Here is a 57,671-nt window from a genome sequence, read left to right as displayed (position 1 = left end):
CGCAAGAAACTCGTGATACATTTTTAGTGGATAGTAAAGTTGTTCCAGCCACCTTTCTTATCAACGTAAACAGCAGAAAGTTTACAAGAATCACAACTGGATATTTCGAGCCACCTATTCTCTACCAAGGGCTTTCAAGTGCCATTAACGACCCTGAAGTACAGGAGGCTCTAAGATGAATACTTTATATCGGAGCTCTCTTTTTCTGATATTTGTAGCAGTAAGTCCGTCAATATCAGCGAGTGCGGGAAGTTCATTGCAGGACTTCTTTAATGATTCTGGCTACAACGCCAATGTAACCAGTCCAATTGCCTATCAAGGTCAGAGCGCTAATTACTACAGTGGTGGTTCACTATTTGTACGTTCTAAAGTAGTTCAAGCTCAGTTAGTAAGAGCGACCGTTCCTTCCGTGAGCGCAGGATGTAGCGGCATTGATATGTTCATGGGTGGCTTTTCACATATTAGTTCAGATGAACTATCAAAACTAGGCAGAGCCATCATCCAAAACGCGCCCCCTTTTATAGTTGATTTAGCCCTTCAAACTTGGGCTCCGCAACTCAAGCAAAATATGGATAAATTACAAGCAGTAGCCGATAAATGGTTAAACCAATCAGTTAACTCTTGTGAAGCAGCGCAAGCTGCTGTCGGTGGCCTCGCAGCTTTTGCGGCTCCCGCAACCAAAAAACACGTATGTGCAACATTAGGAACACAGACTAATGCATTTGCCGATTGGGTAGAAGCACAAGCTGAATGCAATAACGACAGCACTGTAAATAGTCAATTAGACGGGACAAAAGACCCTGCAATTGACGCTATGAAAATGCGCAACCACAACATTGCTTGGGCGGCAATGATGAAAAATCCATATTTCAAGAATGATAAGGAGCTGGCTCAATTTGCCATGAGCATATCTGGGACATTTGTTTATGATAAAGATGGCAAGCCAGGATTCTATCCAAGCTTGTTGACAGATGACAACAATATGGTTGATGCGCTACTCAACGGTGGTGAAATATCACGTTATAAATGTCAAACCACATCGGATGATGGTTGCCTTGAAATCACAAGGGCTAATATAACCATTTCAGCCAATAGCGCATTTAAAGTAAAACTTCAAAAAGAGCTGGATGACCTCTGGCGTAACGTTTTAACAGATACAGCCTTAAGCGCAAAACAAAAAGGTTTCGTAGAGCTAATTCAAACTCCGATATTAAAATTTTTGTTTGATAACGCCTCTGTAGGAGCCGTTCCTAACACAGCAGCCTATGCCAATATGTTGGCCATCGAATTACTTAATCGTTATCTAACAAATACGCTTAATCTGATTGAATACTCTTTGTCTGCCTCAAACAGCAGTTTGGAAAACATCGAGGCCATCAAAAATGATACAGCCAAAGCTAAACAATTCATGTACGGGCTAACTAAAGAGGCTTTGGACATTATCAATAAACAAAACCAACTAATTGCTTCTGAACGCGAAAAACAACGCACAGGCAAGCGAAGCCTTTCCAAGCTCATACCTAACAAACCAGATTACCAGGAGTAGCCCATGGTTTTTGAATATTACACTTATACCGCAGGGGCTGTAGCACAAAAAGCATTCAATGCTGTAGCAACGTTTTTTGCTACAAGTTCGTTTGCAGACTATGTACAAATTTGTACAGGGCTTGGGCTTTTGACTGCGACTTTTACTTTCATGATAAGCCGAAACCCCAAGGAAATAGGTAAGTGGCTAGCCGTATTTACATTGGTTCCGTTGATGCTTATCAACATGAAAGCCACTGTGATTATTGTAGATAAAACGGAACCAGGAAAAGTATATAACGTTGATAACGCACCTTATTTAGTGGCCATTCCAGCATGGTTCTTTAGTTCGATGATGGCGGGTTTTACAGAAGGCGTTGAATCGATTTTTACCACCTCAGACGATGAACGCTATGGAAGAACAGGGATGTTGTTTGGCTCTGAAATTTATCAGTTATCCAGACAAGCCAATGTGCGGACAGCGACTTTGCAAAAACAGTGGCACGATTACTTTGATAATTGTTTGTATCTTGATGTCACAATAAATCACAAATTTACATGGGACCAATTATTTCAAAAAGAAGATGTATTTGCTTTTTTAGACTCCATCCCTCAAAGCCCGTTGCGAGGCGTTTATTTAAGTGGCGCATATAAAACATGTGCAGAAGCTTATCCTTTGATTAAGAGAGACTTTGAAAATGCGGCTGGCGACGACGTAAACTTACTAGCGCAGCATTTATGGGGGAAAAATGCGGTGATGTATAAATCTCAAACAGAAGTGGCGCTTCAACGAAGCTACTCCAAGTTTTTGAATTTAAGTAAAAGTGCATCAAATATAATCAAACAAAACATGGTGATGAATGCGATACGTTTCAATATCGATTCAGCTGACCCAACACAAACAGCAATGAACTATGCGTACACCACCAATAAACTTCAAACAACGAGCATGTGGGCATCTTTAGGGGAAATGGCACGAGAGTATTTACCCATGTTCCAAACCATTATGTTCTTGGTTTTTTCCTGTACAGCATTCTTTGTTGCAGGTGTCGCCTTACTGCCAGGCTTAACGGTCATGGTTCTTAAAAACTACACTGGTACTTTTTTCTATTTAGCTATGTGGCCTACCCTATTCGCCATTTTAAATGCACTTATGATATGGGGGCTTGAAAATATGAGTGAGCCTGTCGCTGGACGATTTGGAGGGTTAACCCTTTCCAACGCAAATCCTCTTGATGAATTACATAGTCGATTTTCTCATATGACAGGCATACTCATGATGGGCGTTCCAGTTCTTGCCGGAGCATTATTAAAAGGTGGCTCAGCGGTAATGTCGAGCATGAACTATCAACTTGCAGGAATGATTAATTCTACCAACGCTAGAGCCTCCGCAGCGGCATCAAGTGGTAACTTGGATTTTGGCAACATGCAAATGGATAACCATAGCTTTAATAACACCTCAGCTAATAAGTTTGATGACAATACTTTGACCAACACAGGTCATTCCTATTCGCAAAATGCTGATGGTTCAGTCACAACACAGCATGCCGATGGACGAACAACATACAACGCTTTACCTTCCGTCAGTCAGGCCAACTTCCAAATGGCCGCGCAGCAATCGATACAAGAAGGCGTAAGCGATAACCTAAATCGAACACAGCAGAACCTTGAACAACAAAGCATGCAACTAGGACACAATGTAAGTAGAGGTATTGCTCAAAGTGATCGATGGGGCGATTCTCTTAGCAAGTCACAATCCTATGGAAGTGGAAACAGCCAAGGAACTGAAGCCCAAGTTATGGAAGGCTTTAACGAAATGCAATCAGCCGTTAACAGCGTATCTCAAGCTACAGGCTGGAGCCAAGAGCAGTCACAAGCTTATTTACATACGATGAGTATTGGCGCTGAAGCTGGCCTTAGTACGAAAGGATCGCTATTGCCATTCAAAGCGGGCATTAGCGGCAGCACTAATTGGTCAGACCAAGATCGAGATAGTTTCTCTAAACAGATTAGCGAAAACCAGCAAGCACTTGATCAAGCTTCTCAGCAATATTCGCAGGGAGCAAGCACTGTTACCCGCGCAGCAAGCCAAGTGGACAACAAAGAGCAGCATAGTGAGGTTGAGCAGTACGCAAAAGACTTTGCGGTTAATTACCAAGAAGGCAAGCAAATTGCGTCACAAGCAGCTAAGAGCGAGTCTGATATGCTGGCATATAGTCACGCGCTTACTCGAATGGAAAATGATTCAGCAAACTTCACGCAAAATCATATTATGGGCTTCCAAAACTATTTGGAAAACAGTATGCATCTTGATAACAGAGACGTTCAGCGCCTAATGACAGCTCATAAGCCTGAAGATTTACAAGAGGTAAAAGAAAGATACGGTGATTACATTCAAACAGAAGCATTTAAAGATATTTCTAATATCAATTCTTCTTCCTCTGATTACCAAGGTCAATACGATACTGACAAGCAATCCAATCTGGTTCCGGCATTTAATAAAGAACAAGAAGGTGTGATGAAAGTAGCTGGCATGGTAACCAAAGGAAAGGTAGAGATGATGAGTGACGAAGAAAGGATTAATCGCGAATCATGGGAATTGTTCAACCAAGATGCCTATAAAGGTATAAGCGAGGCATCTCAACAACAACAAAACAAAACCGAGGCAACTACCTCTCAATCAATAGAGAGCAACGTTGACCTTTCATTAAAAGACACCGTTGAACAAGAGGTGGGAGATATGCGCACAAGTAAGTCTTCTATAATTGAAACTGAAAATATCCAGCGTGATGAGCTCTCTTACGACTCTACAAGTTATTGGCCTATCCCAGAAGGAACTCAAATAGACAGTGACAGAGGGGATGAAAGCACTAACCAGAAAAAAAGCACAGCTAGCTCAGATGGTAGAGTTTCGTTAGCTAGTGACCCAAATCACGGATAGCAATTATACTGATCGAGATGCATAAGTTTTACTTTATGTATCTCGGCAATACTGTTAAAATAAACAGTGTAAATATGATCAGTAGGAATAGTTATGAAACGTTTGTATATATTATTAGTTACGTTATGCCTAAGTCTTCCTGTGTGGGCAAAATCTCCTGCACTAAATCAACTTCTGAGTGAGTTAAATACTCAATACAGCAAAACCTATACACGTGGTGCGAAAGAAAGAGACAAAAAAGACGTCACAAAGCTTGCTTACTTTATTCAACATATTGACGAAGAAAATACCCCTGAAAAGCTAAAGCTAGAGGCGTACTTAACCGGATTACATAATGGCATTTACGATAGTGCGAATATGCAACGTCGAATGAATGCTCCAAACTGGTTCTGCATGAGAGATACTATGATTATGAATCCCAAGCGCCACCCTGACTTCATGAATAATTTAATTTGGGATGTATTAGAAGAAATTGCTAACGAGAATCCGACTGGATTTAGCCGTGATAATTACGCTAGTGCATTTGGTTCACCAATAAATTCTGTTGTCGAATATGGACTACAAACTCGTTACCCATGCTTCAAAAAAATTCCAGAGCAATTACAAATAAATGGTGTGTGGAAATATTAATCCTTCATAAATAAGAACGGAAAAATTTAAATATGAGAAAAATCATTGTACTTTGCTTGTTACCTCTAGCTTTTTTAGCCCAAGCTGCTGAAAAAAAAGTAACGGCACCACCCACATTAAATGAGTCCAAATTTTGTTATTACAACAATCAGTACTGGACAGAAGGTAGTGTTGTTGAGATGGCAGCAGGTGTGATTATGCAATGTAAAGACGTTGGCGAAATCGAAATACACCTAAAATGGGAACGCATCGATAAATAGCTTAATCGCATTCCTATCTGTTTTACGCTCCTTTGAGGGGCGTTTTTTTCCATTCATTTGCCAATAATGGGATAGTTATGAAACGTTTGTATATATTATTAGTTGCGTTATGCCTGAGTCTTCCTGTGTGGGCAAAATCCCCTGCACTAAGTCAACTTTTGAGCGAGTTAAATGCTCAGTATCAACGCCAAGATTTACTTCCAATTGATATAAGGGATAAAGATGACGTCACAAAGCTTGCGTACTTTGTTCAGCATATTAATGAAGAAAACACTCCAGAAAAGCTAAAGTTAGAGGCGTACTTAACCGGATTACACAATGGTATTTACGATAACGCTAATATGTTGCAGCAAGTCAAAATGCCTAATTGGTTCTGTATGCGCGACACCATGATAATGAACCCTAAAAGACACCCTGAGTTTCTAAAGAACATTATCTGGGATGGTTTAGAGAAGATAGCTAATGAAGATCCAAATCGTTTTAGTCGAGTCGATTATATCAATGCTTTTGGGATGCCAATTAGTTCTGTCATTTATTACGGACTTCAAACCCAATATCCATGTTATGACTCTGTTCCACAAAACCAACGTATACGTGGATGGAAATACGATTAACAGGAAAAACTAAACCAAAATAATAGATACCCTCAAAATCATTTAATACATTTATTTCTCTCAAAAGCGCCTAATTGGCGCTTTTTTCGTTATACCTCTTAACAAACAGGTTTCGCCTATGAGTTCACAAAACCAAAGTAATAACATCACACGGGGTGGCCAAATAACGTTCCACTCAATCAGGATGTTTTTCCAAGTACACAACAAACTGGCCAAATACATTATGTATGCAGTTGTTATATTTACTCTGCTACTTACATCGTTACGTATCCCTGACAACGCGCTAAGCGCTGTTTACTACACTTTTCGTAATGTGCTGTATCACCGATTCGGAATGCCAGAAGATGCGGAGGTAACAACTTTCTGGGAAGGAAAGCGCTATATAAGCACACTAAGCCAACAGTTAAACAATACTGAACTTAACAAACTATACGATATAGTCATCCATCAAGCTCAAATCAGTTTTTTGATTTCCGTTCTTGCTGGTCTTTTACTGTTCGTAGCCGTGACCCGCTATTTCAAAAAACTAGGCGAAAAGAAAAGCGAAGATAAACATATTCGAGGCTTTCAATTGAGTGACCCACAAACACTAAACAAAGACCTCAAAGCCAGAGCAAAAAAGAAAAAAAAGCAAGGTGTTGGGAATGGTCAATTATCAAAATTTAAAATTGATGGGAACCAACTCTTCAAAATGAACTTTGAAGTTCAGCATTTACTGTATGACGGTACAACTGGTTCTGGTAAATCGGTTGCGATTCGAAAAATTGTAAGGTGGATTAGACAAAGAGGTGACAAAGCGATCCTTTACGATAAAGGATGTACTTTCGTTGATAAATTTTATGATGCTGAACAAGATGTGATACTTAATCCGTTTGATGCTAGATGTGCAAATTGGGATATCTGGTGTGATGCTAAAGAAGCTCCAGATTTTGAAAATATGGCTTCAGCACTCATCCCTCAACATGGTGAAGGCGATCCGTTCTGGGTTGATTCAGCAAGGACAATTTTTTCAAGCACTGGTTATCGAATGAAAGATGATAACCAAGGAAAACGCACCACTGAACGATTACTTAACTTAATGCTAACCTCTGAACTAGAAACATTAGGCACTTACTTAAAAGGAACAGAGTCCGCATCATTGGTATCTGACAAAATTCAAAAAACCGCAATATCTATCAAATCAGTCTTAGCTACCTACATAAAGAGCCTACGATTCCTTGATGGATTAGATGCATCCGATGATGAAGGAAACCCAGAAAGGAAAAAATTCTCTATAACCGATTGGATTCAGGACGACAACGAGAGGGGCTTTTTATTCCTATCAAGTAACGCACGTCAACATGCGTCCCTACGGCCTCTAATATCAAGTTGGCTAGCAATTGCCTCTAACGCTATTTTAGGGTTAGACGAAAACCCGAACCGCCGTATTTGGGTCATTATGGATGAAATGCCAAGCCTTCATAAGTTGCCTGAACTTGGTTCCATCATTTCAGAAGTTCGTAAATTTGGCGGCTGTTATTTAATAGGCATTCAATCCTATGCTCAGCTCAAAAAAACTTATGGTAACAACGCAGCTGAAGAAATGTTTGATTTGCTAAACACTCGATTCTATTTCCGCGCTCCTTCCTCCAACATGGCAAAGATTTCATCTCAAGATTTAGGTGAGCAGGAGATTGAACTCTCAAAAGAAAATATATCTTACGGTGCAAATGAATTGAGGGATGGTGTATCACTAGGCCATGAAACAAAGACACGAGCGGTTGTATCAGCAAGTGAAATTCAAGCACTAGATGATTTGGAATGTTACTTACGTGTTCCAGGCTCTTCATACATAACAAAACTTGATCTTATCTATGACAACATGAGAAGCATCACGCCAGGTTTTATAAGAAGAGATTTTACTCCATCAAAAGGCATGCTAGAGGCGTATGAGAAAGCTGTTTATTTTGAAACCGTCGCACCTAGCCAAGCTCTATCAGAAACAGATCGCAACAAACTTAAATCAATACAGGCATCTCAATTTGAGTCTGAAGAAGAGATGAAGTTTGAAACCAACCAAATTCAAGGGGCATTAAAAAGCGAAACAGTTTCACAATTAAAACGTGAAGAAAACTCAACAGTACCCGTTTCCAATGAACCTGATAAACAGGAGATCAGTAATACAGAAATCGCACACGATTGTGCGAACAGGGAGCTAGAAGAACACGCAATTAGTCAGGAGGTCGAATATGATGAGACTGAATTTTATTCATAGTGCATTATCGACTTTACTGGTAATTAGCTTACTTGGCTGCTCTGAGCAGCCAGTACCAAGTTCCCCACAAAATAAAGCCTCTGATTATTTGTTACCAGCGCTAATCAAGGGTCAGTACCATAATGCAACTAACAGTGATGTGTTTGAGCTTGGAGAGCAAGCCTCTTTCTTTACTTCACATGGCAATTTTACAAAACCTTATTTTGTCCAGAATCAACATGTAATCATCGTAATGAAGAAGAAACCAAAGGAACAGCGCCCAAATTTATCTTTAGCAATTACAGATAATGGCAATAAGCTAACTTGCCTCAGTTGTCCCAAGTTTGGTTTACCTAACCAATGGTTCAAACGGTAGCCCCCCTAACCTTTTACATAACAAATCGCTCAACTCAATCCGCACTGAAATATCCGACAGTTCGTTTCAATCACGAAACCCTCAATCAGTTATGGCCAAACTCGACAGAATCAATTTCCGTTGAATTTGGCTATTGGTCCTATTAGGAATTAATCACAATGATATCTATTACCCCTTTGTCATCGCCTAGTAAGGCTGCTGACTATTACCTCAATGAAGAAAAGAACCATGATTTACCAGATGTATCATTAGAAAAAGGTGCAGACGATAATTATTACCTTAAAGAAAACAGTAAAGATGACAACACTCAATGGTTAGGAGAGATAGCTAAGCAATCAGGAATGGAAGGCAAAGCTGTTGACCAAGATACTCTTGAAAAAGCGTTAAGCGGCCAATGGGGTGATGAAACCATTAAAGGAAAACGCGATAACCACCGTTCAGGTTTTGATCTCACTTTCTCAGCACCTAAATCTGCCAGTTTATTAGCCCTTGTCGGGGGAGATAATCGATTGCTTGAAGCTCATAAAGAAGCCGTAAAAATAGCTCTAGGTGAATTAGAAAAAGATGTAGCTCAAGTCAAAGGCACTGATGAAAATGGAAAACAAACCTTCAACAATACAGGTCAGATGCTTTTTGCAGCGATACTGCACAAAACAAGTCGAGAAGATGATCCGCAGTTGCACACTCACTCTTTAGCTACAAACATGACACGAGATGAAGAGGGGCAATTACGCGCCCTAGCCTCTTGTTTGCGACAAAAAGACGGCGTGATTAATGGCTCAGCTGAACGCATCTATTCGTTCCAAAAGTACTATGGAATTGTTTATCAAAGTGAATTTGCCAAACTTGCTGAACAAGCAGGATACACAATAAAAGGGATTGGGAATGGTCAGTTTGAAATATCAGAAGTTCCTAATAATGTTATTGATTATTTTTCTAAAAGACAGCAACAAATAGAATCAAAAACTCAAGAGCTTGGATTTAATTCTCTTTCAACGCGAGACTACGCAGCCAAAAACACCCGTAAAGGAAAAAGTTATACCAGTGAGTCATCATTACTAAATACTTGGTTACAAGATATAAAAAAACTGGGATTTAATATTCAAGATGTTGTCCAGCAAGCCAAAACGGGCAACATTTCGAAAGAGGCAAATGGAATAAGTGATATTAACTTAAGCGAAACTTTAGACAGAACTGTTGCTCACCTTAGCCAGTATCAAAGTTCTTTTTCTATCGAGACCGTCATCGAGAAAGCGGTAACTGAGTTCAGCATAGGTGGAGCAGGAAATGCTCTTGAATTAAAGCAAGTCGCTGAAGATAAAATCACACAAGGGGAATGGGTTGGACTAGATAAAAAAGGCCAATATACAACCCAAGCAATGCTCGATACGGAGCAAAATTTGCTAACGGTTACCAAAGGCCGCAGCCAGCATATGAGGGCAAACGTAAATGAAAAAGCACTAAAAGATCTTAACCTAAGCAAAGACAGCAATCAGAAGTTTCAAAACATTCTAGAGTCAACGAAGCAGTTTCAAGTTGTGAATGTTTTTGGAAAAGCAGAATCCATTGCTTCACATCTTCAGCATGTAGGTACTCAATCGAAAAAACGAGTGCATCTAGTATCCCCTAGTAGTTCAGACCAAAGCCACAGTAAAAAGCATGTCAAAGCACAAAATTATCGTGTTAGTGATTGGATAAGAAACTACTTCAATTCATCACAGCACCACCATTTACACGCTTTTTTATCAGGGGAGCCATCTTTAACTAATAAAGACATTGTTCTTATCGATAACGCTCAGAAATTGAGTGCAAACGAGTTATTGTCACTGACCAAGCAAGCTCAAAATTCGAATACTAAAATGGTGTTCCTCAACAGAACATCGGCCAGACAAGGATTCAAATCTCATTCTGCAATGACGCTATACAGCAAAGGTAACGTCGCGTTAACTCAGTGGGTGAATGACCGAAAGACTGGTTCACATATACAGCTACATAATCAAGATGCGTCACTAGTTGCTAGGCACTACACTGCTCTTAATGACAAATCTCAAACACAGGTGTTAGCCACATCGCAAAAAGAAGTGGCCACACTAACCAATGAGATAAGAGATGCACTGAAAAACCAAGGGCAACTATCTCGTTCGAGCGTAAGCATCGATACACTGACACCCGTTTTTCTTAGTGACTCTCAGCGAGATGTAGTTACGCATTATAAAACTGGCATGAGTGTAAGGAGCTGGCAAAACAAGCAACCCAAAGAATGGTTAATATCTGGGATTTCCCGTAAAGATAACACTTTGGATCTTACGGATAAAGCAACTGGTGAAGTTCAAACCATGGATGTAAAGAGCGCAGATTTTAAAAAGCTCAAAGCGCAACTTTTAGAATCAAATCGAATCGAGCTTTCACAGGGCGAATCACTCATATCGAGTGGGCGTCATATTGCATCAGGATTAGACGCCAATACACATTACACTGTGTCAAAAATTGAAAAAAATTCACTTACACTTAAAAGCCAAGGTGGAGATACGCTTAAAACGTCTATAGCAAAACTACAAGATAGTCCTCTCAAGTACGCTTACGTCCAACCATTGAGTCAAATAGATCCAGATAAAAATCATGTAATGATTAGCGGGAAAAGTTATGCCTTTTCAAGCACTCTAATTCAAGAAATAACCCAAAATGGGCAAGCAATGGATATCTATACTGATAACAAAGACAAAACAGAAAGCGCTATGCAGAAGATGGAATACCGCCCTTCTGCCATTACGCGAGTGTTGGAGTCATCTCCGACCGTTGATCGATACCTGTCTGAACTAACAGCAAGCGACATTAAAAAGGATGTTAGTGTTGCTCTTGATAAGGCACTATCTGAACGTTCAATTGAGATCCCGCTAATTGAAAAGGCTGTTACATTTGCGATAAATCATATCAGTGAACGAGAAGCCGGATTTTCACAAAAAGCACTTGTTCAAGAAGCTGTTCGATTTGCATTCGAAGAAGCTGGCCAAGCCATTACTAAAGATGAAGTCACCGAGCTTCTAAACGAGAAATCAGAACTTCTTTCCGCAGAATTTCATGACGGTACTCGATGGACAACACAAGAAGCAGTTGACACGGAAAAACATATTATCGATACGTTAAAGGCTGGCAAGAACCAGGTACTTCCATACGCAACCCTCCCTGAAACACAACGCTTCTTAACTGAACAAACCCGACTGACTCTAGGGCAAAAAGATAGCATTACTCTTATAGCAACAACCGAGGATAGATTTGTTGGGATTCAAGGTTTAGCCGGTACAGGTAAATCCACTATGTTAGAAACAGGTATGTCTTTGGTGACTCAAGCATTGAGCGCAGGAACAAATAGTCCAGATAAAGTTATTGGTCTTGCTCCAACTCACGCAGCGGTATCTGAATTAAAAGAAAAAGGAATAGAAGCTCAAACACTGGAAAGTTTATTGACAGATGTTCGTCGCGGGTCTGTGGATCTAAGTCAATACAAAAACAGCTTATTTCTTCTGGATGAAAGCTCAATGATTAGTAACCGACAAGCTAAAGAGTTTGTTGACCTTGTTACAAACGCTAACGCAAAGGCTGTATTACTTGGCGATAAAGAGCAGCTTCAATCTTTATCTGCTGGCAAACCATTTGAGCTTGCTATTTCTCGGAATGCCCTTAACGCATCGTTCATGACAGATATTGTAAGGCAGCAGCCACCTACTTTGTTAAGCGCTGTACACAACATTATTGATAAACAACCTGAAAGCTCGTTGGCAAAGCTTAAACAGCAACCTACTCAGGCTGAAGGTACTCATAAAAATGAGCATGTAGTTTCAACATTAGATGAGAATGCAAAAAATAAGGCTGAAGCACAAGAGATGGCCAAGAAAGCTTTGCCAGCTGCCGTTGCTATGGATTATCTAGCTCGAACACAAGACACCCGCGATAATACGCTTATTATTGCCTACACCAATATTGAACGAGATCATATCGCTTATCAAATACGTACTGGGCTGATAAAGGAGAAAACGTTAGGCTCAGAAAATATACCCACTCTACGAATTCGCCAAACTGGAGCATCAAAAGAAGAGTTATCTACAATGATGCCTTACAAAAAAGGACTAATTGTTTCAACTAAGCCAGGAGAGTTTGCAACTATTGAATCAGTAGATAAAGAACATGGCGTTGTAATGCTACGAGATGAAAAAAGCAATTCATTGACTCCATTTTTGCCTCGTAACCGTTCCCACCAATTTACCAACATATTTGCATGTAGTGAACAACCTCTTTCTGTTGGTGAACAGATCTTAACTCGGTTCTCGGACAAAAAACGAGGCATTGTGGCCAATGAGACTTACACCGTAACAACAGTCTCAAGTGAAGGAGTAGAAGCTATAAATAAGAGTGGGAATACATTATCCCTAGATCCAAAATCTCTAAAGGATGGCCACTGGGATTATGCTTATACACGTACAGCAGATATGGCGCAGGGTTCAACCTTTTCTTACGTAATTGCTGCGATATCAGGAAAGGGCGCATTAACAGATATACGTAGAGCTGGAATCGACCAAACCAGAGCAAGCCAACACATTAGGATTTTTACAGACCATCCCATAGCTATGCTTAAACAATGGATAAATAAGGATATAAATAAAGCGAGTGCTATTGAAACACAGCAGATGACCGTACCAGTTCAAACTCAATATTTCAATGACTCCCCAATACCTAAAGAAAACCCTAAATACCAAGATGTAAATGGCAACTTTGATTCTAAGCGCTTTGGTGAGCATATCAAAGAAACCCTGCCTAAATTTACTGAATCTCTCGCAATTCATTTATTAGGAGCACCAAATAAAAGCCAAACAAATAAACATAGCATGGTATTTGGACAAGGGCGAGAAACGACAGAAGTCACGCTTACAGGAGAATATAGAGGCTACTTTAAAGATAACGTAACAGGTGAACGAGGGTCTATAATTAATTTAATAATGAGCAGAGAAGACATTAATTATCGTGATGCATTAGTTCGAGCAGATGAGATGATTAATAACAAAGAGGATTATGGGTTAAGTGAAAACCCTGCCCATGAAAAGCTAACTCAAACATTAAACAGCCAAGTATCTAAACTTGTTGGCTATGCAAAAGAATATTGGAGCGGTTCAATACCAATTAAGAATACGCCAGCTGAGAGTCATTTAAAAATCAGAGACTACTCCACAAAGGAAATGGAGAATGTCAGGTATCACCCGTCTATATATTCTTCTGAGACAAAACAAACTCACCCTGCCCTAATAACCAATATTCATGATAAAGGAGGGAATACACAGGGAATAGATATATTGTATTTGAAAAATGATGGCAGCATTGCTGATTTAGAAATCACATCACGAACTCTTGGAAATAAGTCTGGAAATTATACTGATTTTCATAAAGGAGAAAATCCTAACATCAGCATAATAACAACTTCCGTTAATGAGGCTTACAAGTTATTAGACTCCACTAATGGAGGTTATGATATTCATATAGTCAGCACAGCGAAAGACATTAACAAAATGCCAGATGACGAACTGAGAGAGAAAGTTATCATCGCATTAGAAAACAAAGGGAATATAACCAACTATCAAATAGACAAGATAACTGAAAAACTTTCAAATAGAAATGTTGCATTTATAGAGAGTAAAGATATAGGAAAAGAATTGCATGATGAGTCTATATCTCATTATAAAGAAATCTACAAAGATGATATGAACGCAATATCGTCTAAAGCACTAGAAGATAAGTTAGAAGTAGAATATCAGGATAAACCTAACTTTGATACTTTGGACTATAACCCACATGAGCAACAAAAAGGAGATATGGAACACGATTTAACTTTAGATAGAGAGCGATAAAAAAAGGGAGCTTCGGCTCCTTTTTTTTATTTCCCTAACAATTCATCCACCTTCATCATAATCTTCGATAATATCCCTTCTCTTTTTGCTGCCGATTCAGCTTCAAGCCTTTTCATTTTTTCCCAATCAAATGTTTGCGCATGAATCATATTTCCCACCGCTCCATTCTTTTTTACTTGACGATATATTTCTTCTAACAATTGACGATTGGTAATGCTTTCATTGTCGTTCTCTAAGATGCGTAAAGCCAAGTCCATAAGATTACGGGCAGCTTCAGCATTACTTTTAATACCTTCCTTTTTCATGTAGTCAAAGAAACGCTTTTCTAGATCTTTAAGTGGCACTTGCACCACACTGGGACGGCTCATAATCTCTATACTCTTTGTTGTTAGCATGTACTAAACATGTACTAATGAGGTTTTTTTGCTGCTATAAACTACATATTCATATGTACTACACTTATAGTACACATTTTTGCTCGTGAAAAAATAGCAATAAAAAACAATGCCATAAGTGTACTACGTTTTTAATAAAAAGTGTACTAAAAACATAGTACACTATCTTGGAAGGCACGCCTTAAAAGGGATTAATAAATAATTAGTACACATGTACTATAAGTGTACTAATTATTTCACATCATTTGAATCTATTTTTCTAAAAATTAAAAACGAAAACATTGTAAAAACCAACACGCTTTAAATTATTGATATGTATGGAATTTCCTCTATTTTGAACATTATATAAATTACGAAGTAATTTGACGTGGTGTGTCTGCTACTAGAATCTTACCCAACCCTCGGAATTTTTTATTTTTTGATCGAGTTACTTTTCATTGCCCAGGAGCGAGAGATAAAAAAAAGCCGCCTATTGGCGACTGAGTGAGGAGTGATGAAAAACTAGTGTTATGGGGCGTGAATGTCTGAATAGCGTCTGATCAATGGTACGCGACGATGAGGTGATAGGTTATATTCTTGCTGGAGTTCTTGATAATGTTTTTTTATCTTCGAAATATAATCATCTCGATATATCTGTTTCGATTTTTTAAAACCAGCATTATAAGCACCAACACTATTCCAATTAAATCCATGCGTAGAAAAATTTGAACTTAATACCCAAGCCCCAAGATTAACATTAAAGCAAGGAGCCATGACTGTTGATTCATTGACATTAAAATCAGAAAGGTCATCAAACCAAGTAGAGTTTATTTGCATCAATCCATAATCGCGGCTAACTATTTCACCCTTCTTATTTTTATTAATATTTATTGCGTTCGGGTTTAAAAAACTTTCTTGCATAGCGATAGCTTTTAATAAAAGCGGATCAACATTGTACCTTTGCCCTGCTTCTTCAAAACAAAAAGCAGAAACAATAGCGGGATACAATGCTGAAAGTAAAATTATTTTTTTCATATCAAAAAGGGGCTGTTACCAGCCCCCTATTCTATCGGAAAAAGTATAGTGGTAACACTTCTATCACCTTCAGTTATTATCCAAATCTTCTCACCACAAAATTTATATGATGACATAACCCGTTCTCCAGTTCTGGTAGCTTCATCATTTAGTAATTTATCCTCTAATGGAGTATCTCCCCAATCTCCGTTTTTATGTCTCATTAAATATATTTCTAAATTAGCACCAACATTATCTTCTAATAAACTAGAAATACTTTGTGTCATTACTACCTCTCCCAGTTCGAAAGGCTCCGCTGAGCAAACATAAACTTTATCATTCAAATTATTTTCAATTACACTCATAATATCAATCTCCTATTAGTTCGGCTGTATTGCCTAATTGATAATTAATTACATATTTTGTGCACTCGTTATAAAGAGAGCGCATTACTATTAAAATTCTTAAGTACCTAACCATTCACCAGTTTTTGAAAGAGCAAGGAATGTACCCATATCAAACAAGTCAGAATCAAACAAATTATCTACATGTTGCGCTTCGCCTACCCAGTCTGGGTCTCTATTACCGATTTCATCTGGATTAAATATTCCTTGATACAAATATACAACCTCTAATTTATTTAAAGCGCTAAAGAACTTGAAAGGATGGCAATATTCAGTTTCTTTAACAAATATAGATTTTGCTCCATCACGTACACGCCAAACCATTAAATCACACAACGCAACGCCTTCTGGAGAATCAACTTCGTGCTGCATGACTACTTCACCATTTTTATCGATAAGCTGTGCAAAGCCTTTTGTTGATTCGCGATAATCTTCTCGCGCCTTACATACCCCTTCTTTCCATGAATCATTGAATAATGACTCCTTGCGAAGTTTGATAATTGATCCATTAATAGAATGATAGTGAATATCCTCGTTTATACAAAACAGTTCGTATTTTTCACCAAGGTTTTTATAGGCCGTAAAAAGTTCACATACAAAATCATCGTTAGGATCATAATTCACGATACAAAAACGCGCTCTAGCATTTAGTATCATGAGATCTGTTTCAATTTCAGTAAGGGTAATTAACTGCGCAACATTAGAACGTTTTTCAACTCCCCAATTAGGATCTAGTAAGAACTCAGAGATATCATTTTTGGATGAGCCTGAGTGCCCAGCGGCGAAACGCTGGTCGCTGACTGACACTGTAGAGTTACTTTGAGATGAGTTTAATTCTGACATGGCTCGCTACCTTTTGTTGTTTGAGTATCACTTCCGTTTTCGCCTGACTTCTTTAGCTCTAACCATGGTTCTCTTTTGCAAGGGCGCGTAGCGTTTATTTTACCCTTGCAAACGAGGTTCTGGTTTGAGATATCTAGAAGGCAGAGCAGGGAACGAAAGTGATGCGAGTAAAAGGTACATTCCTCCATAAGTTAAAACTCAGCTCTTAGTAACTCTTAGTGGCTGACAGTGAAATTTGTAATGAAGGAGCTTTGCGACTGAAGCGCAGAGAGCAAAGCGAACGAAAGGCATTTGTTCTTTAGCCCTGATTGTGACCCGTAGGGCTGAGATGGAGCTGACAGAGAATTTAGTTAACCTGATAAGCAAGGTTGCTCGCAAACTTGCGCATCCTGATTAACTTATTCGATTGGCAGTGGAAGCTCAGTTTCACTAGCGATACAAGGCGAAGCCGCAGGGGAGCGTGTGAAATAAAGCAAGGTTCTCGGCTCCCCTATCAGTTAGATGGGTGAATGGCTACATTGGATCAGATAAAAGCCTGACTTAGATTTAAGAGATTTAACATGAGAAAAAAACAGCGCGGCCTCATCCAATAGATATTGTTTCTCATACCCAATCTGAAACGTACCTATCGAGGTGATAACACCATCACCATATTTTTCACCTTTAATACCTCTATCTTTATCACTTCTTACAGCAACAAATACAGAGCCATTCTGACGCACTACATTGGCCAGTTCAGCCCAAACTACCTTTCTACTGCTTAACGGTAGCGTGTTAAGAACATACATGCACACAACATTGGAGAAACTAAGGTTACGTAAGTCTTTTTTGCAGTAGGTATAATCATAGTCAACACAATGACCAACCTGTTCACGTATAGCTTTACTATCAGTATCGTATTTACCTTTCCCATAGTTCAAAACAGATCCAGTTAATAACTTTTCATTTAAAAGTAGTTTTAAAGGTGCGCTTGGTACTTTTCGGGCAATCGACGTTCTAGCAGATGCTTTAAAATCGCGTTCTAACTCTTCAGCTGTAGGTTGTTCCGCACAAAGATAGAGCGAAACTCTAACAATAGAAGCTTTCATTTAACCCCCTCCGCAAAACAACTTCTTATAACCGCCTTAGCGGCCTCTCGTTCACCTTGCTCACAAAGGTGCTGTACTGCTCTATCAAGCTCGACAGCATGAAGTAGATAGCATTCATCAGGGATCATAAGTGCGTCTTCTGTAACGACCACGTAGCGGCCATGGTAGTCAGATGTTTTACAGTAAGAGTTGTGGATGAAATGCTTAATAAAGCCACTATCATTTGTCAGCTTACCAACCCTTTCCATAACTTTTTCATTATTAGTAATGCAAATATTCACAATGGATAATCTCTTTTAAACTGGCCATGAACATTGGCCATGAAATCTAGTGACGGTAAGATATAGCCAACATAGTTGGCTATATCTCATACTGAACTGCTGTTTACCATGATTGATCTTGTTTACCATGGTAATCAGGGTGATATTGAATGCGACCATACCTTTCATAAGTAATAGTTTCTATTGTTGGCTTTAGCTCCCCTAAACAGGTGACTTGAATAAATCTGCCTTCAGCCATGAAACCTAATTCAAAAACCAGATTGGTAGTGCTGTCATGGGAATATTCAATAACCGTATCAGGTTCTAAGTTCTTTAGTCGCTTAGCTATAGTCTCTAAACTAAAATTTGATTGGGATGTGGAATCCAAAATTAGCCGGTCATTTGCGTGAATAGAGATCGTAAATTCACCGTTATTATTTTTAATCTTTATAAAAACAGCGAGGTTGCCATAGACGCAAAGCTGAGATTGTATGATGTCTTCTAATTGTTCGACCGTTAAGTAATTCATTTAATAAGTCCTTGATTAGTGCAGTAAGAAGGCGAGCTGACTCAACTAGTTCTTCTTAATCTTTCATGGGATATATATCTGGAGGGTAGTATCACCCTCCAGATGTCATATAAATAGATTACTCAGTTTCAAGATTACGAATGACATCAAGCACATTGCGCTTAAAAGCAAACATTGCATTGCTAGTATGCTTTCTTATCCAAAGGTTTCCGCGAGGTGCACTAAACTTAAAAGCATTTTTTTTCAAAAGTGCACGAATGTCCTCGTTTGGTTTAAAACCAAAATCAATCGCTATTTTGTGGTCGTCTGTCATGTGGTAGCTAATGCCATTAGGAATAGTTTCACCAAACACCTCTTCTCGTGTTTCATCTAGGCTACGCTGTTCTTTTAATCGACCTTCATAACGCTTAATATTCTGAGAATGATTAGACAATGTATAACTGGCAAAAGGCTTTACTTTTTGGGTAATACGGCAAGGTTTAAGAAGATCTATTACTTCGCTTTTTTCTAAAGAGAATTTAGCGATCAGTTCAGAAATTAATGTATCTACATCATCACTACCTAACCCGTTTTTCAGTGAACCTTTAGGAAAAACCTTACGAACACATGCATTAATTTGTGTCATTCTTGTATGGTTAGCTTTCATGCTAGATATTTGTTTCTCTAACTGTTCAGCTGCATTACTGGCATCACCTTTGATAATAAGACCGTCTCCATCCGGTAACGCTTTTCGTAAGCAACTTTTAAGAAACTTATTTTCAAACTCTGTCATTTCTGAAAATTTAGCATAAGCGCGATCAAGGTTTTTTCTATTTCGAGCAACAGGAAAACGAGCAGGACCAGTAACCATAGGATTTAAACAATTACCTTCAGAAGATAACCAAGCATTAAAACGAGTCTTTAACTGTGCTTCAAAAGTACTAATGAAATATTCCGTATCATCATGAACTATCATGTCACGCGCTTTTGCTGCTTCAAGTTCAATTGATAAATTCTCTTTGAAACGAATACAACGAATCGCAAAATCACTAACAGCAGAAATTGCGCGACTTTCAGTACGCATTGAAGAACCATGAAAATTACGTTCTACAACGGCTAGTTCAAACTGTTCAAAGTAAGGTTTATGCTCTGGATGATTAGAAAGGTATTCAGTAACTTTTTTATCTAGATAGGTCATTTGGAAGTCTCCTTTTAGGTACGGCGGTATTGCCTAACTTCTATTGAATATATTATCTTTTTTGACCTATAAAGTCAATAATGGAATATAACTTTTGCATGCAAAATTGATATAATTTCAATGCCGAAAATCACTCCCAAATTCCCTTATAAATACTGTTCGGTGCATGCCGTTCAAATTCAAGGAGTCTTTTTGCTGCGCAAAAATGCTCATTGAATGCCAGTGCGACTCCCTTTGTATTTTCTGTATAGCTCCGTACTCGATGAGCAAGGACATAGCCAGTACTTATCCACTAATATCGACTAACCTTGTCAGAGGCGATACAGCAGCGATTTAGAGCTATATTTGAAATAACCCCTTCCTCCTTCCTGCTAGACCAGAGCGAAGCGACTATCGAAACGTATTTCAAGTTTAGAAGTTTGGCATGGCCTAGAAAGGAAGGCTGAGATAACGAAACGCTTTTGCTCTTTAGCCCTGATTGTGACCCGTAGGGCTGAGATGGAGCTGACAGAGAATTTAGTTAACCCGATAAGCAAAGTTGCTCGCAAACTTGTGCATCCTGGTTAACTTATTCGATTGGCAGTGGAAACTCAGTTTCACTAGCGATACAAGGCGAAGCCGCAGGGGAGCGTGTGAAATAAAGCAAGGTTCTCGGCTCCCCTATCAGTTAAACAGACAAATACCCACATCATGCCTACTCAATATCCGCAAACATCAAGAATGAGTAGATAACTTTTGCATGCAAAATTCTACAAAAAAGGCCGCGATTGCGACCTTATACTATCTAAGCAACTTCTTGTGACTTATGCCTGTAAATACTCATAAAAACATCCGAAACATTTTCTATATTATCTTTTCGTTTTGATAAACGGCCAGCAACAAAGCATGACTCTCTCCATATATCATCATCTTTTTGATAACTTAGATTTTCAACTGCTGAAGTAATTGCAGCTTTAAAAGCCGTTAAGTCATCAGACAACTCAACTCTTAGTCGGCTGATGAAATTAGCATAGCCAGCAATGAAAACGGAGTGAGGAAGAATAGAGATCTCGCGCAACTCTCTAGCATTCAAATTACGATAACGTATCCAACTATCACCAATCGCTAAATAGGAAGCCCACGCGACAGAAAGCAACTCTTCCTCTCTAGCTGTCACCTCATCATCTCCTTTAGCTCCAAGCATTATAAGGGAGCTATCAATTAGTGTTTTAAAAGGAAAAGCATTGTTATTCCTACCAGAACAAGTTGTTTTTTCATAATCGATTGACCACTTAGAGCGTGTTTCTTTGATAATAAATTCCTGACGAATCACACTTGCTGCAACACCTTTAGCCGCGACTTTTTTCTCATATAAGGCATTCAGTGACCCATTTGTTTTTGATGCTGTAGAATTAATAATTGAGAACTGGTGCTGCCTATCCGTTAAGCCTGTATCCATTCTTAACATAATGCTAACTGTATCATCCGGCATCATTTCATGAAGTGATAGTCCAATTCTATTAGCCACGTTCTTTAGCCCTTTAATCCCTGTAGCTCGGTGTTGGCCATCTATAAAATGAAACGGGAGGTTACAGGTATGGATAATATTACAAGCTGACCAAAAACAGATGCTTCACCATGTCTTGTGTCTGGTTCCTGAGCAAACTCAGTGGTCATAAAATCAAAATCATTAGCCATAAGCTTAGGAAATTTCTTTAGTTCAGGAGCATCATCTTTAATCATTGCCGTTAAACAAGGAATAACATAATCACTGCTATTCCCTTGGATATAACTAGTTACTTTTTTAGCTCTACCCTCACTCACTAATCGTTGAGACCGCCACTCTGGATTATTACTAATATCAGCCTCAAAAAAATCGGCCAGTTCATGCAAAGGCATTTGAACAACAAACGTCTGATACTTTCCTTGCTGACCTTTCACAGCTGCGAAATTCATTCGTGAAGGCTTGTCATTATTTAATTTAATATGTTGAACGGACGATAAAAATCCGTTTGTTCTTTTGTCTGAAGCCATTGGATGTCTCACTCATTTTTGATTTAATACGCTAACTGACAGTTTGAACTCATTCGTTCTGTCAGTGACCAAGGCGATTAGTTGGTAGCTGCCGCCTTGGTCTATTCCTGTAGCTTAAACGCTATCTGTCTCGTAGGTTGGTTGATGGTCTTGGTAGGTCACATGAAAACAATCTGCTATGTAACCGCTAATATTTTGTGTCAGGTGGTCACATTGCTCTGGAGCATTTTCTGGAAAAATGCCAGATTCCACATTAGTAGCAATTTGATCAATCGCCTCTTGTTGTTTACGCTCCCACGTAATCAAGCTATTTTCCAATCGCTTAGTCGGTCTTTCAAAAATCTCAGCCATTTCTATTTTGTCAGAAATTTTATTTATTTTTACTGTAGCTTTGTGCTCAGCCTTCCAAAGCTTTGCGAACAAGCGCATTTCTTGCGTTGTCATCTGCAATCTATTTGCCCAATCTTCGGCTTCTTGTTGCTCCCTCTTAAATTTAACTATTCGATTTTCACGTCCTCCATTTAGATATTCTGCAACCTCTTTGACCTCTAAGACGCTTTTCACATCTTCGAACGCAATAGATGAAATATCGAGAGCACAAACCATTCTATGCATATACTCAGGGAGCGTGACATCGATGATGCAATCAGAAGAAAGCTCTAACCCATATTGACCAAGTAGGGTATTGATTTCGTTGAAACGTTGCATATTTTTCTTAAATACTGACATCATATATCCCTTATTTCTCTGAACATCGTTTAAATGCAACCAATTTTTTCAAAAGAACTTGATGACGATTCATTAAAGCAAGCAATTTTTCCGCAACATCTGGTTTTGCTTGCGGTATGTTCCTTTGATAATTGTCGATACTCTCTGTAAGGTATTCTTCTATGCTATATGGTTTTGTCCTAGTTAGAACTTCTTCCATTTCTTTAATCGCTTCTTCGTGAGAATCACAAGGAGCTCCAAGTTCAATACCGTCAATAGATCCATAAAAGAATATGTATCCCGTCATTCCAAGAGCAGAAGGTGTTTTACATTCTGTTGTGATGTTAAATGATACGCTCATACAATTTTCCCCTTATGAAATTAGAATATCTTTGCACTCAGCATCAACAGCAGAATTAAACCCTCGATACCATTCCTGAAAATGAGGAATTGCAGAACCGACTTCACCCGTTGTATTAGCCTGTAACCAAGTCATTAAATCCGGATCATGCGCTGACATAGAAATGCCTTTTGCGTGGGCGTCTTTTCCCATTTGAAAAAGTGAATAATGAATCCACTCATGGATAAAGAACGTGCTATTAAAGCCCAGTTCATTCAACACTCTACGCACCTCATCTCTTGCGCCCAGTGAACCACCATATGAGCTATTGAGTAGAGTTTTTTTCAATTTTCACAACACGCTCATGGTGGTTATCTTTATGTCGAGTTCGGCAAGACACTTTAGCCCCTGTTACATAGATTGGATTTTCCGTTGCAAGATAGGGAGAATAAACCTGATCATTTAAACCAGAACAATCAGACTCAAGTTTGTTATTTTGGGAAGAGACAGAATCTTCCAGAGGCAATTTAGTTGTTGAGAGGTTAGTCATTGGGGAAGTCTCCTTTAAGGTATGGCAGTATTGCCTAACTTCTAATAGAGATCTTACCTTTTTCTTTTTAAAAAGTCAATAATGGCAATAAACTTTTGCATGCAAAATTTAAGATAAAGAGGCCGTTCCAGCGACCTCCTTTTTGCTATATTGTTATTGGTTGTTGTAACCATATCTTTTCTTTAAGCTGCTCTATCAAGCTCATAATGGGCAAATACGCCTGAAGGTAATCGATGCTTTGCCCTAATATTTGGTGTGCATTTGTCATAGGAACACCATCTATCAAACTCTCAGGAATCGATTTAAAACGAGCATGTTCAACAGGAGTAAACAAACGTTCTTTTCCATCTGGACGAACCAAGAAAGGTTCTGTGCTTCGTTTTTTTGCATAATGACGGCCTATTGTTCCCACTTTATTTTCATGACCTTGCAGCAATTGTCTTTTGAAACCTTTACCAGCTTCTTTATCTTTGACTGCTTTAGATTTTAAATACTCATTTTCCGCCCAATGATGTTCGGGTACATCTCTTTCAAGAAAATCCGCAACAGTACGTGACCGCAAAAGAACTTGCCCCATATCAAAAGACAGGCCATCAGCTACGCCATTAGATACAGCAATGAACCAATATCGTGCTCGATTTTCGAATGTGCCGGTGTCTTCACTATCCAGTATTCGATCCATCACTTTGTAACCCAATCTTTTCAATTCAGAGATAAGCAATAGATACATTGGCGAACCATAAGCTTCCGTTACATTCTCACTTACTAAGATGGCTGGATTGGCAGATTTAATGGCATTCACTACACCAAATAGCGAGGTAGCCCCTTCATGTTCCTCTGGTTTCAATTTATGTTTCGATTTTCCAGCGGTAGATAATCCCGCACAAGGCATTGAAAAGCTAAGCAGATCTACATTAGTTAAAAACTTTTGCTCAACCTCTTCAATTTTTCCTACATAAAAAGCCGTTGAATCTGTAATAGCCCAAGAATTTTTTGCAGCCGACTGAAGGTATTTAATTTCTGAATCAACAACCCAACACAACTCGCCAACAATACCCGCATCATTCAATCCATCATGAATAGCCGTAGTAGAAATTGCTCCCCCTGTACAAATGCTCGCTTCTTTTAATTGGCCAGCCTTAATATTATTAATTAGTTGCTGTTCTCTTTTTTTCTGGGCTTCCTCTTCATGGTGAAGAGTTATCGTGATCTTATTGCAAGTAAAGACTGCACGAACCCTTACACCTTCACCAAAGAAGTCAAAAAGCTCAGACAAATTTAGATCAATAATTGGAATATCTTTTCCGTTTCGGGTTCGTCCTGAAACTTTGTGAGAGCCGTTTTCATTGAGTTCCAAAACAAGCGCATCATCTTTAAATATTGGTGTATAGCGCAAGCCTCTAGTAAATCCCGCTGCCGCTAGTTTCACACCTTCAATCCATAAACGTGGGCGTCCTTTATTTGTTTTAATACCAGTATAAGTAACTTGTTTATTCATGATTCAGCCCTCACGCTTTAGTGGTGTAATGTTCTACTTTCAGAACTTCACCACCTTCTTGTTCAACATCCTTTTCAAGTTGTATTAGAGATTTTGTAATCATGCGCTTACTACAGGCGCTCAATTCGAAAGTTTCATCTTCGCTATCCGCATTAAAAACGTTGACCGTTGCGTGGTATTTAGTGCTCATAATATCAATCTCCTATTAGTCCGGCGGTATTGCCTAATTGATAATTAAATAATGACTTTAAAAGTCGGTAATGGAAATAAACTTTTGCATGCAAAATTTCAGCATGCAATGTCAAATGACAGCATGTAAGGTTGAAACCCTTTACCTGAAATTAATTTAAAACGAAGGCCGGAACTGAATCCATTTAGATCTGTTACTAGTGCGACCTCTCCAAGTGATTCCGAAATAAATAGAAAATCATAGTCCGTGGTTCTGGTTAACGTTTCACAAATTTGAACTAACTCATCAACAGAGTAACAACAGTTTTTCGTTACATGTTTTCTAAATGCTGACATTAATTTTTCTTGCTCTTCAACCTTAGTGAACTCTAAGCGTAGTGCTCTTGCTGCTTTTTTTTGAGTTAAGTCTTTTCTGCACTTATCTATGTGTTCAAACATCGCACGATAAGGAGAAAAAACATGTTGATTAGAATCTGAACAACCTGACTCAGAGATATCATTTTTGGATGAGCCTGAGTGCCCAGCGGCGAAACGCTGGTCGCTGACTGACACTGTAGAGTTACTTTGAGATGAGTTTAATTCTGACATGGCTCGCTACCTTTTGTTGTTTGAGTATCACTTCCGTTTTCGCCTGACTTCTTTAGCTCTAACCATGGTTCTCTTTTGCAAGGGCGCGTAGCGTTCACTTTACCCTTGCAAACGAGGTTCTGGTTTGAGATATCTAGAAGGCAGAGCAGGGAACGAAAGTGATGCGAGTAAAAGGTACATTCCTCCATAAGTTAAAACTCAGCTCTTAGTAACTCTTAGTGGCTGACAGTGAAATTTGTAATGAAGGAGCTTTGCTACTGAAGCGCAGAGAGCAAAGCGAACGAAAGGCATTTGTTCTTTAGCCCTGATTGTGACCCGTAGGGCTGAGATGGAGCTGACAGAGAATTTAGTTAACCTGATAAGCAAGGTTGCTCGCAAACTTGCGCATCCTGGTTAACTTATTCGATTGGCAGTGGAAGCTCAGTTTCACTAGTGATACAAGGCGAAGCCGCAGGGGAGCGTGTGAAATAAAGCAAGCCAAAGGCGTGGTTCTCGGCTCCTTTATTATTTATACAGTAGGGAAGAAAATTAAGAACTCAAGCACGTTAATAATAAACACCAATTTGATAAGAAGTGACCTTTGGATCTAATCCAAGTCAAACAAAGCTTTTGATTTATCACTAAGACGATAATAGATATTAGCGAACTTCTTACTTTTACTCTCATCAGCCTTCGATACGTTACCTAGGTGATCAATAACGATTTTTTCTAAGAACCCTTCAAGGTACATTGTACGAGTTGCTTTAAACGCATTCATAACTTGTTTTTCAGTCATAATTTCTACAAGAGAATTTAACTCATAATAATCTTTATTTTCTGGCTGAAAGGTATGCTTTATAACAACACTATTATCGAGCCCTTGCTCAAGCCAAGAAAACATCATGAGTATTTGGAAACTAACATTTGAACGGGGTAGGGCACTAAACTCGCTCAATATAGAAACTCTATCTTGAATGTTCATTATTTAATCCTTTTCTTGCTGTTTTTTAACTAGTTCGATACATATCCTAAGCCAATCCTGCCCTTGCTTTACATTTAGTGCATCAGGAAGTTTTTTAACCAATTCATCATAATTGGGCTTTTTACCACCTTCTATACGAATAAATAGGCCAATCATGGCAAACCATATATTAGAAGATGATGGAACCCAATCCGACAAATCCAACAAACAAAAGTAAGCTGCTTTAGCAATCCATTGAGGCATTACCTTATACACATCAGGCCGATAAACTCTTTTTCGCAGCCATTCAGTCGTCATTTCAGTTCTATCTGTAAATTCTTTCTCTTTTGCCTTGGCAAAAATCAATGCCGTACTGACATCGCGATCAGACTCTTGGCCAGAAACATTTTTGAAGAGCTCTAAAACTAACGAACGATATTCATACGTCAGTTTTTCATTATAATTTTCCATAGTTATTCACTTTCCTTTGCTTCTATTGCGACCTTGAGCCAGTCGCCCAGACAAGAACGCCACTGCTCATTAATGCTGTAGTTATTAAGTACGAGATAACGAGCAGCAATAGCTTTCTCGGTATCATTTTCTGGCTGCCACCCAGCATCAACTAAATAATCAAAAGCGGCTCTACAAGCCCACTGTGGAGCTGATTGATTAATAACCCATTGTTTAAGAGTGTTGCCAGGAGGAACCGCACGTTCATCAATATACATTTTATTGATAGCGATGTTAGTTAGTCTCTCAGCGGCAGCTTTACTTGTTCCAGAAAAACAAAAAGAGTACCACTTGATTAAGTTGGCTCGGTTGGCATTGACTATTTTAGCCAATGCCGAGCGACGACTAAGATGCATAACCGACCAAAGTAACTTTACTGACGGGAACAGTAACTTTGTCAGTAGAGTTATCTAGAACAACAACTATATGACCTTCTTCAGCGTGGCCAGATAAATCAATAGTGCCAAGTTTTCCGTCAATATTTACACGAACACCAGTCACTTTAGTACGGGAGTTTTTTCCATTTTGTTTCAACGTCTTTTTATCGGTTTTACCTTTTCCAGCCTTAAGCGTTTTGGTTAACTCCTTAGCTTCATTTCGAGAAACAGAATCACTACTATCTAATAACGATTGAACAGATTCAGGGTTGATTTTGTGAGCAATTCGAAGAGAGTTGATAGTATCTACATCCCCAATCTTATCTTCATCAAATGCTTTAATAATAATTTCAGGAGACAACGCGGCATTTATTGCAGCCGAAACACGAGATTCAGATACCCTTACCGCTTCAGCAACTTGTTTATTCTCCCAGTTGTGCTCTTCTTTAAGTGCAAGATAACCATTTCCTTCATCCACAGGGTTCAACTGCTCACGTTGAATATTTTCTATTAGCTGAGTTACTAAGTTGCCTTTACCGATAATGCATTTAACATGCGTGATTTTGTCAGAGAGCATGATCGCACGCCAGCGACGTTCACCTTCCTGAATCACAAACCCTTTGGCATCTTGCGCACCAACGCGAACAGGAGAGCGTTGTCCTTGCTCCTCGATGGTCATGCGAAGCTCATCAATCCCACTAAACTTAGTTCTAACTTGTTTAATTGAATATAAAGACTGTTTGGGTATTTCAACAATAGTCTCATTTGACTCACGTACTTGAGAATCCGATTCATCAAAAATGTCGTCAATACTTCCGTTATCTCGGCTAGAACGTCTACTCATTTTCTTTACCTTCTACACGAGTTATAAACTCATTAATAAACGCATTAAAACCAAATTTTTCCGCATGACCAGGCATATATTCATTAAGCGACTGACCTTGACTTACTGCCTCAGTAACTTTAACGGTTTTGAATAAGTTGTTTTCGAAAATCAAATCACCATATGTCTGTTTTAACTCGTTAGCGTTGTGTTTCTGAGTATTGGTAGCAGGTTTTTCCAGTAGATTCATAACAATACCAGCAACTTTCAAGTTAGGGTTACTGCGTTGTGTTTTACGCATAGTGTTCATTATCGTAGCAACTGCATTTACCGATTGTGGTTCAGCATGAGTAACCACTAAAAGGTAATCTGAAGTAAGCAAAGCTGCATGTTGTATAACGCGACTGGAAGGAGGACAGTCAAGCAGGATGAAATCAACATCTGGCTCAATCAATTCAACACTATCTTGGAAGTTATAGATCTCATCCATATCGATGCGCTCAATTTGATTGGACGTAGCAACCACGTACAAACCATTACCAGCGTCATAGGGCTGTGGTTTAGTTGCTGATTTAAACATTCCCCAACATGATGCGGGATTATCATCATTGTAAGAAGCGTCACTGATAAGCTCTTTTGCCAAAAGGTTAGTAAGGCCATTTCCCTGTGGGTCTAAGTCAATTACCAGTACCCGCTTATTAGCAGCGGCAAGGTTTTTAGCTAGATTTACACAGGTCGTTGTTTTACCAACTCCACCTTTTTGGTTTGCTATTGCTACGATAGTAGACATATTTATCTCCTTTGAGTATGACGTATTCGCCTGAATTAAAACCAGTTTATTCTCTTTTATTAAAAAGTCAATGATGGAAATAAACTTTTGCATGCAAAATTTACACTAGTAAATTTGGTCATCCATCGCATCTTTGAGTTCATGCAACACATTGACATCTGTCACTTCAGATAAAGTGGTTGATGCGTAGAAAGGGGCAAAAGACATTTTAATATCATCTACGCTATTGAAGAACCCCAAACAAAGAGGTCTTTTGTTTTCTTTCCGAGCTTAGCAGCGGAACGGTTCAATCGAGACAAGGCTTGTACACACAAAACTCCGGCAAGCTGTTTATCTACGTACATGGAACACAATTTAGACTGGTCAAAACCCGTAAAATATTTATTGGCAACAATTAACAAGCGGTAATCCTCGGTGTTAAGTTTGTCCTTGGTTTCACTTTCAGAAAACCCATTTGTCAGGCCAACTACCTTTATCTTCAATGAGATATAAACGTTTTAGGGTCGAATTATCACTTTCTTTTCCAGTAGATATCCATTCATCCAAAGTACCACTACCAAACTTAATATCTATCGCAGCCTCGCGAAACCGCAGTAAAGCTTGTCTAGTGTACTGGTTGTAATAATTACTATTTTAGTGGATCAGATGTTGTTTCGATGCCTTGATAAGATACTTTTATATGAAAAAGGACAACCATGTGGTTTTTCTGTTTTTTATTGTACCTTCTCGACTACAACAGGAAAGAAAGATCTGCACTTAGACAATTTGTTTATCGAACCAAAATATCACGGGTAGGGATTTAGTAAACAGGTCCTTGCATATTTGTCGAAATTAGCAGATAAAAATAATTGTGCTCGTTTTGAATGGTGGGCTTTAAAAACTAATATGCTGTTCATAGAATTCTATGAACGAATTAGGGCATATAAGTTGGACGAGTTGGTTATTTTTCGATTGAATGAAAAAGAAATATTAGATCTAGCTAATGCTAACCTGTTAGTTTCTTGAGGTTGATATTTATACTAATCATGAAATACAATAGACTAAAGATAAAGTTTAAGTTCTTTGTAATAGTAATGTGTATGATCTCAAAATTATTTGCTTCACCTCAATGCAAAATAGAAGTGTCGGTTGAAAATGATCATCAGGCATTATATTTTGAGCCATTTTATGTTTCAGAAGGAATTTGGGGTAAGACAGTGGTCTACTGCTTGAAAGTAAAATGGATTGCCGTGAAGGTAGGAGTAGTTCTCACTATTACATGCCTATCTTTGTTGTAAAACCATCAGATGGGGATGTCAGTATTACTCATGGAGATGGTTTTTGTAAGTATTCAGCGAAAATTCTTCCAACAGAATAGGGCCTCGTGCTACTAAACAAAGTTAAAAACTTAAAATTTTATTGATAGGCTGAGTCATGGAAATATACTATACGAACTCTTTGAAAAATGTTGATTGGAACCAAGTATCAAATTTGTTTGAAATCGTAGGCTGGGGTAAGAGAAATCCAAAGCAAGTCAAACAGGCTTTTAAGGCTAGTAGTTTTGTGCGGTTTGCGTACCTTGACGGAGAACTCATTGGTGCAGGAAGAACAGTTGATGATGGTGTGTATTATGGGTGGATAGTGGATCTCGCCATACTTCCACAATTTCAAGGGAAAGGTGTGGGTAAACACATTTTATCGGAACTAGAGATAGAGCTTCGCCCATACATTACAACAATGCTGACGGCTGCTCCTGGCAAGAGTGGATTCTATGAAAAATTGGGGTGGTGTAAACAACGATCTGCATATATTTGGCCGCGTTCAGAGGGGCAAATAACAGAGTTCACATAGCATGTGAAATGCCTTTTTCTCCGAGAGTGAAGGGTTTCTGTTCTACCCCCTGCCAACTGTGAAATTGCCACTGGCCTTTTGGGTTGATGAAGTATTTTTGGGCGATCCAAGTTTTAGACTTTGTTGGATGACGCCTTTTAACCCAGTGTCATATTGGCAATCGGGAGTTGAGTTGCTTGATATCTTGTTGTTTTTTCAACGACTTCGGCTTTCACGAAACGAGCGGTTTCAGGTTGTTCTGCTGTTTGTAATCGTTGTCGCTTTGCAAAGAATATCGACAGGCTCACGCCATGTTGCTTACAGAAGACTCGCTGAGTTACATTGCGATTTTCGTATTGTTCTAACAGGATTTTCCATTCTTGGTTGGTGCATCGCATAGTCATTTTCAACTCTCCTTATTTTGTAGAGAGTTGATCTTATGATGATGTATGACTGATTAAAATGCGGTTTATGATGCACTTACGCTCTAGTGCAGCTTGAGCTTGTATATAAATTGTATTCCACAGTACAACGGCATTAGTGACTAGACCAAGCGACCCCAATTAATCTTCTTGGCCTTCTCGATACCGCTTACGTATTTCACCTCGTTGACCGTGGCAAATAGCTCTGGCAACGGCATGGCCACTCTCGCCTCGGTTAAATTGGGTTAGAATTTTGCGTCGATAGTCTTCATCATCAATATAATTCAGTAAATATAACGTTTTATTGATACGACCAGCTTCGATAATAGCCTGAGCCAGACTTGATGGACGGTTACTTTTGAGTAACGAACTAATAAGTTCTGATGCTTGTACTTTTCCCAGCTTAAGAGAGCCTGCAATACGCATCATCTCAATGAAGCTATATTTTTGCGGATTTACGCAGCGTCGTGCTAACTCATCGAATACGCCATAATCCGCCTCTTTATCTACGCGCCAAAATACTAATTCTCTCGCGTCGGCTAATCGCGGCGAAAATTGATACCCCAACAACCAGAATAAGCCAAATACCATATCACTGGCTCCAGCGGTATCCGTCATGATCTCTATTGGGTTTAATCCGGTTTTCTGTTCAAGCAAACCTTCCAGTACGAGTATGGAATCTCGAAGTGTTCCTGGTATAACAACTCCGTGAAAACCAGAAAACAGATCGGAGACGAAGTTGTACCACTTGATACCACGGCTAGGGCCAAAGTATTTACGGTTCGCTCCTGAATTGATGGTTCTCACGGGTGTGATAAAACGCATCCCGTCAGCCGAGACAACTTCAGCACCGCCACTATGTTTAGCTAATGCAAGAGTGGATTGAAAATCGACGAGTTTCGCATTGGCCTTTACGAGCGTTTCAGATCGAAAATAGTTTTGCTTAACCCAACTGAGTCGGTGCCTGGTTAAGGCGGGGATATGAGACTTTATCAATGTTTGTGATGGTTAGAATCGGTCGTTTCCCCGATATATCAATACCCACTAAATCATTATCGTCAAAATTGGTGGCAACCTGATGATAGGTTGTATCCAACTACTTGACTAACGCATCGATGGCCTCTTTTGCGTTTAGTGGGTATTCCCAGTGAACGGCAGACCTGAATCTGGTTTGAGTGCCATTCTTGACCCTGTAATAACTTGGCTCTCGAATCGCCCCAACGAGCGCTGTTTTCTACATAAATATCTCTTGGGCGTAAGCTGTCCTGTAACTTATCCAAAAAGCACAATGTGTAACCTCGCCTCGTCACCCGCTGGAGCTGTGGAGAATTCAATATCATGAAGTAGTTTTGGCAGGAAACGCCGAACTCGTCCGTACTGTTCAACCATCTCATCATGAAAAATTGTCATCATAAGGTCGGGCTAGCTTGTGTATGGTAGAAATAGAGAGTGCCAGTTTTTTTCATGAAAATGTAGCAAAGATTGATGGATGTAGAGAATCATCGTCTAACAGCGGAGCACACACTTTGTGCCAAAGCCAGTGTAGATTTATCTAAATCTTTCAGAGTACGAAGACGCTTTTTCTATCCTAATTTCTTCGCTTCTCCAGCGGTATTAGTAATCAAAAGATCCAGTACATCCAACGCGTCATCTAATGCAATAATCTCATAGGCTTTTACAAAAGCGACGAGTATCGCTGTACGTTTACTCTCAGGCATTAGGCCTATTTTATATGCCGAAATTATTCCTGCATGACGAGCAATATGCTTAAACCTATAGGAGGAATGCCGGTAAAATCCAATTCCTCCTATAGGTTTTGAGTACTTTGTAACGTTCAATAGCCTCATTAAATGCTGGACCACTGATATTCACCGGCCCCTTACGAAAACGGTCGAAGTGTGATGTTCTTGATGTTTCTAAAATTTGTATTGAAGAGTCTAGCTTAACTTGCTGCTCAGGGCAAAAGAACTTTATGTTGGATTAGCCATCTAGTCGCTAAATCAAGCAGTAAACTAGGGTGTTCATTACTGATCCAGCTTCGGCTATAAGGTAAACAAGATAATCGGAATGACCAAGGCCAAGCAAACTCACGATAACCATATTGATTTCGGATCAAGGAAGTATGTTCGCGGCATGTGGTTTTTCGCTGAGAATAACCCGAAAAATATTGATATCAGTGATGTTAAGTTGCCTTGCGACAAACCATTGGGTATTCGCTGGAACCTGATTTAAATTGCTCAAGAAAGTACCAAGAGTTATCCGAATTCAGCACATCAACAGTTTACGAGTTACTTAACTGCCAAACTGTCAGATACATTGATTAACCTGTAACAATAAGCCCTTTCAATACTAATGAAAGGGCTATAAGGGTATAAAAACTATTAAAGTTTTGTACACCTTCGATGATCAATACCGTAAGATTTTTTCGGGGTAATAATTTGGCTATTTTTTATTGGTTGACCATAGGTTTTAAACTTGTCTGCCATAACTGCCATTTCGTCATCATTTAAGATTGCAGGTATACCAAAGCTCGCTGCAATGCAGTGAATTTTGGCGCAGTGTTCAATCTGCTCTGCAATGTTGAATGCGGCCTCTAAATCTCCGGCACCCGTTAACAAACCATGATTCGCAAGCAAAACTGCACGACGATTGACCATAGACTCAAAGGCCGATTCAGCAAGCTCTTGTGTACCAAAGGTTTGGTATTCTGCACAGCGAACGTCTTTGCCAGAAAAAGCGACTAAATAGTTGGAGGCTGGGAGTGACTGTCGTAGCGTAGCAATTGCCGTGCAATATGTTGAATGAGTATGGACTATGGCATTCAAATCATCACGGCGATCATAAAAAATTTTATGCATACTCCATTCACTGGATGGTTTGCGGATAGATTCAATACATTTGCCTTGCATGTCCATAATGACGATGTCTTCTGGCTTTGCATCAAAATAATCTACGCCACTTGGACTCATGGCTATCAGTTGCTGTTCACGGTTAAATATTGAAATATTACCGCCAGTGCCTACTGTCAGTCCATGAGTGATAAGTTTTTTGCAAGTTTTTACAATTTCAATGCGTTCTTTTTCTAATAACATGATGAAACCCTATTAATAAGCCTAACTAGTCTCGATTATCTGCATAAATGATAAGGCTTGAAATCAAGCGTTCATGATCTCAGGGAAAAGATCTAGCAAACCAACATTGGTAGACTCACATACGCCTTTCTCAGTAATTAAACCAGTTACATATTCAGACGGTGTAACATCAAACGCATAGTTTCCACATGGAGTACCTACTGGGGCGGTATTTACGAATTTGCGTTCCCCTTTGGCGTCGATACCTTGCACATGTGATTGTTCTGTGCCATCACGTTGTTCAATTGGAATCTCGGTAATGCCGTTCCATACGGTTGGATCGATAGTTGGCGAAGGTAGCGCAACGTAAAATGGTACGTTGTTAGCGTGAGCAGCGAGCGCTTTTAGGTAGGTGCCTATTTTGTTGCAGACGTCTCCACGGGCAGTAACTCGGTCAGTGCCTACAATTACCAAATCTACTTTGCCTTTTTGCATTAGATGCCCGCCCGCATTATCAGCGATAAGAGTGTGTGGAATACCATGTGCACCTAACTCGAACGAAGTCAGAGCGCCTTGATTACGTGGGCGAGTTTCATCAACCCAAACATGCATTTTGATACCTTCGTTATGTGCTAGGTACATAGGCGCTGTAGCAGTGCCCCAATCTACCGTCGCTAACCAACCAGCGTTACAGTGTGTCAAGATATTTACTACCTCACCTTCTTTTTTTGTGCTGGCAATTTTACGGATGATTTCAAGGCCGTGCATACCGATACTGTGATTAATCTCAGCGTCTTCATCGCATATGATACCAGCCTCATTGTAAGCCGAAACTGCGCGCTTGTGTGCTGGTGTGCTTTCTAGTAGCTTGCCAGTACGGTCTAGTGCCCACTGTAAGTTGATTGCTGTAGGACGAGTACTCACAAGGGTATTATATGCAGATTCGATTGCTTGATCGCTATTGTCTACCATCATTGCGAAAGCCATACCGTACGCACCTACACAACCAATGAGAGGTGCACCTCGTACTTTCATCGAAACAATAGCTTCAGCCGCTTGTTCCATGGTTGTTAGCGTTAAGATCTCAAACTCATATGGAAGCTTTTCTTGATTGAAAATGTGGATACCTTGTTTGTCTTCTGTAGTCCAGATTGAGCGGTAACTTGTGCCGTTGATTTTCATATAAATTCCTGCGTAGTAGAGGGTGATTGTTGGGTTACAGCTCGATTGCTGTTTCGAGCGCTAATTCAATCATTTGGTGTAATGAAAGTTCACGTTGTTCTATCGTTAACTTACCGCCGTTTTTGATATGGTCGGTGGTTGTTAGAATGCCTAAAGCCTTAGCTCCAAGTTCTGCTGCGACTGCGTAAAGGCCCGCAACTTCCATGTCAACGCCAACAATGCCGTATTTTTCTAACACATCGAAAAGCTCACGATCAGGGCCGTAGAACAAGTCACATGTGAATAAGTTACCTACTTTGATATTTAACTCTTTTTCTCGTGCTTTATTTACCGCTGTCTCCAGTAGTGTGTAGTCAGCAATTGCTGCGAAATCGTGCCCTTTAAATCGGTCACGGTTAGTCTTTGAGTCGGTACTTGCTCCCATTGCAACCACAATATCCATCAGTTCAATATCATCACGCACTGAGCCGCATGATCCTATTCGAATAAGGTTTTTAACGCCAAATTCATTAATAAGTTCATAGGCATACATGGAAATGGAGGGGATCCCCATACCATGAGCCATCACAGAAATACGTTTGCCTTTGTAGCTTCCGGTATAACCGAGCATGTTACGTACGTTGTTCACTTCAATAGCGTTTTCTAAGTATTTTTCAGCAATATACTTTGCTCTCAATGGATCGCCCGGCATGATGACAGTTTCAGCAAAATTACCCGGGTTAGATCGAATAGCAAGTGCCATGGTTATTCTCCTATGGGTTTGTTAGACGTTATTTTGAAAGTTCATCAGAGCAGCGAGTGAGATCGGGATCACGTTAGTTATTTTATGAAGCTTAAAAAATGAACATGTTATCCATATAAGTTGATATTGAGTTTAAACTTATAAAATCATTACCAATGGAGGTTTGTAGGGATAATGGTTTTTATTAGATATGTTTATTAGTAACAAACTGTGTTCAAAGTCACGAAGTTCCCTAAAAGCTGTATGAGATGATCCTTGACAATCAATTGCAAATATTAAAAGGAACCAGCGATGTTTTCATTCGTAAGTATATTAGGAATAGTTGCTCTTCTTGGCGTAGCGTATTTTTTATCAGAAAACAGAAAAGCAATAAGTTTTAGAACCGTCGGTCTTTCGTTCGCTATTCAGTTTTTTATAGGTGGACTGATACTTTCTTCTTCTATTGGTCAAAATATCATTCTCGTAATGGCGAATGCTATGTCATCTATTATTTCGTACAGTAACGATGGCATCCGTTTTCTTTTTGGTGGCTTAGTAAGCGATAAGATGTTCGAGTTGTTTGGTGGGGATGGATTCGTTATCGCATTTAGAGTTTTGCCCATTATCGTCTTTTTCTCTGCCTTGTCTACTGTACTTTACTATCTAGGCATCATGCAGTTTGTTGTTAAATGGCTTGGTGGCGCGTTGCAAAAACTGCTTGGCACCAGTAAAGCGGAGTCCATGTCAGCAACCGCGAATGTATTTCTCGGTGTTACTGAGGCTCCTCTTTTAGTTAAACCATATATGAACAGTATGACGCGTTCAGAATTGTTTGCTGTGATGTGTGGCGGTTTGGCCTCTATTGCTGGCACTATGCTATTAAGCTACGCCCAATTAGGTGTGAAGATGGAGTATCTATTAGCTGCATCTTTCATGGCTGCGCCAGGGGGGCTTTTGTTTGCCAAAATTATGATTCCGGAAACAGATTCCGTATCGGATGCCAATTTAGATGAATCGGCCACTAGTCAAAACGCTAATATCATCGATGCGGCAGCAACTGGTGCTTCAAATGGTGTGGCACTTGCGATTAATGTCGGTGGTATGCTTCTCGCGTTTGTGGGCTTAGTTGCAATGCTTAACGGTATGTTGGGAGGCATTGGCGGCTGGATTGGTATTGAGGGACTAAGTTTACAAATGATCCTTGGCTACTTATTTGCTCCAATCGCATGGTTAATGGGTGTACCTTGGTCTGAAGCGACGCTTGCGGGCTCATTTATTGGCCAGAAGGTTGTTATTAACGAATTTTTTGCTTACATCAACTTAGCTCAATATCTGAGTGGTGATGCTGTAGTTGCGACTACTGGTCTGCCTATGTCTGAAAAAACTCAGGTTATAGTCTCATTCGCTCTGTGTGGATTTGCTAACTTTGGCACGGTAGCGATTGCCATTGGTGGTATCGGCGGCATGGTTAAAGAGCGACGTAAAGAAATAGCGGCGCTAGGGTTTAGAGCTTTGATTGCTGGTATTTTATCTAACCTGATGGCTGCAACCATTGCTGGTTTGTTTATCGGCTTTGCTTAATCGGGAAACTTCCATTGAGTATTTGGAGAACAACAATGACTACCAACGTATTACCGAAAGTTATTTTGCACGAACATATTGAAGGATCAGTAACGCCAAGGGTTGCGAAATTATTAGCTACGACTCATAACATTACACTGCCGGAAGATTTCTTTTATTCGCCTGGTTCGTATGATGAGGTTGATTTTCCAAATGGTCGTTATCTATATGATGAAAGCGACTTTGGTGCGTTTATTACTACATACGATAAAGTCGCCGACTTGATTCGCGAGCCATCAGATTATTATTTGGTGGTTAAAGATTATCTATCACGTAATGCTCAGCAAGGCATGATCTACTGTGAAATTATCACGTCAGCATTTCACCTATGTTTGGATACTGATGGTCAGTTAAACGCTGAAAAATACCATGCTATTATGGATAAAGTAGAGCAAGCGATTAAGGAAGTTTATGAAGAGTTTGGTACCGTGACTCGATTACAAGCTTGCGCAGTGCGCCATCTAAGTGCAGATGAACTCGCGATGAGTATGCAATTTATGGAACATAACCCTAGGGGGCTTATTACAGGTTTTAATATCGCGGGTAATGAGATGGCAGGGCAGTTTGCGGATTTTTCCAACGTCCATGAAGGTGCTGATAGGATGGGCTTACACAAATCCTATCATGCAGGGGAAATCTGTGGTCCAGAGAGCATCACCGAGGCATTAAAACATGGTGCGAAACGCATTGGCCATGGTATTCGCGCGATTGATGATGAGTCCGTCATCGCCGAACTTATTAATAACAACATCACGCTTGAAATTTCTCCAACGAGTAACCGGATTTTGGTGCCGCAAATGGAGCAGTCTCTGGTTAACCATCCGTTAAGAAAGTTATATGACAAAGGAGTTCGCCTTTCGATAAACACAGACGACGCTGGTTTATTTGGTACTGATGTGGACAAAGAGTATCAAGTTGCTGAAATGCAATTTGGTTTGAATCGAATAGAGCTGTTAGATGTGACGCTATGTGCCCTTGAAGCTGCGTTTGTTGAAGAGGTTTCTAAACAAGCATTAGTTAACAGTGTGTATGAGCAGTTTACCTCAGAAGACTGTAAGCAGCTTGCTCGGTATTGTGAGCAATTAACTGAAGGATCATTGAAGTCCCGATTAACAGAGCGGCTGCAACGTATAACAGAGGAGGGCCAATGAACGAAGTAATATTAGCGCTGTTTTCTGGTCTTATTGTTGGAGCGGTTTTTACGGCAATAAAATTACCTATACCTGCTCCCCCAGTTATGTCTGGAGTAGTTGGTATTATTGGTGTCTACTTAGGTTCAGTGATGTATACGAACTTCATTAGCAATATAGTTCAAAGGCTATTTTATTCTCAGTAACTTAGATAAAATAAACGACCAACAATAAGTGTTGGTCTTTTTTATTGGGAGCACTATGGTAAATAATTGCCCTATTTTTGATGAGTCATACAAAGGTCTGCAAGTTAACTATTGCGTTTCTGCGGAATGTGAAAATTTTGGCATCAGCGATCCCGCGCTATATAAAGATGTAAAAAATGATCAGAACCTGAATATCTACTTTTGCCCTAAGTGCGGCTCTTATCCACAGAAAATTGACAACAAAACTGTTTATCAATCAATTCAGCTCCAAAAACAGTACCATCAGCTAAAGGTAACCTCTTGCCCACACAAACAATGTGGCACACACGGTTTCGCTGTTCATACACATATGGACAAGTACCGCTCATTTGGAAAAACCAGCACATTAAAGCAACGTTACCAGTGTCGCGAGTGCAAGTGTGTTTTCACTGATCGTTTCTCTGGTATCAATACTCACCTTGAACTGCAGAGTGCACTATTTTATGGTATGAAATACAACCAAGGCGTGAGGAATCTTTGCGCGTTGGAAGGAATTACGCCAAAAGCTTTTTACACGCATCAAAGAGATATGGTCGATAGGCTTAAATATCTCGCTCATATCAAAGAGTATCAATTCTTTAATACTGCGGACGAATGTCATCTTACGACTGATTATCGATATATTAATAAAGCAAGTGGGGCGATTATTGTCGCGAGCGTACATAACCAAAGTGGTTATGTTTTGGGATTTGATACCAATATATCAAAAAACATTGATAAAAGTTGCTTGCTTGACAAGCCTAAATCAAAGCGTCGTGTTCGTGTTTCGCCCATTGAAGAGAAAGGCGATTTGATGTCCCAAATTTTTGCGGGGTATGACGAGATTATGTCAAGAACGAACTATCTCGATCCTGCAAGTAACGGTACGGTTATGATTCGAAAGTCATCTGAACTTACTCAGCCCTATTTATGTAGCTTTGCGCATGCATTCGTAATGCACCGCAAGCTAAAGTACAAATCGCAACTATATTACTTTGTTGAACAAGAGACAATGCTGCGAAATGCGTTCATTAACGCCTCTTTGGATGAGTTAAAAACGCAAGGTGCTCAGTTATTCTATTACAAAGAGAGCTTAGAAAAAATGGAATGGTTCGATAAAGATAGATTGCACGTGAAAAACATTGGCTGGTGGCAAGATAAGTGGGGCTTTGTTGCAATGCCTGATGGAACAAAAGGTGCATGTCACATCAAAGGCAATGGCTTAACACTTGAGAAGTGGAGAGCTTTGACTGTAGAAACCTCTCTCAACGATGTAATTCGTTATTTAGACCTATCGTCAAGTTTTTTAAGAACCTTGGTTAACACAGTGAATCACCAGTCGATCAATGACTGGTTACATATCTTCACAACCTATTATAACTATTGTATCCCGAAAAAAAACGGTAAAACACCTGCTCAATTGATGGGGTTTACAGATAGACCGATGGGGTTGAGCGAACTTCTTAGTGGCGAACATACTGTAAAGGCTCGATGATACGAGCCCTTTGTACTGCAGTTGTAGCGGTATATCGGTTTGATTATTTGTAATCACCTTGCATGTAGCGATAGAACGACGGGTTAACCCATACTTTATGTGACTTGACGTCGTATGATTTTGCTGCCGCTTGTACTTTCTTTGCTTGAGATTTTGCTTTTTCAGGCAAAGACATTAAATCTGCTTGATACTGGCCAATTTTAATTTGGTTTTCGATTAGTACTTTGTAGTTTTCCATTGGAGTGTATGAACGGTAGAACGGTTGCCACCAAGATTCAACAATCAATCCTTTTTCATCGGCAGAATCTTTCTTCGCATATTGGTTGATAAGATTCATGAAGTCCTTTTTCGCCTCAGTCGTTTGGAATTCAAAATCTAAGTTATATTCCTTCACTACCGCAACCATCTTGCCACTTTCTAATGTGTAAACAGGATAGCTTGGCTCGCCCCATTCAGGTAGATAGACGAATGCCGAAGACTTCGGAGTAAACTGAACTTTAGGGTTAAATCCTTCGCTCTTTATCAAATAAACTAATTGAATAGCATGAGTAAGATCACTGTGACCATAGCGGATCATAAGCTCAGGATTGAAGTTGGACATCTGTTTAACATCAACGAGGTTATAACCAGTCGTGAAATCTTGATCAATGAAGGAGTTTAGTGTGTTGATGACAGCCTTATCTTGCACACCTTCTGATGTTAGCCACGTTTTTTGAATACGTTCAACAATATTTTTGTCTGATAGATTACCGATGTAGTTTTCTGATAAATCTAATTGGTCTTTGATAAAAGCGCCCAGCTTTTCTGATTTTACTTTGCTGTTACTCAAGTCCGCAACTGAAATTGCACCAATATCAACAAGTAGTGCATCGAATCTAGACGCTTTATCTGATTGAGTTGCAGTAATGATCTTTTTTTCAGAGTAGGTCTGTGCAAGCTCTTGAAGTTTCAATTCATTAACGGCTTGTTCCGCAGTTAGCCCTGAAGCAAATGAGGTTACAGGCAACAAAGATAGAGCAAATATAGAGCTTAGAATCGTTCTTTTCATGGTATGAATCACTTCTTTTAAGTTAGTTGAGGCTGAACAATATTGAAGTTGATAGTGAATTCAAAATGTGACCGAGAAACCAAAACACTATATTTCAAAATGAAATATTTATAGTGATATCTTCTAAATTTCATGTCATCCGTATTTTTTAGTTTTTTACTCATAAATCAACATGGATAGATAACGACAATTTTTCAATGTCTGAAATTTTTCATAACTTTTTAATTTAGGAAAGTCACTGACGCATTTTTGCCCCAAAGCTTATATGGAATTCACGTATTTACAAAGTGATTTGGCAATTAAAGTTAAGATGCGATCGTATATTCGGCTTCTTATTGAAGGCGCTACCTTCTAGCCTTTGATGTTTGCGCACCTACTGACCTCATCGTCTTATCAGCTTTTAATAGCATGAAGGAATGGTCTGGTTTTCAATTCCAAAAACAAGGTCAAGACCAAGTGTCAAACTGTTGATCGAGAAAATCATTATTAAGCATGACGATATTGATATCAGGCTTTGAGAAAACGGAGCTGAACACCTGGCACTATAAGTTACGAGCTCAGCTATGCTTGAGCTTGTCGTATAACAAATTTTTTTGAAAAAACTTGGGGCGCTTTACGGGTCTCAAAGCTTTGAACTCCAGAGACAGAGTGAACAATAAGGGAAGCCGAATTAAAATTGAAATGAATCAATTTGGCAACCCAAGCGTCTTGCACGCCAGTAATGACTGGTTTAGTATTTCGGCCCCATCAGTCTACAACGCAAAAGTGGGCGACAACTAATTACCTTACACAAAGGTAAAAGCCATGACCCCAACCCCAACGCCCAGCAACTTGCATTGACCAGTGGTCATTTCTGGCTTGCTACATTGGAAACAAGCTAGGTTAAATTACTTAGGGAAATTTCCGAGAAAAAAACATCAAAAACGATGATGTCAGCCTAATGGTCGACTTAACGCCCCCTTATACTGGATATCTTAGAAGCCACTCTGAGTGATCAATTGCCACCAACCGCTCCCCGTTTGATTTGGCAGCACATCCTTCAAACCTATGGAGTGAGCAGCAGGAAAAATAGGTTATAAGCATAATTCCGTGACAACCTAATAATCATCCAACTCGAGTCCTTTCTCAAGTAGCTCAGCTTTCAGCCTTTCTAATACTCGCGATTCTATCTGTCTGACACGCTCTGATGAAATAGAGTATTTACCTGCTAATTCTTTAAGACTGACTCTATTATCTTCATCTTTGACTAGCCAACGACTGATAAGAATATCCTTGCTTCTTTCGTCTAATTTTTCTACAAACCCGCTAATACTGGACAAACACCAATGATTAAAATCTTCACTTATCCAGTATGTCTCAGGATTTCTCGAACAATCTTCCAGCAATTTAGAGTGAGCAGCACCAACCATACACTTTTCATCAATTGAGTCACCAAATGTTTCATCAAAAAACTCGTCTGCTTGCCGAAGTCTCGCTTGCATATCAACTACGTCTTTTTCACTAACGTTAAGGTAAGTGGCAACTTCATTTACCTCGTCCTGACTCATCCAGCCAAGCCGTTTTGTTAAACTACGTAAATTAAAAAACAACTTTCTCTGAGCCTTAGTCGTAGCGACTTTAACTAACTTCCAGTTTCTTATTACATACTCATGAATCTCCGATTTTATCCGATGCACAGCATAAGTAGCAAAACGAACGCCATAATTGAGATCAAACCTTTTTACAGATTTCATTAGCCCAACACTACCCTCTTGGACAAGATCTTCCATCGGGAGACCATACCCTAAATAATCTTTGGCAATGAAAACCACAAACCTTAAATGTGATAAGACAATTTGACGCGCAGCATCTAATTCATTGCTTTCAATATATGCTGTAAATAGTTGTTTCTCTTGATCTTCGGTCAATATTGGCTGACTGTTGGCGTAACTCAGGTAGGATTGAAACCCTCCTGTGGTTGAATCAAAACCATTAAATGATAATTCTGTACCAGACATCGTGCTCTATCCTTTTTTAATCAAACAGTTAACTTTGGAATTCGTACAATTGTTTTCGCGATCTCACTAATCACCTCCATTACAGCTTGATCTACTGGGTCATCAAAAAATTTATTAGGATATTGGGACAGGGAAAATAGACAGCTACCTTTGTGTAAGCCATCAAATATTTCCGTACTCAGCTCTATTTCTTCACCTTCCAGTATTTCAATAGTGGGTTTAATTTCATTATTGCTCTCTTCAAAATCAATTTCCGAACTCTGTTGAAGGGCTCCAAACCCACGCTGAATTAATAAAGAACTTCTCGGTTGCATATTGTTTATCATTTCATACATTCTTTGATACATTTGTGAAAAATCTTCAGGCATAGTGCCGAAACTCTTCCTAATATTTTTATTTTTTGAAGCTTGGGGCGGCTCCAGATTCATAATCCAATATGTTGACGCACTAGCTTTTTCAAGCTCAGCAATTTTTTTATGTACTGTCCATGTGCTGTAACCAAGCACCGCAATAACAACAAGGCAAAGAACAACACAAGCAACTAATACGTGTAACTTGGTGCTTTTCGTCATATTTCTTCCCCAGCCAATAGAGTTGACTAATGAACCCAACCTTGAGGATGGCTATGGCCTACCGAATAACAAGAAACAAAGAACCCCCAACTCTATTAATTTGTAGAAGCACAGATGAGCGATTTCTAGACAAAGCATTTTCCAAAGAGTCAAGGTCAAATACTCGGCGCTTATTGACCGCGACAATGATATCGCCAGTTCTTAGACCTCTATAAGACACATTGCTGTTTGGTTCAATACTGACAACTCTTATTCCTTTTTGATTTTGCTCACTTTCAAACTGAACCCCTTCTAGCAACTCGTGTAGCTTCCTACTTGTGCTTGTCTGCGAACTTTCTTTGCCTACTTTTACTTTTATTTTCTCCTCATCACCGTCTCGTAGTATTATCAGTATCACTTTGTCGCCGATTTTTTTCATACCGATCTGGCTTCTAAGCTGTCCTGTTGATACTGTTTTTTTCCATCCACTGCGATGATGACATCACCAGACTTCAAACCCGCACCTTCTGCTGGAGAGTTTTCCATTACACTCGTTACAAGAACCCCAGCTTGGCCATTTGCTATATCGAAAGCTTTACGTAAATCAGGAGTTATATCTTGAATACCAATACCGATACCAATACCAATACCAATACCAATACTAATTTGTCCACGTTTGACTTCACCATGCTCGATAATTTGTTCCATACTGGTTTTTGCCATATTGGATGGAATAGAAAAACCAATACCCACATTCTCTCCTGATGGTGCAATAATGGCTGTATTAATACCAACTAAAGCACCACCAGAATTGCCGGGATTAATCGAAGCGTCGGTTTGTATGAAATTCTCATACCCTTCAATCCCTAAACCGGTTCGGCCCAGCGCGCTCACTACACCGGTCGTAACAGTTTGGCCGAGACCAAAAGGGTTGCCGATTGCAACAACAAAATCCCCCACCTCCAGCACATCAGAGTTGATAATTTTCACCTCAACCAAGTCATCGGCCTTTATTTTAAGAATAGCAATATCTAACTCTGCATCTTCACCTAATACCTTGGCTTCAAAGCTGCGTCCGTCAGCGAACGAAACCTGAACCTCGTTGACCCCTTTAATGACATGATAATTAGTCATGACGATCCCATCGCTAGCGTTTACAACCACTCCAGACCCAGCACTTTGCTGCCTCTTTTTTGGTTGTTGCTGAAACTGTCGTTGCTCTGGGATATCAAAGAAATGCTTAAAAAATGGGTCGTTCAGCAATGGATTGAAGCTATACTGCTGTGTAGAGAATGTTGAGATATTGACAACAACTGGATACACCTCTTTAATCATGGATGAAAGTGATGGAAAGGGCTTGCCATCACTAGTTACATTTGGCAATGCGGCTTGCACTTGCCCGAACAAAAGCATCAATATAAAAAACAATGGGGTAACTATTTTTTTCTTCATGGCACCTTTCCTCCATATTTGTGTAAACCTGAAAGAGGGAGGCGGATTACCGCCTCCCTTAGTACTTAGTCCGTAAGATTACGATGAAATTGAAATGCGTTTCACATCGCCTTTAGGCAATGCTTTTCGTGGAATTTGAATAATCAATAAACCATTTTTCATATTGGCTGAAATCTCATCCCGATCAGAATCTTCAGGTAACGATAAAGTACGCTGAAAAGAGCCAGCACTGCGCTCCACACGATAATATTGCTTATCTTTACTTTCGCTTTTTTCCTCTTTCTGTCCTTTAACAACCAGTGTATTGTCATTCAGTTCAATTTGAATATCGTCTTCTGATAAGCCAGGCAAATCAATGGATACCTCATACTCTTTTTCACTGCCCGATACATCCAGTTTCGCTCGATAATCACCCAAAAGTGAATGTTCAAAAAGACTGTTACTAAATATCGATGTTGAACGGGCGGCTCTTAAGCCCGAAGGCATACCGAATGATCGCCACACATCATCAAACAAGCGGTCCATTTCCTGGTGTAGTTGGAGAAGTGAACTTACAGAACCTTGCTGTGGTGATACGGAGGTATTGCCACCAGTACGAACTTCAGAAAATGCTTCATTTTTAGATACCGGAATTTGGTTTTTTGAATCATGTTCATGTTTAAACCAGTTCCAGAGATTTAGTTTTTCAATATTCATAAAATACCCTCCCAAATATGGGTGAAATTCATGGCTAATAATATAGAGGGTGCGTTACACACCCTCTAATTATTTACTCATCATTAACCTTACCGTCATTAATACCTTTAGGTTTATGCTCTAAAATATTTCCACTTTGATTTATAGCAATAGATTTAGGCTTCATTTCCTCAGGTATTTCTTCAACCAAAGTAATAGTTAACAAGCCATTAGAGAGATTGGCATCGGTAACTTCAACATAGTCTGCTAAGTTAAATTCACGCTCAAATGTACGATTGGCGATACCCTGATATAGATATTTACTTTCTTGATCAGAGCTCTTATTACCGTGCACTGTGAGTACGCCTTTCTCGACTTGAATATCAATTTCTTCTTGAACAAACCCCGCTACAGCCAAAGTAATGGCGTAACGATTCTCACTAAGAACTTCTATATTGTATGGGGGGTAGCCGCCAACAGTTGTTTCACTGGTCAACGCATGATCTAACAATGAAGCGAGGCGGTCAAATCCTACACTATTTCGATATAGTGGAGTTAGGTCGATTGAGTTCATAATATATCCTCCATAAGAAGCAATACAAAATAAAAACAATGTATGTAAAGAGTTTCTATATAGACAACCCTTATATTAATTTTATAGTGTTTTAACAAACCATTTTCAAGTGTATTTTTATAAAATTTCTTTATAAAAAAGATATGTTAATTATCATCTATAATAAGATTGGTTTTTATTTATATTTCATATTCAAAAATTTAAGCGAGCTTCCTTTCCCGCTTTAATATCTTATTAAATATGCTCTATTGGTTGTTTATCTGTTATTTGTTCGGAAATCATCGCTTCAGTAGTGATCATTAACCCGGCTACAGACGCTGCATATTGAAGTGCTGAGCGTGTGACTTTTGTCGGATCAAGAATACCCATTTCAAACATATCGCCGTATTCTCCTGTGGTCGCATTAAAACCGTGGTTCACATCACCTGCTTTGACATTGTTCGCAACGACAGACGCTTCATCGCCTGCATTAGTGACAATTTGACGGAGCGGTTCTTCCATCGCCCGTAACGCCACTCTAATACCAACATCTTGGTCTTCGTTGTCACCAGAAAGGTCAACCAACTCCTTACCTATCTTCGCCAAAGCGACGCCTCCCCCGGCAACGATGCCTTCCTCAACGGCAGCTCTAGTGGCATGCAGTGCATCATCGACACGATCTTTCTTCTCCTTCATCTCAACTTCAGTCGCAGCACCAATTTTAATTACTGCTACCCCACCAGCGAGCTTCGCTATTCGCTGTTGGAGCTTTTCTTTATCATATTGAGAGGTTGATGGTTCGATTTGATTTTCTATCGATTTAACCCGGTCTTTGATAATCTGCTCATTCTCTAAACCACCAACAATAGTGGTTGTATCTTTAGTCACCGTTACTTTCTTTGCACTACCCAATTGCTCTAACGTGGTTTGTTCAAGTTCATGACCCAGATCTTCGCAAATCACAGTGCCACCAGTTAGAACCGCAATATCTTCCATCATTGCTTTGCGATTATCACCGAACCCTGGTGCTTTAACGGCAGCAGTTCGTACAATACCACGCATATTATTCACTACGAGTGTTGCCAGTGCTTCACCTTCAATATCTTCTGCCAGAATCAATAAAGATCTGGACTGTTTAGCAACTTCTTCAAGAATAGGCAGTAATTCACGAATATTGCTTACCTTTTTATCCACCAAAAGAACGTAAGGATTGTCTAGTTCTACGGAGCTACTCTCCTTATTTGTGATGAAGTACGGAGAAAGATACCCGCGATCAAGCTGCATACCCTCGACGATCGCAAGATCATTATCTAACCCCTGACCTTCTTCAACGGTAATAACACCATTACGGCCAACCTTGTCCATCGCTTCCGCTATGATGTCACCAATCGACTTATCACTGTTTGCTGAAATGCTTCCCACTTGTGTAATCGATTCATTGTCACTGCAAGATCGAGACATCTCACGAAGTTTCTCGACAGCAGCTTCCGTTGCTTTATCTATACCTCGCTTTAAATCCATTGGATTCATACCTGACGCGACAGCCTTTAATCCCTCATTGATCAAAGATTGCGCCAACACTGTTGCCGTTGTTGTTCCATCACCAGCTTCATCATTAGCCTTCGATGCGACTTGCTTTACTATTTGTGCGCCCATGTTCTCGAACTTATCTTCAAGCTCGATTTCTTTTGCGACAGAGACACCATCTTTTGTGATGGTTGGAGCGCTAAATGATTTATCCAGTACAACGTTTCGACCTTTAGGCCCTAAAGTAACTTTAACTGCATCAGCTAACAGATTGACGCCATTAAGCATCTTTTGACGTGATTCATCAGCAAATATAACTTCTTTTGCGGTCATTATTATCTCCTCAAAAAATAATTAAAAATCAATTACTCAACGATTGCTAACACATCTGATTCGGAGAGGATAAGGTACTCTGAACCATCGATTTTTTCTGTTTTGACACCATAGCCGTCATTAAAAATGACGATGTCGTCGACTTTAACGTCCATCTCGGCCCTTTCTCCATTGTCCAGTCGCTGACCTAAACCAACAGCAACGACTTTCCCTCGATTGAATTTTTGGGCTGATTGAGGCGTAAGTACAATTCCTCCTTCAGATAGGAGTTCTGCTTCGAGTCTTTCAACTATCAGCCGATCATTTAAAGGACGAATATTCATGAGGTTAGCCTCCTACAATAGTTAAACATAAAAAACATAATAGTGACGGATAGAGCCAGGTAATGCTCTACCAAACAGGTAAATAGGGACAAAGAAAAATAAGTTCAAGGGAGAATAAAAAAATTTTATAGAAAATTGGCTATCTAGACAGCTTGCAATCGTTAAGTTGCTTCGGTACAAAATTGTAATGGTACGATGATCTTAGAGATTAATTAAGCCTTATAATCACATGATAAATGAGGCCAAATTATGAAACGAAAAGAACGAGTAATCATTTCCGATCAACAAAAACTAGAATATGCAAAAATGATGGTTGAAGATGGATATTCTAATCAACAAATACAAGAAATATCGGGTGCATGTTCTTCTGCTGTGGTTCGATGGAAAAGACAATATAAAGCCGAAAAACAAGGTATTACTCCTCAAAACCAGAAAGCAATAACGCCTGAGCAGCAAAGAATACAAGAGCTGGAAAAACAATTAGATAGAGCAAATAGAGACATCGACATACTAAAAAAAGCCAGCGCTTTGTTCATACAAGACAACTAAAACAAGATGCCGTCAGGCAGATGAAGAAAACGTATTCGAATTATACTGTCTCTGAATTGTGTAGAGTACTTAAGTTGTCATCGAGCAGTTTTTACTACAAAAAAGTTAATAGACGCAGTGACATTCAACTTCGTCATCAGATCCGAGTAATATCAAGTGAATCAAATCACACCTATGGTAAACGTAGAATTAGAGAGGAGCTTGTAGACAAAGGGTCACAGTAAGCCTGTATAAAGTTGCCAAGTTAATGAAAGAGCAAAATATTTATGTTCGTTATCCGAAAAAGAAACATTATTATCCTGATGCAGGAGTAGAAAAAAGATATGCACCAAACCCGTTAAATCGTCAATTTAGTCCAGATGCTTACAATACCCATTGGGTCACTGATGTTACTTTTATCCGCTCACATCAAGGATAGAGCTATCTGGCGTGCGTGATCGACCTAGCAACAAAAGAAGTCGTGGGGCATGCGTTGTCTCGCTCACCTAATACTAAACTAACACTCGCAGCATTAGATCAGGCAATTATTAGGAAAAAGCCGAGCACAAACCAATTAATGGTTCATTCAGATCAAGGGTGCCATTATAGTTCTCATGCCTATAGAAGTCGTCTAAGCGCCTTAAATATAACGCAAAGTATAAGTCGAAGAGGCAATTGTTGGGATAACTCAGTAATGGAGCGATTCTTTAGAACATTAAAATCAGAGCATTTAAATGTGCTGAGCTTTATCAATCACCAAGCGGTGATACCCGAAGTAGAGAATTATATTGCTTTTTACAATTACAAACGGCGACACAGCGGATTAAACTATATTACTCCGCACGAACAATATGTTCAGATGAAAAAAGTAGCTTAAAAACTCTCCAGTATTAGTGGATCATTACATGACCCCAATAGTTATGGATTTAGGCCAAATCGCAGTACTGCCGATGCAGTTGGGCAGTGTTTCAAATGTTTGGCATTAAAGAAATCAGCTAAATGGGTACTTGAAGGGGATATTAAAGCTTGTTTCGACAAGATCGGCCATCAATGGCTTCTTGATAACATCGCTATTGATAAGAGAATGTTGGAACAATGGCTAAAATCTGGCTTTATGGACAAAGGTCTGTTTTATCGCACTGATGAGGGAACACCACAAAGTGGGATGATATCACCAACCTTGATGCTAATGACTCTTGCTGGACTTGAGCAGCATATTAAGTCTACGGCTCTCAAAAAGGGTAGTAGAGCCAATTTCATTGGATACGCCGACGATTTCGTCGTCACCTGCGCTTCAAAGGAAGTGTTGGAGAACGATATCAAACCGTTGATCGCTGACTTTTTAGCGGAAAGAGGATTAACATTATCCGAAGAGAAAACGCACATTACACACATCGATAACGGCTTTAACTTTCTAGGGTTCAATCACAGAAAGTACAAAGGGAAATTGCTCATTAAACCGAGTAAATCTAACACATTGCTGTTCTTGAGTAATCTGCGCGAACTCATCAAAAAGCATGCAACAACCTCTGTAAACGATCTTACCAAACTGATAAATCCGAAATTAAGGGGTTGGGCTAATTATTATCGCCATTGCGTGGCTAAACAGGTATTCGGATATGTTGGTCATAAGCTATTTCTTGCATTATGGCAGTGAGGCGTCATCCGACAAAATCCAAAACTTGGGTGGCCCTTAAATACTTCGTCAACCGAAAAGGCCAATGGCATTTTCATGGTTGGCAGAAGATCATGGATATGGATTGCCAGTTCAATCTCTTCCAAATAGCCAAAGTACCGATCGAGAGGCATGTAAAAATCCGAAGTGCAGCGACACCATATGACCCTCAACACCAAGAATGCTTGGCTAAGAGAAAGTCAAAAAGACAAGCTCGCAACTCTTGGAAGGAGCCTACTCTCGCTGCTTTATAAGTTGCTGGGTATCAAACGATGCCTTAGTGGAGGCTTGAGCCTAGTGCAGTGAAAGTTGCACGCTGAGTTCTTAGGGGGACGGCACTTGGTAACAAGTGTCGTCTACCCGACCAATATCATTTAGTATAAAAGCTCATTTATAATCCGTTAATATAAATAACACATACATTTTCTAATCTAAAAGAAGTTCCAATATTGAAAATCTTAATTTGAACAGAATTATCTAAAGTTAAATGTTTCTCGTTGAAACTTAATTACTGATAACGTGCGATTTTGGCTGTAAAGTTTGATCGAAATATAAGAATGTTAGCATTATCTTAAAATTAAATTAAATCAGCGTCTTACCTTGCATAACTAAGTGGAATGTACCAGTCTTATTTCATAAGCATGGATAAGGATTGTGTATGCCCGCAAGTTCAATGAAAAACAAAGGGGTGGTAGGAAAAGTCCTACTGCCTTCTTTACTCATAAATCTTCTCTCTCTCGCCGTTCCGTTAACGGTTTTACAAATTTACGATCGTATTTTACCTAACCAAAGTTACGGTACTGCCACTTTGTTGTTGGCGGGTGCAGCGTTGGCTGTTGCCATGGAAGCATTGATCCGGTTTGTGCGTACTTGGCTTTTGTCAGCCGCGGCCAGCAATACCGAGAAAGCGACCTATCAAACCTTGGTTGAAAGAGTAACCACGGCTTCATCAGGCCATCTTCGCCACATTGGTGTTGGCGGCGTGGAAGAGGGGCTGGGCTCAGTATCAAAAGTCAAAGATTGGTATTCCGGCGGTGTGATTGCAGGCTTTATTGATTTGCCTTTTGCATTGATCTTCTTGGGCTTGGTGGCTTACATCGGCGGTGAGCTGGTGGCGATACCTTTGGCAGTTTGGCTGATTACTCTCGGAATTGTTTGGTTATCTTCTATTCGCGTTAAAAGCTTAAGTGAAGAAGCTTCCCAAGATGAGCAGGAGCGAAAAGCGTTTTTGATTTTGCTAAGCCAAACCATTCAAGGAATCAAACGTCAGGCCGTTGAGTCTCGAATCTTAAATCAGTTTAAATCCCTCAATAATGTTCGCTCTCAGTCTAAAGCGAAAGAGGAAGAGCAAAACGCCTTCGCACAAGAGTGTATTCAACTTGCAGCATTGGCGACGTCAGTTTTACTCGTAATTACGGGTAGCTTGTGGGTATTGGATGGCCAATTAACCACTGGTGGGTTGGCGGCATGTTCCATTTTATCGGGCAGAGCCGTTGCACCTCTGAGTGCTCTGGTTGGGGTTCGAATCAAGCTTAATTCAATCCATAGTGCTAATCAGGCAATAGAAAAATTGAGTGACTTGTCACTATCTGAGTCTTCAGATTCTGAGCAAGCTGAGATCTACTTATCTGATTTTGAGACTTTGGAAATCAAGCAAGCCACCGTTGAAAGATACGGTGAACTCTCTCATGCAAATGTCACACTGAATAAAGGTGAATTGGTATTGTTAGAGAGTGAAGACCGCCACACCAACAGTCATTTATTGTCGTCGATTGCAGGTATTGATGACCTTAAAGCGGGCAAATACTTCATTAATAGAACTGCCGTTTCAAACGCATCCGTAACCAACATTGCAGCCTACTGTGGCGTTAAAGGACAACTGGTGTCAGGGACCATTCTTGATAACTTGTGTGGCTTTGATCCTGAGAGAACACAAAGCGCCAATGATTACGCTGTGCGTTTAGGGTTAACCAAAGAAATTACGCGTTTACCCGATGGGTTAGAAACACAAATTGGCCATACGAGTGCTTCTTTGTTGAGTATGGGTAATATTAAGATGCTCAACATTGCGGCTCAATTAGCGAATGGCAAGCCCGTTATTATGCTAGAAAGACCGGATTCTTCACTTGATTTAGATGCTCTTGGAAATCTCGCTAAGGTGTTGAAAGAAGAAGTCTTAGCAGGGCGCACCATATTGATGGTGAGCTATCATTCGAAACTTCGCGAATTAGCTAATCGAATCATTACAGTGGAAAGTCGAGCTATTGCCGAAGAAAGTGAGAGCAATCAGGAGGCCGTCGTATGAATCGTTTAGATGCTAGCAACCGTGCAAATATGAGCAATCGTTCAGATACCAGCGGTCGACAAGAGGTTATGAACCATTTAGAAACCCAAAGCCTTTCGGTTCTTAAGCAATTGGAAGTCAACGCTAATATCCAGTTGTTCGCACATCAATGGGTCGATGAGAATGGCATTGAATCAATCGACGACATGTTCGCCATGTTCGATAGGCTTGCATTACCCTATCGCTTGGTTGCTAATCTCGATGAGGTAGGTGAACACAAATTAGTATTATTGGTGCTTGGTGAACATGAGTTGATCTCAGGTCATTTAGAATCGAAGCAATTTGTTGCCTTTAGCGCGAATGAAGCCATTACCGATGTTCCGCAGTTTTGTATTGTCATAGATGGTCCACCATTAGAGAAGGCCTCTCCTGATTGGGTTGGTGAACGGTTACATGCGTTTCGTCCCATCATCCCTAAATTGCTGTTGGTCAGCTTTATCACCAACTTGTTTGCGCTTGCTGTTCCATTCATCACGATGTCGATTTATGACCATGTGATTGGTGGTGATGCAGGGCATGAGCTGCAAGGTATCGCTATTGGCGCAGCCTTGTTGTTTGTGATGATGGGTTGGTTAAGAACATTGCGTAGCCGAGTGTTTGCTTCAGTTTCAAACCGAGTGAGCCGTGAGATATCCCAATCCCTCGTTCAACGTCTGCTTCGAAATAGCTATGCTCAAAACCAGCAAACAGCCTCTTCTAGTCAGCAAAATCAGGTGATGTTGTCGGAGCGCATTTCAGGTGTGCTATCAGGGCCATTAGGAAATGCATTGTTTGATCTGCCATTTATTCTTATTTTTGTACTTGCGATAGGTATTTTAGGCGGATGGTTGGTGCTGGTTCCTATCGTCTCTTTGATTCTATATTACTTGCTAGCTAAACGATCGATACGCTCTAGCAGCAAGCGCTCAATGCAATCAACGGTGGCTGGTACGAATCGTCAAAACATGACCAATGAACTGTCATCTAAGCTCGCCTTTATTCGCAGTGCTGGATTCTCAGAGCACTGGATTCAACGCTTTAAAAAGGCCAATCTTCTTGCGTCTACAGTGACTTTTAATCAATCGGTTCTCCAGAGTCGGTACACCTCGATTTACTACTTCATTGGTGTGGGTTCGACATTAGCTGTGATGGGGTTAGGAATAGGACTTATTTTTGAAGAAGTGATGACGCCCGGTGGTTTGATTGCTTCAATGATGTTGATATCAAAGGTGACTGGTCCTGCTCAGGTATTGGCGAATAGTGCGATGCGTTTTAATAGCTTTAATCAATCCAAGTTGCAGGTGAATCGTATTTTTTCTCAGCCGTCTGAGCGTGAGTTCAGTTACCAACATCACCCGTTGCCTGTGGTCGCGCCTAACTTGAAATTAGACCAAGTGACATTGCGTTACCCTAAGCAGAGTCGTCCCGCCTTGAGTGGCGTGAGTTTTGACATTGAAGCTGGCGAAATTGTTGCGATTACTGGCCCTTCTGGTAGTGGTAAATCAACATTAATCGAAGTGTTGTCTGGGTTACAGCCTATCCAAAACGGCATGGTCGAGCTTGAAGGCGTTAACCTAGTTCAATACGATCCGCAGCTTTATCGCCATTGGTGCTTCATTCGAGCGGCTTATCCTGATTTGCTCACGCTGAGTATTCGAGCCTGGCTAAACGACGGCCATAAAGTCGAAGATCAGAAAATGATCTCTGCAATTGAAATGGTAGGCGGAAAGCGTTGGTTCGAGACATTATCAGGTGGACTCGATACTTCGATTAGCAGTATTCAGCCAGATAGCCTTTTTGACATTCTGTCTGGCAGCGTCGCACAGATCCTCATTGACGCGAAAGCGCTGGTTTATGAATACCCCATGTTCTTAATGGATAACCCTGTGCCTGATGCTCATCCAAATGCTAAACGTATATTTGGTGAGTTTGTGCACTCGAAAAAAGGAAAAGCAACGGTGATATACACGTCCCACGATCCGGATTTAATTAAGCTTGCCGATAAAGTCGTTGTGTTAAATGAAGGTGCAGTAGTTTATGCCGGTCCGTTAGAGCCGGAGCAGCCTTCAGAGCCTCAAGCTCCTCAAGAGTCGCAGTTATCTGAGCAACCATCTCCTGAACAGCTACAGCAGTCAATTAAAGATCCGACAGCTCAACAAGAACAATCAGAGTCAAAGCAAGGAGTCGCGAATGACTAAACAATCTATCGAGAAGGGCAGGCGCTACGGTGAACTTGTTGAATCACAAAGTACGGCTCGTACATTGGCGTTGGCCACATGGTCGGTTGCCTTATGTGTCATTGCTTTTGCCACTTGGTCTGTGGTCACTCAAGTTGATGAAATCGCCAAAGCTAAAGGAGCGGTGATTCCAGAAGGAGAGAAACAAGTATTACAAAGCGCGATTGGCGGTAAGTTAAAGCAAGTTCTCGTTAAAGAGGGCCAGTTGGTTGAGAAAGGTCAGCCGCTTGTTGAGTTTGATGCCACTTTCCAGCGTACCGCTCTTGAAGAATTGAAGTCTCAACAAGTGACGCTTCTAGCCAGTGTGGAACGTATGAATGCTCTGCTAGAACAACGTGAACCTAACCTTGCTGATTTCGAGGTCGATTATCCTGAGATTGTTAGCCAACAAAAAGCGCAACTGAACGCGCAGAAAGCCCTTTACTTCCAAAAACGTGTGGTGCTTGAGAAAGAGAGCGAGCAAATTGCAGAGCAGCTTCGTAGCGTAGAAAAAGCCTTGCCGAGTTATGAAAAAGAGTTGAACGCGACTAAGCAAGAGTTGAACATATTAGAAAAGGGCTATAAATCAGGCAATATTTCACGTTTACGCGTGCTTGAAATGCGCCAAAAACTGGCCAGTATTGAACAGAAAATTGAAGAAGCTCGTGGTAAGAAGTCGGTATTGATTAGACAAGCTGACAGTAATGGTCAAAAAATTATACAGCTTCTTGCGGAAGCGAAAGCGAAAGTGAGTGATGACCGTTCTAAAGCCGTATCTGATTTATCGGCATTGAATGCCAGAGTTCGTTCAAGCCAAGCAAAGTTGACGAACACAATGTTAGTGTCGCCGCTACAAGGTTTGGTGCAAAGCCTGCCAAGTACACAAAACGGAGGCGTTATTCAGCCGGGTGGGACCGTTGTTGAAATTATTCCTGTTGGTGGGAAAGCTGACTTTAAAGCCCGTTTGTCACCAAGAGATATTGGTTTTGTGAGTGTAGGGCAGCCGACTCGAATAAAGATTGATGCGTTTGATTACAGTCGTTTTGGTGCCTTAAAAGGGGTGGTTGAAAGTATTTCTCCGACCACAAGCCAGAGTGAACGAGGCGAAATCTATTATGAAGTGGTGGTATCGATTGAAACGCCATACTTCCGTGATAACCCTGAGAGTTTTTCTATTCTGCCGGGTATGACGGGGGAGGTAGACATCACTACTGGTGAAAAATCAGTATTCCAGTATTTATGGAAACCGATCTACACCAATGTCAGTGTCGCATTTGGTGAAAGGTAATCGTTATAAAGAGTCGTTGAG

Annotated in this window: 54 protein-coding genes and 5 pseudogenes (1 of these 59 running past the window's edge); 20 read left to right on the top strand and 39 right to left on the bottom strand. The window is 39.9% G+C overall.

Features of this window, described 5'->3' with window-relative positions; genetic code table 11:
- The 9 genes from traF to traI all read left to right on the top strand — a co-directional run.
- On the top strand, positions 1 to 179 hold the 3' portion of the coding sequence (gene traF / locus CHJ_RS23915) for a conjugal transfer protein TraF (RefSeq protein ID WP_317919394.1). 229 nt of this gene lie to the left of the window's left edge; 179 of the gene's 408 nt are visible here — the last part of the coding sequence; its start codon lies off the left edge, out of view; its stop codon occupies positions 177 to 179.
- Entirely contained in the window at positions 176 to 1,546 is a 1,371-nt protein-coding gene (locus tag CHJ_RS23910; protein WP_317919393.1) for a conjugal transfer protein TraH, read from the top strand. The genes traF and CHJ_RS23910 overlap by 4 nt, the downstream gene beginning before the upstream one ends.
- A 3-nt stretch (positions 1,547 to 1,549) precedes the next feature.
- On the top strand, positions 1,550 to 4,465 hold the full coding sequence (gene traG / locus CHJ_RS23905; RefSeq protein WP_317919392.1) for a conjugal transfer mating-pair stabilization protein TraG: 2,916 nt from the start codon (positions 1,550 to 1,552) through the stop codon (positions 4,463 to 4,465).
- Positions 4,466 to 4,558: 93 nt separating this feature from the next.
- Positions 4,559 to 5,095, top strand: coding sequence for a hypothetical protein (locus CHJ_RS23900; RefSeq protein ID WP_317919391.1), 537 nt, complete (start codon positions 4,559 to 4,561; stop codon positions 5,093 to 5,095).
- 32 nt (positions 5,096 to 5,127) lie between these two features.
- Positions 5,128 to 5,355, top strand: a complete 228-nt coding sequence (locus CHJ_RS23895; RefSeq protein WP_317919390.1) for a DUF1496 domain-containing protein — start codon at positions 5,128 to 5,130, stop codon at positions 5,353 to 5,355.
- A 77-nt stretch (positions 5,356 to 5,432) separates the two neighbouring features.
- Entirely contained in the window at positions 5,433 to 5,969 is a 537-nt protein-coding gene (locus CHJ_RS23890) for a hypothetical protein (RefSeq protein ID WP_317919389.1), read from the top strand.
- A 118-nt stretch (positions 5,970 to 6,087) separates the two neighbouring features.
- Positions 6,088 to 8,223 carry a type IV conjugative transfer system coupling protein TraD gene (gene traD / locus CHJ_RS23885; protein WP_317919388.1) on the top strand — a complete coding sequence of 712 codons (2,136 nt, stop codon included), beginning with the start codon at positions 6,088 to 6,090 and terminating at the stop codon, positions 8,221 to 8,223.
- Positions 8,198 to 8,578, top strand: a complete 381-nt coding sequence (locus CHJ_RS23880) for a hypothetical protein (protein ID WP_317919387.1) — start codon at positions 8,198 to 8,200, stop codon at positions 8,576 to 8,578. The genes traD and CHJ_RS23880 overlap by 26 nt, the downstream gene beginning before the upstream one ends.
- A gap of 158 nt (positions 8,579 to 8,736) precedes the next feature.
- Positions 8,737 to 14,472, top strand: a complete 5,736-nt coding sequence (gene traI, locus CHJ_RS23875) for a conjugative transfer relaxase/helicase TraI (RefSeq protein ID WP_317919386.1) — start codon at positions 8,737 to 8,739, stop codon at positions 14,470 to 14,472.
- Positions 14,473 to 14,498: 26 nt separating this feature from the next.
- On the opposite strand, the gene CHJ_RS23870 is transcribed toward traI, so the two are convergent.
- From CHJ_RS23870 to CHJ_RS23760, 23 genes and pseudogenes are all read right to left on the bottom strand, one after another.
- Positions 14,499 to 14,840, bottom strand: a complete 342-nt coding sequence (locus tag CHJ_RS23870) for a hypothetical protein (RefSeq protein WP_317919385.1) — start codon at positions 14,838 to 14,840, stop codon at positions 14,499 to 14,501.
- Positions 14,841 to 15,374: 534 nt separating this feature from the next.
- The gene (locus CHJ_RS23865) at positions 15,375 to 15,881 is read right to left on the bottom strand and encodes a lytic transglycosylase domain-containing protein (protein ID WP_317919384.1); all 507 of its coding nucleotides are present in this window, start codon (positions 15,879 to 15,881) and stop codon (positions 15,375 to 15,377) included.
- Between the two features lie 26 nt (positions 15,882 to 15,907).
- Positions 15,908 to 16,225, bottom strand: coding sequence for a type I restriction endonuclease subunit M (locus tag CHJ_RS23860; protein ID WP_317919383.1), 318 nt, complete (start codon positions 16,223 to 16,225; stop codon positions 15,908 to 15,910).
- 99 nt (positions 16,226 to 16,324) lie between these two features.
- A complete protein-coding gene (locus CHJ_RS23855) occupies positions 16,325 to 17,107 on the bottom strand; it encodes a hypothetical protein (protein ID WP_317919382.1) in 783 nt (260 codons plus the stop codon).
- A 497-nt stretch (positions 17,108 to 17,604) separates the two neighbouring features.
- Positions 17,605 to 18,195 (bottom strand): hypothetical protein, encoded by a 591-nt coding sequence (locus CHJ_RS23850; RefSeq protein WP_317919381.1) that lies wholly within the window; start codon positions 18,193 to 18,195, stop codon positions 17,605 to 17,607.
- Positions 18,192 to 18,443, bottom strand: a complete 252-nt coding sequence (locus CHJ_RS23845) for a hypothetical protein (RefSeq protein ID WP_317919380.1) — start codon at positions 18,441 to 18,443, stop codon at positions 18,192 to 18,194. Before CHJ_RS23845 ends, CHJ_RS23850 begins: the two co-directional genes overlap by 4 nt.
- Before the next feature lie 136 nt (positions 18,444 to 18,579).
- Complete coding sequence (locus CHJ_RS23840) at positions 18,580 to 18,984, bottom strand: hypothetical protein (protein ID WP_317919379.1); 405 nt, start codon at positions 18,982 to 18,984, stop codon at positions 18,580 to 18,582.
- 118 nt (positions 18,985 to 19,102) lie between these two features.
- The gene (locus CHJ_RS23835) at positions 19,103 to 20,161 is read right to left on the bottom strand and encodes a hypothetical protein (protein ID WP_317919378.1); all 1,059 of its coding nucleotides are present in this window, start codon (positions 20,159 to 20,161) and stop codon (positions 19,103 to 19,105) included.
- A gap of 784 nt (positions 20,162 to 20,945) precedes the next feature.
- On the bottom strand, positions 20,946 to 21,668 hold the full coding sequence (locus CHJ_RS23830; RefSeq protein ID WP_317919377.1) for a DNA sulfur modification protein DndB: 723 nt from the start codon (positions 21,666 to 21,668) through the stop codon (positions 20,946 to 20,948).
- A 41-nt stretch (positions 21,669 to 21,709) separates the two neighbouring features.
- Positions 21,710 to 22,174, bottom strand: a complete 465-nt coding sequence (locus tag CHJ_RS23825; protein ID WP_317919376.1) for a DNA sulfur modification protein DndB — start codon at positions 22,172 to 22,174, stop codon at positions 21,710 to 21,712.
- A gap of 114 nt (positions 22,175 to 22,288) precedes the next feature.
- Positions 22,289 to 22,906 (bottom strand): hypothetical protein, encoded by a 618-nt coding sequence (locus CHJ_RS23820; RefSeq protein ID WP_317919375.1) that lies wholly within the window; start codon positions 22,904 to 22,906, stop codon positions 22,289 to 22,291.
- Between the two features lie 7 nt (positions 22,907 to 22,913).
- A complete protein-coding gene (locus tag CHJ_RS23815) occupies positions 22,914 to 23,243 on the bottom strand; it encodes a hypothetical protein (RefSeq protein WP_317919374.1) in 330 nt (109 codons plus the stop codon).
- 12 nt (positions 23,244 to 23,255) lie between these two features.
- Positions 23,256 to 23,570 (bottom strand): hypothetical protein, encoded by a 315-nt coding sequence (locus tag CHJ_RS23810; protein ID WP_317919373.1) that lies wholly within the window; start codon positions 23,568 to 23,570, stop codon positions 23,256 to 23,258.
- The gene (locus CHJ_RS23805; protein WP_317919372.1) at positions 23,548 to 23,772 is read right to left on the bottom strand and encodes a hypothetical protein; all 225 of its coding nucleotides are present in this window, start codon (positions 23,770 to 23,772) and stop codon (positions 23,548 to 23,550) included. Before CHJ_RS23805 ends, CHJ_RS23810 begins: the two co-directional genes overlap by 23 nt.
- Positions 23,773 to 23,917: 145 nt before the next feature.
- Positions 23,918 to 25,270 (bottom strand): DNA cytosine methyltransferase, encoded by a 1,353-nt coding sequence (locus CHJ_RS23800; protein ID WP_317919371.1) that lies wholly within the window; start codon positions 25,268 to 25,270, stop codon positions 23,918 to 23,920.
- A 10-nt stretch (positions 25,271 to 25,280) separates the two neighbouring features.
- Positions 25,281 to 25,460 carry a hypothetical protein gene (locus tag CHJ_RS23795; protein ID WP_317919370.1) on the bottom strand — a complete coding sequence of 60 codons (180 nt, stop codon included), beginning with the start codon at positions 25,458 to 25,460 and terminating at the stop codon, positions 25,281 to 25,283.
- Between the two features lie 98 nt (positions 25,461 to 25,558).
- Complete coding sequence (locus tag CHJ_RS23790; RefSeq protein ID WP_317919369.1) at positions 25,559 to 26,047, bottom strand: hypothetical protein; 489 nt, start codon at positions 26,045 to 26,047, stop codon at positions 25,559 to 25,561.
- A gap of 586 nt (positions 26,048 to 26,633) precedes the next feature.
- The gene (locus tag CHJ_RS23785) at positions 26,634 to 27,008 is read right to left on the bottom strand and encodes a hypothetical protein (protein ID WP_317919368.1); all 375 of its coding nucleotides are present in this window, start codon (positions 27,006 to 27,008) and stop codon (positions 26,634 to 26,636) included.
- A 3-nt stretch (positions 27,009 to 27,011) separates the two neighbouring features.
- Complete coding sequence (locus CHJ_RS23780; protein ID WP_317919367.1) at positions 27,012 to 27,458, bottom strand: hypothetical protein; 447 nt, start codon at positions 27,456 to 27,458, stop codon at positions 27,012 to 27,014.
- A gap of 2 nt (positions 27,459 to 27,460) precedes the next feature.
- Positions 27,461 to 27,853, bottom strand: coding sequence for a hypothetical protein (locus CHJ_RS23775; protein WP_317919366.1), 393 nt, complete (start codon positions 27,851 to 27,853; stop codon positions 27,461 to 27,463).
- Positions 27,843 to 28,718: a ParB/RepB/Spo0J family partition protein gene (locus CHJ_RS23770; RefSeq protein ID WP_317919365.1), complete on the bottom strand. Its 876-nt coding sequence runs from the start codon at positions 28,716 to 28,718 to the stop codon at positions 27,843 to 27,845. Before CHJ_RS23770 ends, CHJ_RS23775 begins: the two co-directional genes overlap by 11 nt.
- The gene (locus CHJ_RS23765) at positions 28,711 to 29,487 is read right to left on the bottom strand and encodes a ParA family protein (protein ID WP_317919364.1); all 777 of its coding nucleotides are present in this window, start codon (positions 29,485 to 29,487) and stop codon (positions 28,711 to 28,713) included. The genes CHJ_RS23770 and CHJ_RS23765 overlap by 8 nt, the downstream gene beginning before the upstream one ends.
- Before the next feature lie 117 nt (positions 29,488 to 29,604).
- Positions 29,605 to 29,942, bottom strand: a pseudogene (locus CHJ_RS23760) (UvrB domain 3-containing protein); the annotation flags it as partial.
- A 958-nt stretch (positions 29,943 to 30,900) separates the two neighbouring features.
- Here CHJ_RS23760 and CHJ_RS23755 point away from each other — a divergent pair.
- Positions 30,901 to 31,317 carry a GNAT family N-acetyltransferase gene (locus tag CHJ_RS23755; protein ID WP_317919363.1) on the top strand — a complete coding sequence of 139 codons (417 nt, stop codon included), beginning with the start codon at positions 30,901 to 30,903 and terminating at the stop codon, positions 31,315 to 31,317.
- 143 nt (positions 31,318 to 31,460) lie between these two features.
- On the opposite strand, the pseudogene tnpA reads toward CHJ_RS23755, so the two are convergent.
- The 4 genes and pseudogenes from tnpA to CHJ_RS24180 all read right to left on the bottom strand — a co-directional run.
- Positions 31,461 to 31,700 (bottom strand): annotated as a pseudogene (gene tnpA, locus CHJ_RS23750) (IS66 family insertion sequence element accessory protein TnpA); the annotation flags it as partial.
- A gap of 99 nt (positions 31,701 to 31,799) precedes the next feature.
- Positions 31,800 to 33,177 (bottom strand): annotated as a pseudogene (locus CHJ_RS24190) (Tn3 family transposase); the annotation flags it as partial.
- A gap of 124 nt (positions 33,178 to 33,301) precedes the next feature.
- Entirely contained in the window at positions 33,302 to 33,436 is a 135-nt protein-coding gene (locus CHJ_RS24185) for a hypothetical protein (RefSeq protein WP_411861598.1), read from the bottom strand.
- A 236-nt stretch (positions 33,437 to 33,672) separates the two neighbouring features.
- Positions 33,673 to 33,834: a hypothetical protein gene (locus CHJ_RS24180; protein ID WP_411861597.1), complete on the bottom strand. Its 162-nt coding sequence runs from the start codon at positions 33,832 to 33,834 to the stop codon at positions 33,673 to 33,675.
- Between CHJ_RS24180 and CHJ_RS24175 the strand changes: the two genes are divergently transcribed.
- Positions 33,786 to 33,950 carry a hypothetical protein gene (locus CHJ_RS24175; protein WP_411861599.1) on the top strand — a complete coding sequence of 55 codons (165 nt, stop codon included), beginning with the start codon at positions 33,786 to 33,788 and terminating at the stop codon, positions 33,948 to 33,950. The genes CHJ_RS24180 and CHJ_RS24175 overlap by 49 nt on opposite strands.
- 149 nt (positions 33,951 to 34,099) lie before the next feature.
- Here CHJ_RS24175 and CHJ_RS23740 read toward each other — a convergent pair whose 3' ends face one another.
- The 3 genes from CHJ_RS23740 to deoD all read right to left on the bottom strand — a co-directional run bounded on the left by CHJ_RS23740 (position 34,100) and on the right by deoD (position 36,713).
- On the bottom strand, positions 34,100 to 34,810 hold the full coding sequence (locus CHJ_RS23740) for an L-fuculose-phosphate aldolase (protein ID WP_317919362.1): 711 nt from the start codon (positions 34,808 to 34,810) through the stop codon (positions 34,100 to 34,102).
- A 63-nt stretch (positions 34,811 to 34,873) separates the two neighbouring features.
- A complete protein-coding gene (gene mtnA / locus CHJ_RS23735; RefSeq protein ID WP_317919361.1) occupies positions 34,874 to 35,971 on the bottom strand; it encodes an S-methyl-5-thioribose-1-phosphate isomerase in 1,098 nt (365 codons plus the stop codon).
- A gap of 34 nt (positions 35,972 to 36,005) precedes the next feature.
- On the bottom strand, positions 36,006 to 36,713 hold the full coding sequence (deoD, locus tag CHJ_RS23730) for a purine-nucleoside phosphorylase (RefSeq protein ID WP_317919360.1): 708 nt from the start codon (positions 36,711 to 36,713) through the stop codon (positions 36,006 to 36,008).
- A gap of 291 nt (positions 36,714 to 37,004) precedes the next feature.
- Between deoD and CHJ_RS23725 the strand changes: the two genes are divergently transcribed.
- From CHJ_RS23725 to CHJ_RS23710, 4 genes are read left to right on the top strand one after another with little or no spacing between them, the layout of a single operon-like run.
- Entirely contained in the window at positions 37,005 to 38,273 is a 1,269-nt protein-coding gene (locus CHJ_RS23725) for a NupC/NupG family nucleoside CNT transporter (RefSeq protein WP_317919359.1), read from the top strand.
- 35 nt (positions 38,274 to 38,308) lie between these two features.
- Positions 38,309 to 39,463, top strand: a complete 1,155-nt coding sequence (gene add / locus CHJ_RS23720) for an adenosine deaminase (RefSeq protein WP_317919358.1) — start codon at positions 38,309 to 38,311, stop codon at positions 39,461 to 39,463.
- Positions 39,460 to 39,648, top strand: a complete 189-nt coding sequence (locus tag CHJ_RS23715) for a XapX domain-containing protein (protein ID WP_317919357.1) — start codon at positions 39,460 to 39,462, stop codon at positions 39,646 to 39,648. Before add ends, CHJ_RS23715 begins: the two co-directional genes overlap by 4 nt.
- A 55-nt stretch (positions 39,649 to 39,703) precedes the next feature.
- Positions 39,704 to 41,161 (top strand): hypothetical protein, encoded by a 1,458-nt coding sequence (locus CHJ_RS23710; RefSeq protein ID WP_317919356.1) that lies wholly within the window; start codon positions 39,704 to 39,706, stop codon positions 41,159 to 41,161.
- Between the two features lie 43 nt (positions 41,162 to 41,204).
- Here the strand turns inward: CHJ_RS23710 and CHJ_RS23705 are convergent, their stop codons facing one another.
- From CHJ_RS23705 to CHJ_RS23665, 9 genes are all read right to left on the bottom strand, one after another.
- A complete protein-coding gene (locus CHJ_RS23705) occupies positions 41,205 to 42,209 on the bottom strand; it encodes a hypothetical protein (protein ID WP_317919355.1) in 1,005 nt (334 codons plus the stop codon).
- A gap of 1,097 nt (positions 42,210 to 43,306) precedes the next feature.
- Entirely contained in the window at positions 43,307 to 44,206 is a 900-nt protein-coding gene (locus tag CHJ_RS23700) for an RNA polymerase factor sigma-32 (RefSeq protein ID WP_317919354.1), read from the bottom strand.
- 20 nt (positions 44,207 to 44,226) lie between these two features.
- The gene (locus tag CHJ_RS23695; protein WP_317919353.1) at positions 44,227 to 44,778 is read right to left on the bottom strand and encodes a hypothetical protein; all 552 of its coding nucleotides are present in this window, start codon (positions 44,776 to 44,778) and stop codon (positions 44,227 to 44,229) included.
- Between the two features lie 58 nt (positions 44,779 to 44,836).
- Positions 44,837 to 45,196: a PDZ domain-containing protein gene (locus CHJ_RS23690; RefSeq protein WP_317919352.1), complete on the bottom strand. Its 360-nt coding sequence runs from the start codon at positions 45,194 to 45,196 to the stop codon at positions 44,837 to 44,839.
- Entirely contained in the window at positions 45,193 to 46,209 is a 1,017-nt protein-coding gene (locus CHJ_RS23685; RefSeq protein WP_317919351.1) for a trypsin-like peptidase domain-containing protein, read from the bottom strand. The genes CHJ_RS23690 and CHJ_RS23685 overlap by 4 nt, the downstream gene beginning before the upstream one ends.
- Positions 46,210 to 46,287: 78 nt before the next feature.
- Positions 46,288 to 46,905 (bottom strand): Hsp20/alpha crystallin family protein, encoded by a 618-nt coding sequence (locus tag CHJ_RS23680; protein WP_317919350.1) that lies wholly within the window; start codon positions 46,903 to 46,905, stop codon positions 46,288 to 46,290.
- Positions 46,906 to 46,978: 73 nt separating this feature from the next.
- On the bottom strand, positions 46,979 to 47,458 hold the full coding sequence (locus CHJ_RS23675; RefSeq protein ID WP_317919349.1) for an Hsp20 family protein: 480 nt from the start codon (positions 47,456 to 47,458) through the stop codon (positions 46,979 to 46,981).
- 234 nt (positions 47,459 to 47,692) lie between these two features.
- The gene (gene groL / locus CHJ_RS23670) at positions 47,693 to 49,297 is read right to left on the bottom strand and encodes a chaperonin GroEL (protein ID WP_317919348.1); all 1,605 of its coding nucleotides are present in this window, start codon (positions 49,295 to 49,297) and stop codon (positions 47,693 to 47,695) included.
- Between the two features lie 32 nt (positions 49,298 to 49,329).
- Positions 49,330 to 49,620, bottom strand: a complete 291-nt coding sequence (locus CHJ_RS23665) for a co-chaperone GroES (protein ID WP_317919347.1) — start codon at positions 49,618 to 49,620, stop codon at positions 49,330 to 49,332.
- Positions 49,621 to 49,869: 249 nt separating this feature from the next.
- Here CHJ_RS23665 and CHJ_RS23660 point away from each other — a divergent pair.
- The 5 genes and pseudogenes from CHJ_RS23660 to CHJ_RS23640 all read left to right on the top strand — a co-directional run bounded on the left by CHJ_RS23660 (position 49,870) and on the right by CHJ_RS23640 (position 57,650).
- Positions 49,870 to 51,025, top strand: a pseudogene (locus tag CHJ_RS23660) (IS3 family transposase).
- Positions 51,026 to 51,046: 21 nt separating this feature from the next.
- Positions 51,047 to 52,077 (top strand): annotated as a pseudogene (locus tag CHJ_RS23655) (reverse transcriptase domain-containing protein); the annotation flags it as partial.
- Positions 52,078 to 52,481: 404 nt separating this feature from the next.
- The gene (locus tag CHJ_RS23650; RefSeq protein ID WP_317919346.1) at positions 52,482 to 54,128 is read left to right on the top strand and encodes an ABC transporter ATP-binding protein; all 1,647 of its coding nucleotides are present in this window, start codon (positions 52,482 to 52,484) and stop codon (positions 54,126 to 54,128) included.
- Positions 54,125 to 56,344: an ABC transporter transmembrane domain-containing protein gene (locus tag CHJ_RS23645; protein ID WP_317919345.1), complete on the top strand. Its 2,220-nt coding sequence runs from the start codon at positions 54,125 to 54,127 to the stop codon at positions 56,342 to 56,344. The genes CHJ_RS23650 and CHJ_RS23645 overlap by 4 nt, the downstream gene beginning before the upstream one ends.
- Positions 56,337 to 57,650: an HlyD family type I secretion periplasmic adaptor subunit gene (locus CHJ_RS23640; RefSeq protein ID WP_317919344.1), complete on the top strand. Its 1,314-nt coding sequence runs from the start codon at positions 56,337 to 56,339 to the stop codon at positions 57,648 to 57,650. Before CHJ_RS23645 ends, CHJ_RS23640 begins: the two co-directional genes overlap by 8 nt.
- The last annotated feature ends 21 nt before the right edge of the window (positions 57,651 to 57,671 follow it).

The organism is Vibrio sp. MACH09 (assembly GCF_033238805.1).
Classification (GTDB): domain Bacteria; phylum Pseudomonadota; class Gammaproteobacteria; order Enterobacterales; family Vibrionaceae; genus Vibrio.
This window is presented reverse-complemented; position numbering and strand designations above follow the sequence as displayed.

What these genes read in the sequence shown, in the direction of transcription:
- CHJ_RS23910 (WP_317919393.1), top strand. Translation starts at nt 176, where the DNA reads ATGAATACTTTATATCGGAGCTCTCTTTTTCTGATATTTGTAGCAGTA.
- traG (WP_317919392.1), top strand. Translation starts at nt 1,550, where the DNA reads ATGGTTTTTGAATATTACACTTATACCGCAGGGGCTGTAGCACAAAAA.
- CHJ_RS23900 (WP_317919391.1), top strand. Translation starts at nt 4,559, where the DNA reads ATGAAACGTTTGTATATATTATTAGTTACGTTATGCCTAAGTCTTCCT.
- CHJ_RS23895 (WP_317919390.1), top strand. Translation starts at nt 5,128, where the DNA reads ATGAGAAAAATCATTGTACTTTGCTTGTTACCTCTAGCTTTTTTAGCC.
- CHJ_RS23890 (WP_317919389.1), top strand. Translation starts at nt 5,433, where the DNA reads ATGAAACGTTTGTATATATTATTAGTTGCGTTATGCCTGAGTCTTCCT.
- traD (WP_317919388.1), top strand. Translation starts at nt 6,088, where the DNA reads ATGAGTTCACAAAACCAAAGTAATAACATCACACGGGGTGGCCAAATA.
- CHJ_RS23880 (WP_317919387.1), top strand. Translation starts at nt 8,198, where the DNA reads ATGATGAGACTGAATTTTATTCATAGTGCATTATCGACTTTACTGGTA.
- traI (WP_317919386.1), top strand. Translation starts at nt 8,737, where the DNA reads ATGATATCTATTACCCCTTTGTCATCGCCTAGTAAGGCTGCTGACTAT.
- CHJ_RS23870 (WP_317919385.1), bottom strand. Translation starts at nt 14,840, where the DNA reads ATGAGCCGTCCCAGTGTGGTGCAAGTGCCACTTAAAGATCTAGAAAAG.
- CHJ_RS23865 (WP_317919384.1), bottom strand. Translation starts at nt 15,881, where the DNA reads ATGAAAAAAATAATTTTACTTTCAGCATTGTATCCCGCTATTGTTTCT.
- CHJ_RS23860 (WP_317919383.1), bottom strand. Translation starts at nt 16,225, where the DNA reads ATGAGTGTAATTGAAAATAATTTGAATGATAAAGTTTATGTTTGCTCA.
- CHJ_RS23855 (WP_317919382.1), bottom strand. Translation starts at nt 17,107, where the DNA reads ATGTCAGAATTAAACTCATCTCAAAGTAACTCTACAGTGTCAGTCAGC.
- CHJ_RS23850 (WP_317919381.1), bottom strand. Translation starts at nt 18,195, where the DNA reads ATGAAAGCTTCTATTGTTAGAGTTTCGCTCTATCTTTGTGCGGAACAA.
- CHJ_RS23845 (WP_317919380.1), bottom strand. Translation starts at nt 18,443, where the DNA reads ATGGAAAGGGTTGGTAAGCTGACAAATGATAGTGGCTTTATTAAGCAT.
- CHJ_RS23840 (WP_317919379.1), bottom strand. Translation starts at nt 18,984, where the DNA reads ATGAATTACTTAACGGTCGAACAATTAGAAGACATCATACAATCTCAG.
- CHJ_RS23835 (WP_317919378.1), bottom strand. Translation starts at nt 20,161, where the DNA reads ATGACCTATCTAGATAAAAAAGTTACTGAATACCTTTCTAATCATCCA.
- CHJ_RS23825 (WP_317919376.1), bottom strand. Translation starts at nt 22,174, where the DNA reads ATGGCTTCAGACAAAAGAACAAACGGATTTTTATCGTCCGTTCAACAT.
- CHJ_RS23820 (WP_317919375.1), bottom strand. Translation starts at nt 22,906, where the DNA reads ATGATGTCAGTATTTAAGAAAAATATGCAACGTTTCAACGAAATCAAT.
- CHJ_RS23815 (WP_317919374.1), bottom strand. Translation starts at nt 23,243, where the DNA reads ATGAGCGTATCATTTAACATCACAACAGAATGTAAAACACCTTCTGCT.
- CHJ_RS23805 (WP_317919372.1), bottom strand. Translation starts at nt 23,772, where the DNA reads ATGACTAACCTCTCAACAACTAAATTGCCTCTGGAAGATTCTGTCTCT.
- CHJ_RS23800 (WP_317919371.1), bottom strand. Translation starts at nt 25,270, where the DNA reads ATGAATAAACAAGTTACTTATACTGGTATTAAAACAAATAAAGGACGC.
- CHJ_RS23795 (WP_317919370.1), bottom strand. Translation starts at nt 25,460, where the DNA reads ATGAGCACTAAATACCACGCAACGGTCAACGTTTTTAATGCGGATAGC.
- CHJ_RS23790 (WP_317919369.1), bottom strand. Translation starts at nt 26,047, where the DNA reads ATGTCAGAATTAAACTCATCTCAAAGTAACTCTACAGTGTCAGTCAGC.
- CHJ_RS23785 (WP_317919368.1), bottom strand. Translation starts at nt 27,008, where the DNA reads ATGAACATTCAAGATAGAGTTTCTATATTGAGCGAGTTTAGTGCCCTA.
- CHJ_RS23780 (WP_317919367.1), bottom strand. Translation starts at nt 27,458, where the DNA reads ATGGAAAATTATAATGAAAAACTGACGTATGAATATCGTTCGTTAGTT.
- CHJ_RS23775 (WP_317919366.1), bottom strand. Translation starts at nt 27,853, where the DNA reads ATGCATCTTAGTCGTCGCTCGGCATTGGCTAAAATAGTCAATGCCAAC.
- CHJ_RS23770 (WP_317919365.1), bottom strand. Translation starts at nt 28,718, where the DNA reads ATGAGTAGACGTTCTAGCCGAGATAACGGAAGTATTGACGACATTTTT.
- CHJ_RS23765 (WP_317919364.1), bottom strand. Translation starts at nt 29,487, where the DNA reads ATGTCTACTATCGTAGCAATAGCAAACCAAAAAGGTGGAGTTGGTAAA.
- CHJ_RS23755 (WP_317919363.1), top strand. Translation starts at nt 30,901, where the DNA reads ATGGAAATATACTATACGAACTCTTTGAAAAATGTTGATTGGAACCAA.
- CHJ_RS24185 (WP_411861598.1), bottom strand. Translation starts at nt 33,436, where the DNA reads ATGCCTGAGAGTAAACGTACAGCGATACTCGTCGCTTTTGTAAAAGCC.
- CHJ_RS24175 (WP_411861599.1), top strand. Translation starts at nt 33,786, where the DNA reads ATGACCAAGGCCAAGCAAACTCACGATAACCATATTGATTTCGGATCA.
- CHJ_RS23740 (WP_317919362.1), bottom strand. Translation starts at nt 34,810, where the DNA reads ATGTTATTAGAAAAAGAACGCATTGAAATTGTAAAAACTTGCAAAAAA.
- mtnA (WP_317919361.1), bottom strand. Translation starts at nt 35,971, where the DNA reads ATGAAAATCAACGGCACAAGTTACCGCTCAATCTGGACTACAGAAGAC.
- deoD (WP_317919360.1), bottom strand. Translation starts at nt 36,713, where the DNA reads ATGGCACTTGCTATTCGATCTAACCCGGGTAATTTTGCTGAAACTGTC.
- CHJ_RS23725 (WP_317919359.1), top strand. Translation starts at nt 37,005, where the DNA reads ATGTTTTCATTCGTAAGTATATTAGGAATAGTTGCTCTTCTTGGCGTA.
- add (WP_317919358.1), top strand. Translation starts at nt 38,309, where the DNA reads ATGACTACCAACGTATTACCGAAAGTTATTTTGCACGAACATATTGAA.
- CHJ_RS23715 (WP_317919357.1), top strand. Translation starts at nt 39,460, where the DNA reads ATGAACGAAGTAATATTAGCGCTGTTTTCTGGTCTTATTGTTGGAGCG.
- CHJ_RS23710 (WP_317919356.1), top strand. Translation starts at nt 39,704, where the DNA reads ATGGTAAATAATTGCCCTATTTTTGATGAGTCATACAAAGGTCTGCAA.
- CHJ_RS23705 (WP_317919355.1), bottom strand. Translation starts at nt 42,209, where the DNA reads ATGAAAAGAACGATTCTAAGCTCTATATTTGCTCTATCTTTGTTGCCT.
- CHJ_RS23700 (WP_317919354.1), bottom strand. Translation starts at nt 44,206, where the DNA reads ATGTCTGGTACAGAATTATCATTTAATGGTTTTGATTCAACCACAGGA.
- CHJ_RS23695 (WP_317919353.1), bottom strand. Translation starts at nt 44,778, where the DNA reads ATGACGAAAAGCACCAAGTTACACGTATTAGTTGCTTGTGTTGTTCTT.
- CHJ_RS23690 (WP_317919352.1), bottom strand. Translation starts at nt 45,196, where the DNA reads ATGAAAAAAATCGGCGACAAAGTGATACTGATAATACTACGAGACGGT.
- CHJ_RS23685 (WP_317919351.1), bottom strand. Translation starts at nt 46,209, where the DNA reads ATGAAGAAAAAAATAGTTACCCCATTGTTTTTTATATTGATGCTTTTG.
- CHJ_RS23680 (WP_317919350.1), bottom strand. Translation starts at nt 46,905, where the DNA reads ATGAATATTGAAAAACTAAATCTCTGGAACTGGTTTAAACATGAACAT.
- CHJ_RS23675 (WP_317919349.1), bottom strand. Translation starts at nt 47,458, where the DNA reads ATGAACTCAATCGACCTAACTCCACTATATCGAAATAGTGTAGGATTT.
- groL (WP_317919348.1), bottom strand. Translation starts at nt 49,297, where the DNA reads ATGACCGCAAAAGAAGTTATATTTGCTGATGAATCACGTCAAAAGATG.
- CHJ_RS23665 (WP_317919347.1), bottom strand. Translation starts at nt 49,620, where the DNA reads ATGAATATTCGTCCTTTAAATGATCGGCTGATAGTTGAAAGACTCGAA.
- CHJ_RS23650 (WP_317919346.1), top strand. Translation starts at nt 52,482, where the DNA reads ATGCCCGCAAGTTCAATGAAAAACAAAGGGGTGGTAGGAAAAGTCCTA.
- CHJ_RS23645 (WP_317919345.1), top strand. Translation starts at nt 54,125, where the DNA reads ATGAATCGTTTAGATGCTAGCAACCGTGCAAATATGAGCAATCGTTCA.
- CHJ_RS23640 (WP_317919344.1), top strand. Translation starts at nt 56,337, where the DNA reads ATGACTAAACAATCTATCGAGAAGGGCAGGCGCTACGGTGAACTTGTT.